This is a genomic window from Acinetobacter towneri (genome assembly GCF_001758345.1).
GTDB lineage: Bacteria > Pseudomonadota > Gammaproteobacteria > Pseudomonadales > Moraxellaceae > Acinetobacter > Acinetobacter towneri_A.
In genome coordinates, this window is sequence record NZ_MKQS01000049.1 from 57,672 (window position 1) to 112,172 (window position 54,501).

The following is a 54,501-nucleotide window of genomic DNA, read 5'->3' on the forward strand; positions in this document are numbered from 1 at the left end:
AGTTTGACCAACGTGGCGTTGGTAGGGAGCAGTCTAGGCGGCTTTTATGCGACACAACTGGTCGCACAGCATCATGTACCTGCTGTTGTGATTAACCCTGCTATGCGACCATGGCAATTGTTTCAGGACTTGTTTGGCGATGTGTTGCCATACGTGGTACATCCGAACTGGAGCTTAACTACAGCGCAATTGGATGACTTAGCAGACATTGCGTTGCCAGTTGCGCAAGATGCAGACAAAATATTGGTGTTATTGCAACAAGGCGATGAAGTTTTGGATTATCGTGAAGCGCAGCGTTATTATAGTGCTGGCTCACCTTCGGCCATGATCATGACTGAAGCGCACGGCAATCATGCCATGGATGATTTTGCAGACAAAATTCCGATTTTACTGCAATTTTTATCGGATTCCCTAGCTTAAGGAAACAGTACAACGTGTCTCAATATACCGCTCAATCTCTTGAAGTTTTATCTGGTTTAGATCCAGTACGTCGTCGTCCGGGCATGTATACCGACACCACACGTCCAAACCATTTGGCGCAAGAAGTTATTGATAATGCGGTGGATGAAGCACTTGCAGGGCATGCCAATAAAATTACCGTAAAAGTCTATAAAGATGGCTCTTTGTCGGTAGAAGACAATGGCCGTGGTATGCCTGTCGATATTCACCCAGAATACGGGCAAAGCGGGATTGAAATTATTCTGACCAAGCTACATGCAGGCGGTAAGTTCAGCACCGACAACTACCAATTTTCGGGTGGTTTGCACGGGGTCGGTATTTCTGTAGTGAATGCCTTGTCCAGTCGGGTTGAAGTGACCGTACAGCGTCAGGGCAACCTGTATAAAATGGCTTTTGATCAGGGCGAAGCCGCTGCACCTTTAGAAGTCTTGGAAGGCAAAGCGCCAAAACGTGCTTCGGGTACGTTGGTACATTTCTGGCCTGAAGCTAAATATTTCGATTCACCTAAATTTGCGCTTAAAGCCTTAAAACACAATTTAAAAGCCAAAGCGGTACTGGCTGCTGGTTTAGAAATTCATTACATTGATGAAATTAACGATGAAGAAATTGTCTGGCAGTTTGAAAATGGTCTAGTCGACTATTTGATGGATGAGCTGGAAGATCGTGAGATTGTACCTGCTCCTGCTTTTGTGGCGACAGGTGAGGCAGAACGTGCTAGTGCAGAATTTGCAATTTGCTGGAATGTAGAAGGCGGCGAGCAAATTCAGGAAAGTTATGTCAACTTGATTCCGACTGCGCAAGGCGGTACGCATGTCAATGGTTTACGTTCTGGTGTGACGGATGCTTTACGCGAGTTTTGTGAATTACGGAATTTATTGCCGCGCAATTTAAAACTGTCTGCCGAAGATGTCTGGGATGGGGTCAACTACATTTTATCGTTAAAGTTCCAAGAGCCGCAGTTTTCAGGGCAAACCAAAGAGCGTTTATCGAGCCGTGAAGCAGCAAGTATTATGCTGAATATCGCCAAAGATGCCTTTGCCTTGTGGTTGAACCAAAACTCTGACATTGCCATGCAACTGGCGGAAATGGCTATTTCCAAAGCAGGTCGTCGTTTAAAAGCGGCGAAAAAAGTAGAACGTAAAAAAATTGTTTCAGGCCCAGCCTTACCAGGTAAACTGGCCGACTGCGTGGGGCAAACCCGTGAAGAATCGGAACTATTTATTGTAGAAGGTGATTCTGCAGGGGGGTCTGCCAAACAAGCGCGCGATAAAAACTTTCAGGCGATCATGCCAATTCGCGGAAAAATTTTAAATACGTGGGAAGTATCTTCGGACGAGGTTTTGGCTTCACAGGAAGTACACGATATTGCAATTGCAATTGGGGTTGACCCAGGCAGTGATGACTTGTCTGAATTACGTTACGGCAAGGTTTGTATTTTGGCCGATGCCGACTCAGATGGTTTACACATTGCTACCTTGCTGTGTGCTTTATTCGTGAAACATTTCCCAAGCTTGGTGGAAGATGGGCATTTATACGTCGCCATGCCGCCATTATTCCGTATTGATGACGGTAAAGATGTGCATTATGCGCTAGATGAAGATGAGTTGGAAAATACGCTTAAAAAAGCCAAAACCAAAAATCCGCAAATTACCCGATTTAAAGGTTTGGGTGAAATGAATGCCAGTCAACTACGCGAAACCACGATGGATCCAAATACACGCCGTTTGGTGCAACTTGATTTAGATGACAGTCATTTTACTGCAGGTTTATTAGATAAATTGCTGGCCAAAAAGCGTTCTGCAGACCGTAAAGTATGGTTAGAGCAGAAAGGTAATTTAGCCGATTTGGCGGTTTAGCTGATTTAGTTTGGAAAAAGCATCCATTATTTCAAAAAAGTAATGGATGCTTTTTAGTGTGATTTTGATTGGTATTTTATAATTCAATATTTTCAGGCCATAAAAAATATCCACCATATTGAATGGTTTTAAATTCTGCACCTACGTCTTTGCCTTGTTGAGTGAGTATGTGCTTTCCAGCATCATTGATATTTAAGAAGCCTTTTTCGGTAAAATGAGCCAACAATTCATTGGTTTTCATTTTATGTTTTGCTGCAAGTTTAGATGATGTTAATTTACCAACATTATTGTCATTGGTTTCTTCAACAGATTCATTTGTTGGTTCGGCTTTCACTTCATCTAAACTAATTCTAACTTCATCACTAATACGAATAATACGTTGTGCTTCTTCATAAGCATCTTTAAAGACATCTTGATCTTCATATTTGCGAATCAAAATGCCCATTTCGTTATTATTAATTTGGCTAAATTCATAAAGATTTAGACTAGAAATAATACATTCAGATTCATTGAGATAGCATTTAGCATGTAAGTTTTTACAAAAACTGAGCCGAACAAAATCAAGTTTTTGCATCCATTTTATTTCATCAGGATGTAAATCACTTTTTCCATAAACGATTCGAATATCAATTTTGAGTCGATCTTTATCTTCAAGTAACTCTTTAATACGGTCATTTAAACGTAAATATGGGCTAATTAAAATTAACTTTCTTTGGCATTTTTTATAAGTTCTTCTAAGAAAAAATTGGTCGCGCTCGTATTCAAAAACTTAGCCATTTAACCCTCCTCATCGTGTCTAAATTATTAAGTCCTGAGTATAGCGAATTTATTTAGGTAATTATTTGATGATTAAAATATTCTAAAATTAAGGTGAAAAAAATGGAGCATCTTGTGCTCCATTTTTTTATTGATCCTTAACTAAAGAACCAATATACGAATAATGAAATAATAAATACGCACATGACGTTCAAGACCATGCCCACACTCATCATTTCAGTTTGTTTAATTTGACCAGTACCAAATACAATCGCATTTGGTGGTGTTGCCACAGGAAGCATAAAGGCACACGATGCCCCAATACCAATAATCACCACTAAAATTTCTTTTGGAATACCCATTTGGTCTGCAATTGCAGCAAATACAGGGACCAATAATGCAGCAGACGCCGTATTACTGGTAAATTCAGTTAAGAAAATAATGAAGATGGTCACCGCAAAAATCACCACCAATGGAGAGGTATCCCCAAAGGTATTGGCAAGGGTTTGACCCAATACCAAAGATGCACCTGAATCTTTTAAGATTGCACTGAGGGTTAAACCACCACCAAACAGTAATAACACGCCCCAATCGGTATTTTCAGCCACTTGCCGCCATGATGCAGTACCTAGCATGACCACCAAACATGCAGCAGCTAATGCAGTCCATGTATCGGGTTGGCTAATACCAAAGGTATCGCTAAGTTTTTTACCAAAAATCCACGCCACGGCAGTACATGCGAATAAAATCATCGTTGCAATACGGGTTTTGGTCCAAGGAATGACTTCAGTTTCAAAATGAATTTTCTGGTTTAAATTTGGACGCAATACCAAATATAAGCTGACCAACATCGCTGGTAGTAAAATCAGCATCATTGGTAAACCAATTTTCATCCAGTCAGCAAAGTCATAGTCTAATGCTTTGGCTGCAATAGCGTTTGGCGGCGAACCGACCAAAGTACCCAAACCACCTAAACTGGCAGAGTAGGCAATCCCCAATAAAATGAAAACGAAGGTTTTACGCTCTTTGGTGGCATCAAGGTGTGACAATAAACCCAGTGCTAACGGTAGCATCATTGCCGCGGTGGCTGTGTTGGAAATCCACATTGACAACGCAGCAGTGACCGCAAAAATAGATAAAACCGAAATCCCCAAGTGACCGCCCGACATGGAAATAATCCACATTGCAATTTTACGATCCAGTTTCTGAATGTGCAGTGCAGTCGCTAAAGCAAAACCACCAAAGAACAGGAAAATAACAGGATCGGCAAAAGTTGCCAATGCCTTGCTGGTGCTAATTGGCTCAAGCACTTTGCTGGCATTTTCTACAGGCATGCCCAAAATTACGGCAAGCACTGGCACCAAAAGCGCGGTAATGGTAATATGTACAGCTTCGGTGAGCCATAAAATACCAATAAAAAGCAACAGACTTAGACCCTTATTTGCATTTTCGTCATAAGGCAAGACATTGTATAAACCGAAAGAGAGCAGGGCTGCAATTGCAACAATCACCCAGGTCTTGATCAGTTCTTTTCGCTTAATATTGGCTGGCACTTCTATATGGTTATTTTCCATAGAAGTTCACTCCGTCAAAAAGGAATTAAAAGAAAAGAGGGAAGATTGGTCGATGCAAACGACCGAAGCAGTCTGAATAGACTGTCTTTTAAGCTAGCTTTAATTATAGGTTTAAAAATTTATTTAAGCCAAAAAAATCTAAATAATTTTCCATTTGTTATGTACATTTTAATGATTTATACCATCAATGCAGGCTGTTTTAAAATGATGGATAATCCTTGAGCAATTGCGTAAATAGCCATAAGACCCAGTAAAGTAAATACAATCTGCTTAAATACAGCCTGAGAAATATTTTTACGAATCTGACTGCCCACATAAACCATTGCCACAGAAATTAGGCAAATTAGGGCTAAAACTTGTAATTGTATGTGATTAAATTGTTGAATGACAGGAAATAAAACTGCCAGTTGAATGAGTTTGGAAATAATAAAATTTAAGTTACTAATCACTACAATATCAGTTTTGCTGTGTTGGGTGCTGAGCAAATACATCATCAGAAATGGTGCCATGGCATTCGTTGCACCACCAATCACACCTGCTAGAAAACCAAAAATCAGCATATTTTTCAGTGAGGCAGAAATTTGCAAAGGATGCTGTCGAAATTGATCGGCCACGTAAAGCAGAATTAGTAAACCCATCGCAAATTTTAAATAGCCTTCATTTAGAATCAGCAGCAAACTGACGCCCAAATAGCTGCCAATCAGCGCACTGAGAATTAAGCCCCAATATTTTTTGCAGTAGCCATATAAACTGCTCAATAAAGATTGCTGTGTATCGCCCCGCAGCATGAATAGATTTAACAGTAAACAGGGAATAAGGACTAAGGCAACTGCGGTACTGAGTGGATACAACATCGCCACCGCAGCCGTGCTGAGCATAGGAAAACCAAAACCGCTCATGCCATGCAAAATTGCAGCAATCGCACAAAACATCAGAATAATGAAATCGGTTTTTTGCATGTGGGGGTTCACAGTGCTTTTTATTTGAAATTTAACTCAATGTAGCGGAGTTTTGCACCAAGTACAAATGGCTTGTGTGGTGGTGAGCAATGTATAACGATTGAAAATTATTTTAACGACCAATAAAAAAGCAAGACTGAAGTCTTGCTTTTTTGAATAGCGATGAGGCTGGCTTAGAAGTGGTATTTGACCAATGCGCTGACATCGTTTTGATTGATGCCTGATTTATTACCGTATTTGTTGTTCCAAACAGAGTGTTCGATACCGACATATAAACGTGTATTTGGCGAAATGTGTTTGCCTGCATTCCATTTATATTGTGTAGTCCAGTTGAGTTCGCTAGCGTGGTCATCTTCTGCAGTAGACCAATCAAGGAAACCATCTACTAAAAAGTCTTCAGCACCGACTTTAAATGGAAGACCGTAAGCAAACGTCATTTGATAATCATCTTGAGAGATATCTTTATCATTATCTGCTTTGTAGAAGTTCAATTGCGCATATTTGAAATATGGAAGCTCAAGATCAAAACCAATACCGTATAGGTAATTGTTAAAGCCTTCGCCACCTTCCCAAGTGGTTGCAATTAAAACATCTTTAATTGGACCAAAGGCAAGTTTTTGACCAGAAACAGCGCCTAAGCTTAAGCGTGGTGATACTTCAAAGTAAGTGTCATTGCCATCTACATCATTGTTTGAACGGTCAGCAAAGGCAAAAAAATCACCATATTTAAAACCAGCAGCGTATTCAAAAGTTACAGTGCTTTGTTCAATCTCTTGATCGCCAGTTAAAAAAGGTGATTTGTAATTTTCACCGTATAAACCTGTCACGCTAAAATCTTGCCAAATCGGTGCAGCTTGCGTAAAAGTTGCAGCAGTGGAGATTGCGCACAGCGCAGCAATATGTGTAAGTTTCATAAAAATAGACCCCAATAAAAGCGTTTCAAGGATACAGATCCTTTAGCAAAAATAAAGCAAAATTCGATTATTGACGGGTCATTTTTGGGTGTTTTTTATCAGTTTTTGGGTTGAGTGTTTTTTAAACGATTTAAAACCAATGGTCAAAATGTAAAGGTGAATATTGCAGGTGTGACTAAACCCTTTAAAAGCATCAAGTTTCTCATTGGCAATAGATTGAAAAACGTAGTGCTATCCAAATTGATCGCTTATTGAGCATCTAAGCTGAATTGGTGATAAAAGGGTTATTCTTTTGCTGCTTTTCTATAAATATTGCTTGCATATTTTTCAGATAGGCCCGATATTCAAGGTATAGGGACACGGTTCTGCAGAATTAAAAGTGTTCATCATTCACGTAGGAGGAAGTGATTCCAAACTAAGTTGAAGATGTACTTTATGCTGTAAAAACAGCACATTATAAACACGCCAAAACATATATATAAAATTATGTGTAAGATTTTGGCACAACAAGATTCAGAAATAACGAACGCAAGAGGATGAAATCATGAACATTGAAATCCGTACCGATAAAAACATTCAAAACAGTGATCGATTAATTAGTTACGTTCGTGAAGAACTGAATAATGAATTCCAACGCCACAGTGAGCGTATTACCCATTTTTCAGTGCATTTTAGTGATGAAAATGGTGAAAAAGGCGGTGATGACGACATTCGTTGTATGATTGAAGCACGTCCAGCAGGTTTAAAACCAGTGGTTGTGAATCATCGTGGTCATAATATTGATACAGCCATTCACGGTGCGATTGACCGTTTAAAACGCAGCCTAGAACATGCGTTTGAGAAAAATGAGAATCCTCGTGGTGCTCGCCCAGAATTTGTAGATACAGATGTTGGTGGCGACGACGAATAAGGATCAGACAGATTCCAAGAGCCTCGCAAATTTTGCGGGGCTTTTTTGTGTTTGCATGCAGCCAATGCACTAAATTCACCATTTCCTGACATTTATCTCATACAAATGTCGCTTTATTGGGCATAATAGTTCTAAATTAAACATTGAATAAGAGAGCTCTCTGCATGTTAACTGCGCAACAACAAGTCTTGGTGCAAGCAATAGAAGAATTAGACCTTGCCCAAGTGCAACGCCTATTGGCAGACGGTTTAGACCCTAACTTTATGGATGCCGAAAAAGGCCCTGTGATTTCAGTTTGGTCAGATGGTTTATTTCAATGGTGGGAAAAAGTCTGTGAAGCATACGAAGCGGGTCAACCACTCACAGAGCAGCAAAAACAGCAAGATTTACAAGTGCATCTTGATATCTTAGATGCACTGATTCAAGCTAAAGTGAATTTGCATTTATGGGATGCCGAAGAAATTTATGGCCCGTTATGGGATGCGGCTTCTGCAGCGTGTGTTCCTGCTGTACAGCGTTTATTGGATGAAAAAGTCGATCCGAACAGCAAAGATGAAGATGGTTTAACTATTCTATCTTCAATTAGTGATTTATTGTTTGATTGTGATTTTGACGAAATTCATTGGTCGGATGCTTTGCCAGAAGAACAACAGACTTTAGAATTGTTGCGTCGTTATGGCGCAAAAATGAGCAAAGAATTGGCCTAAGAGCAGAGATAATAATATGTCAGCATTAAAAACAGTTAGTTTGATCGTGGCGGCAGGCATCAGCATGCAGGTGAGCGCGGCAGATTTTGAATTTGATCGTCCTGGTGCAGGAATCAGTACGGGTATTACACCTGTAGGGAAATTGGCTTGGGAACAGGCTTTGCCAAGTGCAAGTTATCAGGAAAGCAACGATGCTTTGGGTGAAAAAGTTAAAACCACTCGCCTTAATGCTGACATGCTGTTACGTACAGGTTTGGCACAAGATTTAGAGTTGCAATTGGGCTGGCAAGGTCCTGCATGGAGCAAAAGCAAAACCGCAGGTCAATCGGTTGAAGAGGATGGTTTAGGCGATGTCAGCATTGGTTTGAAACAAGCCATTGACTTAAATGACGACAAACTTTCTATGGCTGTGTTGCTGYAAGCGCTAATTGCTACAGGCAATGATGGCTTTAGCGAAGAAGATGATATTTATAGCTTGGCTACGGCAGTCAACTATCAATACAGCGAGCTGTTAAAAACAGGCATCAACATGCGTTATGATGTGCAAAATAGCGATTGGGCGATTACAGCGATTCCCAATATTCAATACCGTTTAAACGATCAATGGTCAGGTTTTTCAGAATTGGTCTATCGTAAAGCTGAAAGTCAGGATAATGAATATGGCTTAACTTCAGGTGTGATTTACGCACTGAATGACCGCACTCAGCTGGATGCCAGTGTCGGTGTAGATTTAGACGGTGCAGATAAAAGTTACCATGCAGGTTTAGGTATGGCGTTCTTGTTCTAAGCCATTTAAACCATTTAAAGCTTTAAAATACGTTGTATGTTGCAGCAGGCTAAACTCATCAAGCTTGCAGCAGATTCGTTTTCATCCTAATAAAGTTCATGCCGAGGCGAGCAGAACATGAAGCAGTCCTTATTTCAGACCTTTTGGCAAGCTGCTGTTGATCTAATGGCTGATATTTTTCGCTATATGAATAGGGGCTTATCTTGTCTGCTCGCAAGTCTACTTTTATTGTGTTCGCTAAGCCTACACGCAGAAGCACCTTTACTCCCACCCGAACAAGCCTTTCAGTTTAGCGTTGAATCGGTCAATCCCCAACAAGCCGAACTGCGCTGGAACATGCCTGAACAGTATTATTTGTATCAGCATCAATTTAAGGTTGAGCATGGACAGCAAATACTGGCTTTAGAGTTGCCTCCCGCAGAAGATATCTATGATGAAAACTATGGACACACTCAAGTTTATTATCGACAAGTCAGTTTTAAAATCCCCACGCAGGCTGCACAGCGCTATCAAGTGAGCTGGCAAGGTTGCGCGCAAGATCGACTTTGCTATCCACCACAGCGCATTGAATTTCAGACCGACAGCACGGGTTTGGTGATTTTAGACAATCAAAGTGCAGCACAAAAAAATCTGTGGGGCGGACACAGTAACCCACCCCAGAATGTGTTTTCCACAACTCAGACCAACTCCACGCTAGCATCTTCAACAAGTCCTGCAGCAGCGCAACCCATCACTGCACAAGATCAAATGTGGTCAGAAAAATTGGCACAGAGTTCGTTTGCTTATGGCTTGCTGCTGTTTTTTGGTTTAGGGGTTTTATTGGCCTTTACCCCATGCTCCTTGCCGATGTTGCCGATTTTGACTTCCTTGTTGGTGCGTGAACATAAAGGTGTCAAAGCATGGACGATTGCACTGGTCTTTGTCTGTAGCATGGCAATGGTCTATGCCATATTGGGTTTAATTGCGTCATCCGCAGGTTTGAATTTTCAGCGTTGGTTACAACAACCTGCTACCTTAATTGCTTTTAGTTTGCTGTTTGTGCTATTTGCCTTAAATCTGTTTGGATTGTTTGAAATCAAGTTGCCGCGTGCTTGGGTCAATCGACTCGATCAGGCACAATCCATGCAAAAAGGCGGTAATTTGGCAGGTGCTGCACTCATGGGCATGTTGTCGGCACTTTTGGTTGGCCCATGTATGACTGCACCACTGGCAGGGGCGTTATTGTTTATTTCACAAACCCAAAGTCAGATGCAAGGGGCATTGCTGCTATTTACGCTCGGTTTTGGCATGGGCACGCCGTTATTGTTGGCCAGTGTGCTTGGTGCAAAAGCTTTGCCACGCGCAGGTTTGTGGATGCATCAAGTCAAAGTGCTGTTTGCTTTTATTATGTTGGCATTGGCATTGTATTTTATTCGTCCTTTATTGGGTGAAGCATGGATGCAATGGCTTAGTTTGGCACTTGGACTGAGCTTTGTTGGCTATGTGCTGCATCGTTTGAGTGGCTATCATGGCGTGCTGCGGGCGATTTATCTGAGTGCGTTATTGGTGGTGGTGCCGTATCTGATTTATAGCCAATATCAACACAGTCAGCGTTTTTGGCAGCAGGAAAACGATGCCGTCTTAGAATGGCACCGAGCAACGACTGCAACAGAATTAAAACAGTTACTTGCCCAAGCTCCGAAAAATCAGCGCATGATTATAGATGTCTATGCCGATTGGTGTGTGGCGTGCCGTCCGATTGAGCAGCAGGTGTTGACATCCTCCACCGTAAAACAGGCACTTGCAGAATTTTATTTAATTAAACTCGATTTAAGCCATTACGATGCCAGTCATCAAGCCTTGTTGAATCGATTGGAAATTTTAGGGCCACCTACCTTTTTATTTTTGGATGCACAACAACAAGAAATTCGCAGCCTACGTTTAACGGGTGCATTTAACGAAAGCACTTTGTTAAATCAACTGCAGCAACTTCAAACCACACAGGAATCATCGCCATGATGCAGCTGTACATTGCCAATAAAAATTATTCGAGCTGGTCGATGCGCCCATGGTTGGTACTCAAGGCATTTGAGTTAGCCTTTGAAGAAATACAACTGAACTTTCCATGTGAACGTGGCGAGGGTGATTTTAAACAACGTGTCCTAGAAATTAACCCCAATGGTAAAGTGCCTGCCTTATTAGATCGGGGTAGATTGGTTTGGGATTCTCTCGCCATTTGCGAATACTTGGCAGAGCAATATCCTGAACAGGCACTTTGGCCACGTGATGCACAGCAACGCGCTTGGGCGCGTAGCATCAGCGCAGAAATGCACAGCGGTTTTACCGATTTACGCAGTTTATGCGGCATGAATATTCGCGCTAATTTAGCAGAGGTGGGTGCAAAGTTATGGCAAGAACATGCAGGTTTGAGGCAGGATGTGGCTCGCATTGAACAGATTTGGGCAACACGCCCAACTGTAGGTGGCTTTTTATGTGGTGAATTCAGCATTGCCGATGCCTTTTATGCCCCTGTGGTGACACGTTTTATGACTTATGCTTTGCCCGTGAGTGCAGAAAGTCAGCAGTATATGCAACTGGTGATGCAGCATCCCGCTATGCAGGCTTGGATGCAAGCAGCTTTACAAGAGCCAATGTGGGTTAATTATTTGGAACCTTATCAAAGCCAAGTCTGAATGGAGTAGTCGTGTAAATTTGGAGTAGCTATTGCATAACCAAAGTGGGTTGTGGCGCAGCGATCTTGCCAATTTTGTTCCAAAAATAAAACAGAGTGTCTTAATTCTCCAGATTATTCAATTTAGCGCAAAGATTAAAATAGCGTTATTGAATGAATAAAGAATTGAGATGCAGCCATGAAAATTTTACATATCGACTCCAGTATTTTAGGTGAAAATTCAGTTTCACGTCAGTGAAGCCAAGCGATTGTGCAACAATTGACTGCAAAAAATAGCAATGCGCAGATCGGTTATTTAGATTTAGCACAACAGTCAATTCCGCATTTAACTACCGAAATTTTAATGGGGCAGGATGCAGAACAAGCGACTTTAAGTTAAAAAATCATCCAGCAATATATTGATGCCGATGTCGTGGTGGTGGGTGCAGCCATGTATAACTTTGGTTTGACTTTAACCTTAAAAGCATGGATTGACCGCATTAGCGTGGCGGTGGGTATTGTTTATAACAACCTTGCCGACCTTCAGGAAGATTTCCTGAAAACCATTTTCAACTTTACCGGGTGAATGATGTAGAAATTATTCGCGCTGAAGGGGTGAGCATGTCGGAATTTAAAGACCAAGCCCTTGCCAATGCAATGCCAAAAAATCAGGCGATTTAACCCACTATTTCAATAAAAAAAGCTCAGTGCTTTAAGGGTACTGAGCTTTTTTAAAATAGATGGATCGGCTAAAAGGGTAGGTGAGCAAAGACTTATATGGTTGAACTTAACTTTGATCTTGTCGATGTGCAAACTCTGCCAAATCTGCGAATGCACGTTTGGCTTCTTCAAACCACGGTGAAAACATTTGAAAATTGTGCCACATACCCGTGTAGAGTTTGTAATGCACTTCTACGCCTGCCTGTTCGGCTTTTTCTTTAAAGCGTGTTGCATCGTCCAGCAAAATTTCTTTAGAACCAATTTGTACTAAAACGGGTGGCAATTCATGTAAGTCGTCAAATAATGGCGAAATTTGCGGGTCTGCCCGATCAAGTTCAGGTGGTACATAATAATCAATGCCTGTTTCCAGCGTTTCAATTGACAGCAGGGCATCATGCTTGCTGTTATAACGCAAGGATTCACTGGTGAGGGTTAAATCTAAAAATGGTGACAGCAGCATTAAGCCACTCACTTGCGGCAATTGCTCATCACGTATTTTTAAAGCTAGCGCCAACGCTAAATTTGCACCGCAAGAATCTCCTGACAAAATAATATCTTTGGCGTGTATACCTTGCGCCAACAGACTTTGATAGACATCAAACACGGCTTCCAAAGCATGTGGAAAAGGATGCTCAGGTGCAAGCGGATAATCGACATGAATCACTTGCATTTGGGTGCGTGCCGTAACTTGACTCAAAAATGCTCGATGGGTATTTAACGAACCCAGAAAAAAAGCCCCGCCATGAATATGAAAAATGAGCTGTGTTGCAGCATTCTGTGGTTTTAATTCTTCGGCATGCAGACCTGCTAAACGCAGCGCGCGTACCTGCACCGACTTTTGCATGGGAAATAAACGGCACATTTGTTCTAGTGCAAAACGTACAGAATTGGGGGGTAAATTAAATTGGCTTGGTTTGCGAATGGTGGTTTTTAAAAACTGCTCTGTAATAATTTGTTTCCACATGGGGTTAATCTTCATGATTTTTCCATCTTGTTCTTTATTTGATCGGATATTTGTGTATTTACCAACATACTTTACAAGGGTACACTAAACGGTCACATTCAAAAATTGCAAATTTGTTGTGACTTTTTAATAATAAAGTTGTCTGATAGTAGACTAGGGAAACAAAACAATGAAAAAAATTGCACTTGCATTCGGGCTGTTAGGTTTAAGCGCTTTGGCCAATGCTGCAGATCCGCTTAACGGCACAGTTTGGAAAACAATTGACGACAAAACCAAACAACCCAAAGCCACGGTAAGATTTACTGAGCAAAAAAATGGAACTTTAACCGCAAGCATTCAGTCAATTTTAACGCCTGGTGAAGAAAATGCCTGTACAAAATGTGAAGGTCCGTATCACAACAAATCACTCAAAGGTTTGACCATTGTTCGCGGTCTGAAAAACACAGGTGGCACGAGCTACGATGGTGGTTCAATCCTTGATCCTCAAACAGGTAAAACCTACAAGCTAAAAGGTAAACTTGCCGATGGTGGTAAGAAACTTGAATTGCGTGGTTTCATTGGTGTAGCGGCATTGGGTCGTAACCAAACATGGATTCGTGCAAACTAAGCATGTATTCCATCCTCTGCAATTGAAATGATATTGCACAGGATATAAAAAAACCTGCTCCTTGTGAGCAGGTTTTTTATTGGCATTTTTTGAACTTAACCCAAAGCACGATAAGCCGCTTCATCAAAACCTGCAATAAAGCCTGATTCAGTTTTTAAGACAGGACGTTTAATTAAACTGGTGTGAGTGCAAAGTGCTTCAATTAATTTGTCTTCACTTTCCAAAGCAGCTTGCTGTTCTGCCTCACTGAGTTTGCGCCAAGTGGTGCCTTTTTTATTCAGTACCACATCTTGTCCAAGTGCATCTAACCAACTTTTGACAGTGTCGGCATCAATCCCTTGCTTTTTATAATCATGAAACTCATAACTTAGCCCCAATTCATTGAGCAAATCGAAGGCTTTTTTCATTGAGTTGCAGTTTTTAATCCCATAAATTTTTAACATATTTTTTCACGTTAATATCATCAAATTGGCTATAGCCTAGCCCAAAATAACGTGAAGTGCTAGAAACCTGCAGTGAACAATGATTGGCTGTTTAAATGGTATGTGTCATCAATACGTCATATCGATGTCACCAAATTGACACTTGATCGCTCTAAAATGGGACGTATAAACAGAACAAAATAAAAAACTTGATAAGAACAGACTCAAGTGAAAATAAAAAATACAGTGAAGAACAACAGTAATAGCGCAAAATAGAAAATAAGAGGATAAAAAGAGAAAACCCGCATTTAATCATCCTGATTATGCGGGTCTCATTTTAACGTCCATTGTTACTTCCTTGAAACTAACTAAAACCAGTTAGTTTATTTTCCATCCTTCGGCTTCCAATCCTTTTGTGTCATCCTGACTGTCCCTTTGCCGTGATGCAATAATGCGCTGAATCGACTTGAAGATAAATACACAAAGTCGACAGATTATGTGCGAATTGAACCTCAGTTGAGTGAATAATTGTTCACTCATATAGACCGTGAAATTTGGTTGAATATTAAATCTTATAATCAATAATCACAGGAGCATGGTCACTAAACCATTCGTCTTTATACACCCAAGCATTGACAGTACGTGCTTTCCAGTCGGGTGAACAGGCATGATAATCAATCCGCCAACCAACGTTTTTGGCACGTGCTTGCCCACGATTTGACCACCAAGAATACAGCTCTGCTTCATGGCGTACTTCACGGAAGGTATCGACATAGCCTAAGTCATTATAAATATGATCTAACCATGCACGTTCATGTGGTAAACAGCCTGAAGACTTTTGGTTACCCGACCAGTTTTTAATATCAATACGTTTATGTACGATGTTGTAGTCACCACAGACAATGATCGATTTATTCTCTTCACGCCACTGTTTTAGAATTTTTTGATACTCTTCTAAAAAGTGATCTTTGCGCATTTGCGCTTCTTCACCTGAAGAGCCAGAAGGCAAATACAGTGAACAGATGTAAATTGGGTGATCTAGTCCTACATCAAATTCAGCACTGATAAAACGACCCTGAGAATCGGCCAATTCAAAGCCTAAACCATTTTGCACAGAAACAAAGGGCAAACKGCTATAAATGGCTGTCCCTGCGTAACCTGCGCGTTCTGCAGGGAAAAGATGCGTGTGCCAGCCTTCGGGCTTAAATTTATCGGTCCATTGGGCGTGGGTGATGCGGCTTTCCTGCATGCAAATCACGTCTGCTTCAGACTTTTCTAACCATTCGAGTAAGCCTTTGCTTACCGATGAACGCAACCCATTGACGTTAATTGAAACCACTCGAAGAATTTTTTGATCACTCGGATAGCTACTCTTTGGTATCATGCTCGGGTCTTACCTCAATGTATTAATTTGGAGCACCTCATGACATCGCCAGCTCAATTTAACCCGCAAGCTTTTATCGAACTCGCCTTATCACGTGGTGTGCTTAAATTTGGTGAGTTTACTTTAAAATCGGGTCGTGTGAGTCCTTATTTTTTTAATGCAGGTTTGTTGAATGATGGAGAGGCTTTATCGCTATTGGCTTCGGGCTATGCAGATCAACTCATGCAATGCAAACACGTAGATGTTATTTTTGGGCCTGCTTATAAAGGTATTCCATTTGTAGCAGCTACAGCAGTGGCTTTATCACAAAATCATGGCGTTAGTGTGCCGTGGGGTTTTAACCGTAAAGAAGCCAAAGACCATGGTGAAGGTGGTGTGTTAGTGGGTGCTGCAGTTGAGGGCAAAAAAGTTTGGATTATTGATGATGTGATCACTGCGGGTACCGCTATTCGTGAAGTGGTGACCATTTTGAAAAATGCAGGTGCGCAAATTGCGGGTGTATTGGTCGCTTTAGACCGTCAAGAAAAAGGTCAGGGCGATTTGTCTGCCATTCAGGAAGTACAAAAAGAGTTGGAAATTCCTGTGCATGCTTTAATTACCATGAAAGATTTAATGAATTATTTGGATGCCAAAGGTGAAAAAGAGGCCTTGGCGAAAATGGAAGCGTACCGTGTGAAGTATGGGATTTAAGTCTCATGCGCATTATTTGATGATCGTGTGAAACGTTGATCAATAATTTAGCGTGGAATGTGATAAATCTGTAAAAAACCCAGATCGGTAGGTTTGGGTTTTTGGATAATACATTGAATTGTAATGAATATTTTTTGTTTGAGAGTTGCGTGTTGTTAAGCTTATAAAATTAAATTTTAGTTTCTTTATAGATCAGCGTATATAAGAAAACAGAAGAAGCTGAACTGCTCATTTTGAAGTTAGTTTGATTAGATAGTCATAGTCAACTGGCAATTTGAACTGTAATATTACCTCCCCCTGAGCTTGATTATTCCTATTGAGGGTTCAATTAGTAGATCTAAGTGTATTCACTCAGTCTCCTCCTCACACTTCTTACACTCGAGCATCACCCCCAACTTTTCCTTGCGCCCTTGCTCTGTGATTACCCACGGGCGGTTTTGCCACGGCGGATTATGCCGCACATGCTGCCCGTGACCGCAGGCCAAATCTGCGACCCAATCATTTTCTTCATCTAAATGAAAACCAATAATTGCTTGTTGCATCGCGTACTCCCAAGTGCATGATGATTGTGGATGAAGCGTTACGAAAATTGCAGCAACACCAAAGCCAAACTCCGCTATACTTTTGCTTATTCAATTCTTCAAAAGAGCACCGAAATATGCGCGTACTTGTGGTGATGGACCCTATTGAAACAGTCAATCTCAAAAAAGATTCCACCATGGCAATGCTATGGGCTGCTTCACGTCGTGGGCATACCTTGGGCTATGCATTACAGCAAGACTTATATATTGATCAGGGCAAGGCATTTGGTCTGATTGCTCCGCTTAAAGTCTTTGAAGACTATAACCATTATTACGAATTGGGCGAAAAACACAAAGAATCCTTAGCCGATTATGATGTCATTCTCATGCGTAAAGACCCGCCTTTTGACATGAATTTCGTTTATACCACGTATATTTTAGAGCAAGCTGAACGCGAAGGCGCATGGATCATCAACAAACCGCAAAGCCTGCGTGACTGTAATGAAAAGCTGTTTGCGACCCAATTCCCAGAACTACAAGTTCCGACATTGGTTACTTCACAACAAAGCCTGATTCGTGAATTTATTCAGCAACATGGCGATGTAATTGTTAAACCGCTCGATGGTATGGGTGGCATGGGTATTTTCCGTTTGTACCAAGACGGGGTCAATATAGGCTCAACCCTTGAAATTTTGACCAATAACGGCACTCAGCCCATCATGGCGCAGCGTTATATTCCAGAAATTGTAGAGGGTGATAAACGCATCCTCATGATCAATGGCGAGCCTGTGCCGTATTGTTTGGCCCGTATTCCACAAAATGGCGAAGTGCGTGGCAACTTAGCTGCAGGTGGTTTGGGTGAAGCACGTCCATTGACTGAAAATGACAAAGTCATTGCCGCCAAAGTTGGACCATTTTTACGTGAAAAAGGCTTGATTTTTGTCGGGTTAGATGTGATTGGCAACTATGTCACTGAAATTAACGTGACCAGTCCAACGTGTATTCGTGAAATTGACGCACAGTTTGGCACATCTATTGCCGATGATTTATTTAAAGTACTTGAAGCAGGTCGTTCAAACTAAGTTTAGGCTTTAATGTTCACTGTATCAATACAAAAGCCGTTTCTATTTGAAAGCGGCTTTATTTTTAGACACGTGGAGACAAAAAACAACTTAAACACTTGCAAAAGGGTTCAAGCAAAGCATCTAAAATTGAATAAAACTTAACATTTTCCGTAGATTAATAATAAAACTAGTTTAAACTTGAAAATCTGTAGAAAAAAACAATCAAGCACTTGGTGAAAAAAAGTAAATAACCTTTCAAGCCCATGCGTTTGTGATTACAATTGATAGCTTATACAAGATTTTTATTTGCCTTATTTTGAGTTGAAGAATTAAACCGTGACTGATGCACAGCAACAACAGCCGAAACATGTCATGATGATGGCCGCAGGTACAGGTGGACATGTTTTTCCCGCTTTAGCCGTCGCAAAACAATTACAGCAACAAGGGATTCAAGTGTCATGGTTGGCGACCCCAACGGGCATGGAAAATCGTCTGCTTAAAAATCACAATATCCCGATTTACCAAATTAATATTCAAGGTGTGCGTGGCAACGGTTTGATCCGTAAACTGGCTGCACCATTTAAAATTTTAGGTGCAACATTAAGCGCCATGCGTTACATGAAGCAATTAAAAGTTGATGCAGTTGCAGGTTTTGGTGGTTATGTAGCAGGACCAGGTGGCTTGGCAGCACGCGCTTTGGGTGTTCCTGTGCTGATTCATGAACAAAATGCAGTCGCGGGTTTTACTAACACTCAATTGTCACGGGTAGCTAAAACTGTGTGTCAGGCTTTCCCAAATACCTTTCCAAACAGTAACAAAATTGTCACCACAGGCAACCCTGTTCGTGAAGAAATCACTGCGACCTTAAGCCCTGCATGGCGCTATCAGGAACGTGAAAAAGCAGGCTTGCCAATTCGTATTTTAATTGTGGGTGGTTCGCTTGGTGCACAAGCCTTAAATGAATGTGTACCTGAAGCGTTAAAGCAACTGAATGTTGCTTTAGATGTCTATCATCAATGTGGGCAAAACCATGCCGATGCGACGCAGGCACGTTATGCACACAAGCCTGACCATTTACAGGTTGAGGTACAGCCTTTTATTGAAGATATGGCCAAAGCCTATAGTGATGCCGATTTAATCATTTGTCGTGCGGGCGCGCTCACGGTAACCGAGGTCGCGACTGCAGGTGTTGCAGCAGTATTTGTGCCACTGCCTAGTGCGGTGGATGATCACCAAACTGCCAATGCCAAATTTTTAGCCGATTTGGGTGCAGCAAAAATCTGTCCGCAAGCCAGTATGACCCCCGAAAGTTTAACAACATTATTAACCCCGTTAATGAATCGTCAATTGTTGTCTGAAATGGCGGTCAAAGCCCGTCAGCAGGCACAGCCAGATGCAACTCAGCACGTGGTTCGTCTTATTCAAGCATTGTTCGAGTAAAATATGTCTCCATCTACACCCGCTGATCAAGCGAAAAAATTAATCAAAGTGCCTGAAATGCGCCGTATCAAACACATTCATTTTGTGGGTATTGGTGGCGCGGGGATGTGTGGTATTGCCGAAGTCTTGAAAAACCAGGGTTATAAAGTATCGGGTTCAGACATCAAAGCCTCAAAAACCACAGCGCAATTAGAAGAAAACGGCATCAAGGTTTATATTGGGCATGCGGCAGATCATATTAAAGGCGCAAATGTGTTGGTGGTGTCTACTGCAATTGACCCAGAAAACCCAGAAATTAAAGCAGCAATTGACACCCGTATTCCTGTGGTGCGTCGTGCTGAAATGCTGGGCGAGTTGATGCGTTATCGTCATGGTATTGCAGTGGCGGGTACGCATGGTAAAACCACCACCACCAGTTTAATTACCTGTATGTTGGCCGAAGAAAATATGGATCCAACTTATGTGATTGGTGGCTTGCTAAACCGTACTGGTGTCAATGCAGCATTGGGTGCGAGCCGTTATATCGTGGCAGAAGCCGATGAATCTGATGCATCGTTTTTATTCCTAGAGCCCATGGCGGCTGTGGTGACCAATATTGATGCCGACCATATGGACACCTATGGTGGTAGTTTCGATATTTTAAAAGATACCTTCATTCAATTCTTGCACAAACTGCCATTCTATGGCTTAGCTGTCGTGTGTGGTGATGATGCCAATATCCGTGAAATTATGCCACGTATCGGGCGTCCTGTATTGACCTATGGTTTTAACGAAGACAACGATATTCGTGCCATTGATGTCGATCAAGACGGTATGCGCACACACTTTACCGTATTGCGTAAAGACCGCGAACCGTTACGCGTGACGGTGAATCAACCTGGTCTGCACAACGTATTAAATGCTTTGGCTGCAATTGGAATTGCCACCGATGAAGGTGTTTCTGATGGTGCAATTTGCCGTGCTTTAGAAGGCTTTAGCGGTGTTGGTCGTCGTTTCCAAGTACAAGGTGAGTTTGCGGTAGCAGACGGCAATGTGAAATTGGTAGATGACTACGGACATCACCCGAAAGAAGTGGAAGCCACTATTAAAGCTGCGCGTCAAAGTCATCCTGATCGCCGTTTGGTGATGTTGTTCCAACCACACCGTTTTAGTCGTACTCGTGACTGTTTTGATGACTTTGTTGAGGTGTTGTCACAAGTCGATCAATTGCTATTGCTCGATGTTTATCCTGCGGGCGAAAAACCAATTGTTGGTGCAGATAGTCGTACTTTAGCGCGCAGTATTCGTTTGCGTGGTCAGGTTGAGCCAATTTTGGTCGATCCAAACGATGGCAACTTACCGAATATTGTGAAACAAGTGTTACAGGCTAATGACTTGTTATTGACCCAAGGTGCAGGTAATGTGGGGGCGATTTCAATCGAACTTGCACAAAACCATTTGTATTTAAAATAATCACAACCTGTGATGTTTGAATTTGATCGACCAGTTTAAAGTTTAAGGATATAAACGTGTCAAATGCTTCAAAGTTCGGCAAAGTTGCCGTGTTATTGGGTGGAAAATCWGCTGAGCGTGAGGTTTCTCTAGACAGCGGTCAAGCAGTACTCGAAGCACTGCTACGTTCAGGGGTCAATGCAGAAGCATTTGATCCACAAACACGTAGTGTGACCGAATTGGTCAATTATGATCGTGCCTTTATTGTATTACACGGGCGTGGTGGTGAAGATGGTCAAATTCAAGGTGTCTTGGAATGGTTGAATATTCCATACACCGGTACGGGCGTGCAAGGTTCAGCCATTGGCATGGACAAAGTGAAGACCAAGCAAATTTGGCAAGGTTCGGACTTGCCAACTGCGCCATATCGTATTGTCAGCAAAGATTCCAATATTGAAGATGTGGTTGCTGAATTGGGCTTGCCACTCATCATCAAGCCTGTGCATGAGGGTTCAAGTATTGGCATGAGCAAAGTCGAAAAAGTTGAAGACTTTGCTAATGCTGTGGCGAAAGCAACTGCACATGACGCCATTGTTATGGCTGAAAAATGGATTACAGGGCGTGAATTTACCATCGTACTACTCAACGGTCAGGCTTTACCGATTATTCGTTTAGAACCCCCGAAAGATGTAGCGTTCTATGATTATGAAGCCAAATATCAGCGTAACGATGTGCAATACGGTATTCCGTGTGGTTTAAACGCTGCCGAAGAGCAACAGTTACAAGCTTTGGCATTGCGTGCCTTCCAAGCGGTGGGTGCAAGTGGTTGGGGGCGTATTGATGCCATGCAAGATGAAAAGGGTAATTTCTGGTTACTCGAAGTGAATACCGTACCGGGAATGACCAGCCATTCTTTAGTTCCGAAAGCGGCAAATGCAGTCGGCTATAGTTTTGATGAGCTGTGTGTGGCAATTTTGGCACAAACCCTCACAGGTGAAGCACACTAAATATGGCTCAACTTCCTGCATCCTTGCGCCGTAAACGGGCAGCGATTACCTCGATTCATGACAAACCGCCAACAGCCAAAGAAAAGCTGATCCATTTTGGCGGTTGGGTAATGCTTTGCGTTGCAGTGCTCGTGCTGGCAGTGGGTGCGTATGGGCTATATAAAGTCATGACCGACGCACAAATTGCCAAGCTAGATGTAGTGGGTACACGTTCAGATGCGGAACATCGTCAAGTGATGACGCATGTGAACCCTGTGATGACTAAGAACTATTTCACCTCTGACCTAGAGCAAATCCGCGATACTGCTTTGGAGTTGTCTTGGGTAGATCGAGTGGTGGTTTCACGCGCGTGGCCGAATGCCATTCGTGTGCGGGTCATGCCGCGTCATCCAATTGCCCGTTGGGGTACAGGTCGTTTGCTCAGTGACAGCGGTGAGGTCTTTACCGAAGTCACGCCACAAAATAATCAACATTTACCGTTATTACACGGACCAACGCATCAATCTAAAATGATGATGCGTCGTTATAATGAAATTAATCAATTATTCTTGCCCGTCAACGATCGTTTAAAAGAACTATATTTAACAGAACGTATGACGTGGTTTATGCAGTTTGATTCAGGTCTACGTGTTATTGTAGATAAAGATCAAACCATGAGTAAGCTACAGCGCTTGGGACATCTTGCACAAAGTGATTTGAAACCTGTATGGTCTAAAATCTCCGCCATCGATTTGCGTTATCGCAATGGTTTAGCCATTCAATGGAAAAACTCAATTCCGCCAAAAATTGCAAATGGTCACTTTGTTGTAACGATAGATGACACAAGCATTGCAGAGGGAATAAGAGCAAAGCCATAATATTGGGCTTTAAAAAATAGAGGCATTAAGCCATAAATTAAACATACTGGTAATGGTAGTGAATAAATGAGTGAAGCTGTTCCCTCGGTTGTTGCGATTGACATCGGGACGCACAAAGTTTCAGTTTTGATTGCTAAGGTCCATGCGCCAGACAATATCCAAGTCATTGGTATGGCCACCGCACGTAATCGAGGCATGAGTAAAGGAAAAATTGTCAGTCTCGATAAAGTGATTACTGCAATTAAAAATGCCGTGCAAGAAGCGGAAGATATGGCAGAATGCCGTGTGCATTCGGCATGGATTTCTATTCCTAGTGCAGAGCTAAAAAGCTTTTATGCTTCAGGTCGCACACCTATTGAAAGTAGTGATCACACCATTACCACCAGTGAAGTGGTACGCGCGTTGGACTTGGCCAAAGCCAGTCACCTCACCTCAGACCATTATTTGGTGAGCGCTGTACCACTCGGTTTCGATTTAGATGATTCGGGTGAGTGGGTACAAAACCCAATTCGTATGTCGGCACATAGCATGACAGGGCATTATCAATTGATGATGTTACCTATTAGCACCATGCAGAATTTAGACCGCGCTTTAAAAGGTGCCAATATTGGTGTCGAAAAAATGGTGGTGTCAAATTTAGCCACTGCAGAAGCCAGTCTACTTAAAGATGAAAAAGAATACGGTGTGTGTTTGGTAGATATTGGCGCAGGCACGACTAGTATTGCGGTTTATTTAGATGGGCGTTTGGCCTTAGCACACACTTTGCAACGTGGTGGTGAGCATGTCACCCGCGATATTGCAGCGGTGTTACAAACCACAACTGAAGAAGCAGAACGAATTAAGCTATTGTATGGCTGTGTAGATATGAAAGTGGTCAAACCTGATCACATGATTCAAATTCAAGGCATTGATGGACCACAAACCATTAGCCGCATTGAACTGGCGGAAATTATTATTGCGCGTTATGAAGAAATTTTCGCACAAATTCGTCAGGAACTTGAAAAAAACGGTGCCATTCATGGTTTATATCATGGTGTGGTTTTGGCGGGCGATGCCTCACAAATTGAAGGTATGATCAGCTTGGTACGTCGTATGTTAGGTGTTTCGGCGCACTTGGGGAATCATCCTTCACAAGTTTATGCCGATGAACCGCATCAGGCTGCTTTACGCCGTTCACAATATGCAACGGCCTCAGGCCTATTGCTTTATAGTCAAAACTATACTCAAGACACAATTGTAGAACATGAAGACCCTGAAACCTTATCGGTTTGGGGGCGTGTCGGACGGGCATGGTCAGGCTTGAACGAAAAGCTAAAATCTATTTTTTAGTTGAGTTTTTTGGGGAATATTGTTAGGAAGTTGTAAGGATCATCGCTGGTACTTGACAAGCCAGAAGTTGAACAGCATTCTTAAAAATAATTTTTATGAAGATCAAGGCAGTATACGGGCTTAAGTGACTGCCAATAACGTATTAGGAAATCTAAAGGTCATGGCCTCATTTGAATTTATAGATGATCAAACCGATAGCAACGGTCAAGCCCGTTTCACTGTGTTTGGTGTGGGTGGTGCAGGCGGTAACGCTGTGCAGCACATGCTTGAGTCAGATATTCAGGGTGTAAAATTTGTTTGTGCTAATACGGACAAACAAGCACTCGATCGCATGAATTCGCAATTCAAAATCCAGCTAGGTGAACAAAGCACACGTGGTTTAGGCGCGGGCGGCGATCCTCAAGTGGGTCAAACTGCAGCAGAAGAAAGCCGCGAGCTAATTTGTCAGCAACTTGAAGGTACAGACATGGTGTTTGTGACTGCAGGGATGGGTGGTGGCACAGGTACAGGTGCTGCGCCAGTAGTTGCTGAAATTGCCAAAGAAATGGGTATTTTGACCGTAGGTGTGGTGACTACGCCATTTAACTTTGAAGGTAAGCGTCGCTTACTTTCTGCGGAAAAAGGAATTGCGGCATTAGAGCAGCATGTAGACTCTTTAATCATTATTCCAAACCAGCGTTTAATGAAAGTTTACCGCGATATTTCAATGAAAGATGCGTATAAAAAAGCAGATGACGTTTTGTTGAACGGTGTACGCAGTATTTTTGATTTGGTGGTGCGTCCGGGTCACATCAACCTTGACTTTGCTGACTTGAAAACGGCAATGAGCACGCGCGGTTATGCAATGATGGGTGTTGGTTCAGGGCGTGGTGAAAACCGTGCGCGTCAAGCGGCTGAACAAGCCATTCGCAGCCCATTGCTCGATAGCGTGACTATTGCAAATGCAAAAGGCTTGTTGATTAACGTCACGGGTGGAGATGATGTGACCTTCGGTGAAATTGATGAGATTATGGAGGTAATTCATCAACTTTCAGATACTGAACAAACCCAAGTATTCTATGGTACGGTATTTGACCCTGAAGCGCGTGACGAAATCAGTGTAACGGTTATTGCTACAGGTTTGGCGCGTAACACAGGCGACACACCAGAGCCTGCGAAACGCACTGTGACACAAACCGCTTCTGCAGCACCAACAGCGGCAGTGGAAGAAGACGATGTTCCTGCAATTCAGCGTCAACAAGCAGAAACTGCACCTGCAATTAGTGCGACAACCACATCAGGCTCTGCGCGCCCAACGCCGATGAGTATTCAAGACTATTTGAAAAATCAGCAGCGTAAATAAGCCAAGAGGCTCAATTTCATCGTGTGATCGGGAAAAGGCAGTTTTAAACTGCCTTTTTTGTTTTTTATCAATGGCTGAATATGCTAACGTATAACGGTTTTAAAATTTAGATGAATTGAGAACATGCTGAAACAACGTACCCTACAACGTGTCGTCAAAGCGAGCGGTATTGGTCTGCACAGTGGTCAAAAAGTATTGATCAACTTTGTGCCGCATCATGCTGATGGGGGAATTGTGTTTCGTCGTATCGATTTAAATCCACCTGTTGATATTCCAGCCGATGCCATGCTGATTCAAGAAGCATTTATGTGCTCGAATTTGGTTCAGGATGATGCCAAAGTTGGCACCATCGAGCATATCATGAGTGCCATAGCAGGTTTGGGCATTGATAACTTGATTATTGAGGTGTCTGCTTCTGAAGTGCCTATTATGGACGGCAGTGCAGGGCCTTTTATTTATTTGTTGATGCAGGGCGGTTTAAAAGAACAGGAGGCTCCTAAAAAGTTCATCAAAATTTTAAAACCTGTAGCAGCATTAATTGATGATAAGCGCGCGGTGTTCAGTCCGCATGAAGGTTTTCAGCTCAATTTTACTATCGACTTTGATCATCCTGCCTTTAACAAAGAATTTCAGTCTGCCACTATCGACTTTTCTACAGAAACCTTTGTCTATGAAGTTAGTGGCGCACGTACTTTTGGCTTTATGAAAGATTTAGACTATTTAAAGGCCAATAATTTGGCTTTGGGTGCAAGTTTAGAGAATGCGATTGGGGTAGATGATACAGGCGTGGTCAATGAAGAAGGTTTACGCTTCTCGGACGAGTTTGTACGGCATAAAATTTTAGATGCTGTGGGGGATTTGTACTTACTTGGACATCAAATTATTGCCAAGTTCGATGGTTATAAGTCAGGACATGCCTTAAATAATCAGTTATTACGTAATGTTCAAGACGATCCTAGTAGCTATGAAATTGTAACATTTGATGACATAAATTCTTGCCCGATCGCTTATGTGCATGTGACATAAGTCATTGTCTTTTCTCACTACGTTATAATGTAACAATAATAAAGTGTGCATTTCGTCACAAATTTGAGTGCGAGTATTTGGAGTTTTCTGCAAACAATTATTTTTTATTGCTTGCCAAACGTAACAAAGCTTGGCTAAGCTTAGGGTCGCTCACAAAGTCAGCAGCACCTCGTAACATATCTTGAGTTTCTGGACTAAGTGTTTTTAAAGGCTTTTCACCCTTTTTGGGTGTTTGAGATTCAACTCTTAATCGAACCTGAATTTTTTGTAAGTCTTTAAGTTCATGCAGTTGTGACAGTTGAGTAATGTATTGCTTTTGCAAATAGCCAAGTTGGCTTACCATCGCTTGATTCGCTCCAGTAATGGTTAAGACACCTTGTTGATAACAAACCACCTGCCATTGCTCTGGTTGCGGCAGTAAAGGTTGAATAAGTTTGCCAAGTTTCTGCCATGCAGCAACTTGGGTTGAGAGAAACGTTAGGTTTCCTGTTTTTATGTGTTTTCTTGTTTGTTGAAAGAGATTCACAGGTTCGGACATACATCATTCCTTCATGTTTATGCCCTAATCTTATGCGCTCCTTTCAGTAGATATCAAGGAAGAGATCACAAGGAACTTCAAGTAAGAACAGTTAAGAGGTTTTTTTATGCATTCGCGCCGTATTTTATTAGCGTTTTCACTGGCAGCTTCAGCAGCATCTGTCGCATTTGCTGATTTAGTTGAGTTAGATTCTCAAAATTCATCGACTGATCGTATTGAGCAATTAACCCGTACCTTGTCACAAGGTTCTTATACAGAAACACAAGACATTGACATTCCTGCACAAACGCAGATGACCGTTAAGCTTCGTGAAAAGACCACAGAATTAAATAACGCCTCTTTAGCCAAAAAATACGGTACCAATACCAGCACTCGTTTTGCTTCTTCAAATCCTTATTCGTGGTTAGTGTCACATCCTTTACCGAATGCACGTATTAGCTCGAACTATGGCGGTCGTGTGATGAGTGGTCGCGCTGAAAACCATTCAGGCTTAGACCTTGCTGCACCAAGCGGTACACCAATTTATGCGACTGGCCCAGGTATTGTGACCAAGTCAGGCTGGGGCACAGGTTATGGTCAATATGTAGAAATTAACCACGGTAATGGTTATATCACGCGCTACGCACACGCTTCACGTTTAATTGCACGTGTAGGTGACCGCGTTGAAGCAGGCGAACATATTGCTAACGTGGGTTGTACAGGTCGTTGTACAGGTCCACACTTACATTATGAAGTAGTGAAAGACGGTCAACGTAAGAACCCTTCAACCTATTTAGCAATGTTGCCGTAATGCTTTGGCTAGAAAATCATGCTCTAGCCACATTCACTGTAAACGACGCACTATAAATTAAAACATGAAATTAAAGCGGCAAAGGTCGCTTTTCTTTATACTCAGGTTTGGACTTTTTTATAATATAACCATCAAAATCCAGTCAAGCTTTTCAGACTTCAACTTATCACTTAAAAAAATAATAACACGCAGTTTCTGCTTTATTGTATAAAAAACCGCCTAAATTGGCGGTTTTTTTGTTATTTGCTGTAAGAATGTGTCAATCACTATTTATTTTCTAAATAGTATGTAGGATACGCATTTAAGATTAGCCATATCTACTAAAGTTTAAATTATGATACATATAATGCATATGATTAGGCTTAGGAATAGTGAATTATGGCGTTTTACGGTGATACGGACTCACAAGAAACCCAAGAATGGCAAGATGCCTTTGATGCTGTGTTACAACATATGGGTACTGAACGGGCAGCATTTTTACTCGAAAAACTGTACCAACGTGCAATCGCAAAGCATGTACCCATTCAGCGATTAAATACTCCCTATCTCAATACTATTTCAGTGGAAGAACAACCTGCTATGCCTGGTGATCCAGATATCGAGCGCCGTATTCGGGCCTTGATTCGCTGGAATGCATTGGCAATGGTGTTACGTGCCAATAAAACAGGTGATGATTTAGGTGGTCACCTTGCAAGTTTCGCATCTTCAGCAACATTGTATGATGTTGGTTTTAACCATTTCTTCCGTGCCAACAGCGATCACTTTGGTGGTGACATGATCTACTATCAGGGTCATTGTGCACCAGGTATTTATGCTCGTTCATTTTTAGAAGGGCGTTTAACCGAAGATCAATTGAATAATTTCCGCCGCGAAGTGGGCGGTAACGGTTTACCTAGCTATCCACATCCTTATTTAATGCCTGACTATTGGCAGTTCCCAACAGTATCGATGGGTCTAGGTCCAATCATGTCCATTTATCAGGCGCATATTCAAAAATATTTAATGAACCGTGGTTTGATTAAAGAAGAAGACCGTAAAGTCTGGGCATTTCTAGGCGATGGTGAAATGGATGAGCCAGAAAGTCTGGGGGCGATTTCACTGGCAGGTCGTGAAAAGCTAGATAACCTGATTTGGGTGGTCAACTGTAACTTACAGCGTTTAGATGGGCCTGTACGTGGTAACGGTAAAATCATTCAAGAACTCGAGTCGTTATTCCGTGGCGCAGGTTGGCGCGTGATTAAAGTGGTTTGGGGGCGTCATTGGGATGCTTTATTGGACAAAGACGATACAGGTGCATTAAGAGCCATCATGGAAGAAGCGGTGGATGGTGATTATCAGCGTTTACAAGTGAAAGGCGGTGCATACGCTCGTGAGAAATTCTTTGGTAAATATCCTGAAGCCAAAGAATTGATCAAAGATTTAAGCGATGAAGATATTGATAACCTGAACCGTGGTGGTCACGATCCGTATAAAGTGTTTGCGGCGTATGCTGAAGCATGTAAGGCCAAAGGTCAGCCAACGGTGATTTTAGCCAAAACTGTCAAAGGCTATGGTTTGTCGGATGAAATTGAAGCGGTGAACAAAACCCACCAAATCAAAAAAATGCAGTTGGATTCTTTAAAATATGTGCGTGACCGCTTTAACTTKCCATTTAGTGATGAGCAACTTGAAGAAGTGCCATTCTATCGTCCAAGTGAAAATTCGCCTGAATTAAAATATATGAAAGCGCGTCGTGAAGCCTTGGGTGGTTATTTGCCTGCGCGCCGTAAAGACAGCGAAACTTTACAAATTCCTGAATTATCAGTTTTTGATTCAGTCTTGGCGGGTTCAGGTGGRAAAGAACAATCGACCACTATGGTGATGGTGCGTTTGATATCAGCCTTGCTCAAAGAAAAAGCCATTAAAGATCGTGTGGTACCTATTGTACCTGATGAAGCACGTACTTTTGGTTTAGAAGGCATGTTCCGTCAATTGGGTATTTATGCCGCACATGGGCAAAAATACACTCCTGAAGACCAAGAACAGTTGATGCATTATCGTGAAGCCAAAGACGGTCACATGCTGCAAGAAGGTATTAATGAAGCCGGTGCAATGAGTGCTTGGGCAGCTTTGGGTACCAGTTATTCGACCAATAACTTGCCTATGATTCCAATGTATATGTATTACTCCATGTTTGGTTTCCAGCGTATTGGCGATATTGCATGGGCAGCAGGTGATGCGCAGGCGCAAGGTTTCTTGTTGGGGGCCACTGCAGGACGTACCACACTCAATGGTGAAGGCTTGCAACACCAAGATGGTCACTCACATATTTTAGCCAATACCATTCCAAACTGTGTGTCCTATGATCCATGTTTTGGTTATGAGCTTGCCGTGATTGTACATGATGGTTTACAGCGCATGTATGTCAATCAGGAGCGCGTATTCTATTACCTCACTCTCATGAATGAAAACTATGAGCATCCTGAAATGCCGCAAGGTGTTGAAGAAGGCATTAAGCGCGGTATGTATTTACTACAGGAAGATGAAAAAGCCACGGTTCAATTGTTGGGTTCAGGTGTAATTCTACGTGAAGTGATTAAAGCGTCGAAAATCTTGCGTGAAGAGTACCAAATTCACTCGAATGTCTACAGTGTGACCAGTTTTAACGAATTGGCGCGTGATGGTATGGCGTGTGAAGAGTACAACCGTTTGCATCCTTTGGCTCAAGAAAGCAAAGAGCCTTGGATTTCACAACAGTTACGTGGCAAAGATGGCATTGTAGTGTCTGCAACCGATCACATGCGCGTCTATAGCGAGCAAATTCGAGCATACTTGCCAGACAATCGACCATTTGTTGCTTTGGGTACCGATGGTTATGGTCGTTCTGATACCCGTGGTAATTTGCGTAGCTACTTTGGGGTCGATGCTGCACACATTGTGGTAGCAACCTTGAAAAAACTGGCTGATGAAGGCGAAGTCGATGCACGCTTAGTCAAAGATGCAATTTCGACATTTGAGTTAGATACCGATCGTCCTGTCGCGTGGGCGCCGCAAGCGGTTCCTGAAGTACAAGCGGTTGCTGACTACAAAGAGGAGCACTGATCATGCAAATTCAAACGCCTGATATTGGTGTCGATAAAGCGACTGTTGCAGATATTCTTGTTAAAGTTGGCGACACGATTGCAGTTGATGACAGCATTGTTCTGTTGGAATCAGACAAAGCTTCTGTTGAAGTACCAAGCACCGCTGCAGGAGTAGTGAAAAGCATTTTGGTACAACAAGGCGATGAAGTGACTGAAGGTGCAGTGCTGATTGAGTTAGAAACAGATGCTCAAACCGCAGCTGCTACAGAAGTTGCTGCACCGCAAGCCGAAGTAGATGCTGCACCGAAGGAAGATGCCGAAGCGTCGATCGCTGCAGCGCCAAGTTCAGCGACATCAAACACTGCACAAGAAGTAGATGTGCAAGTACCTGACATTGGCGTGGAAAAAGCCGTTGTTGGGGAAATTCTAGTGCAAGTCGGCGATGCGATTGATGTTGATCAAAGCATTATTGTGGTGGAGTCGGACAAAGCCACAGTAGAAGTGCCTAGTACGGTGTCGGGTACAGTCACTGCCATCCAAATCAATAAGGGTGATACCGTAAAAGAAGGTGTGGTGATTCTGAAAGTGAAAACTGCCACATCTGGCGCAGTCACACAGGTGGAAACACCTCAATCAGCACCAGTAGAAGCGGCTGCTGCAACAGTGAGCGCAGCAACTGCATCGGCACCACAAACCGCAGCATCAACTCAGGTTGAAGTGGCTGTACCTGATTTAGGGGTCGATAAAGCCACAGTGGCAGAAATTTTGGTACAAGTGGGCGATAGAGTTGCAGTGGACCAAAGTTTAATTGTGGTGGAGTCAGACAAAGCCACGGTTGAAGTGCCAAGTACTACCGCAGGTGTGATTCAAGCCATCCACGTGGAATTAGGGCAAAGTGTTGCGCAGGGCAATGCCTTAGTGACGATAGTGACTGCAGATGCAGCTGCATCAACCGCAGTTTCTGCAGCCCAAGTTGCCTCTGCACCAAGTGCATCGCCAGCAGTCAGCGCTGAATCTACAGCAAAAACCACGACAGTTGCAGCAAATGCGCATACGAATGTAGACAAACTGAGCAAGGCACAACATGAAGCCAATGCAAAAGTGTATGCAGGTCCTGCTGTGCGTAAACTGGCACGTGAGTTAGGTGTTGTTTTAGCCGATGTAAAGGCTACTGGCCCACATGCTCGTGTACTCAAAGAAGACTTGAAGGCTTATGTCAAAGCACGTCTTACTGCGCCGCAGACTGCTTCTGTCGCTGCCGCCACGCAGCAAGTTACAGGTTTGCCAAAGCTGCCTGACTTTAGTGCATTTGGTGGTGTGGAAGAAAAAAGTTTGACCCGTTTACAGCAAGTGTCAATTCCGCAATTGTCCCTGAACAATTACATCCCACAAGTTACGCAATTTGATTTGGCCGATATTACCGAGCTCGAAGCATGGCGCGGTGAATTGAAAGCCAACTTCAAAAAAGAAGGTGTCAGCCTGACCATTTTGGCGTTCATTGCCAAAGCTGTAGCGCATTTGCTGAAAGATGAGCCGTATTTCGCTGCGCATTTGGCAGACGATCAAAAGTCTGTGCTGCTGCGTAAAGAAATCCACATGGGCATAGCCGTAGCAACCCCTGATGGTTTAACCGTGCCTGTGCTACGCAATCCAGATCAGAAATCGATTAAACAAATTGCGATTGAACTGGGCGAGCTCAGCCAAAAAGCACGTGATAAAAAGTTATCGCCTAAGGATCTACAAGGTGCAAACTTTACCATCACCAGTTTAGGTTCGATTGGCGGTACGGCATTTACTCCATTAGTGAATTGGCCGCAGGTTGCAATTTTGGGTATTTCACCAGCGACCATGCAGCCTGTTTGGAATGGTGAAGGTTTTGATCCGCGTTTGATGTTGCCGTTGTCATTGTCGTATGACCATCGGGTAATTAATGGCGCAGATGCAGCACGTTTTACCCACAAATTGACCCAATTGTTGGCAGATATTCGTAGCTTGCTGCTCTAAATTCAGCAAAGCTTTATAAAACCCTGCTGCAGCAGGGTTTTTTTGTCAGTGCTGTTATTCGGCTAAATTTGCTTAACTGCAGTATTCCGTTTAGAATAACTTTACTTCATTGGGGAGTAGCCGCTTTTTACTCATTTCTGTTTCAACTGAATGTAGTAAAAAGGTGATGGTCAACATATTTGTTCCACAGAACATGGTCATCATAGCAAAGAACCAAGTCAGCTTTATCAAGCTTTCTTTTGTTGGCAAGACCTTTGATTTATCACTCTGCAGATTTTGGCTAGCAGGAGGGATAGGTCATTGGTATGTGTGCTAGCCAGAGAAAAACATCATGTATGAATTCCTCATCTCGACTGCCATTGTCGCCTTAGCCGAAATGGGTGATAAAACCCAACTACTGGCTTTATTACTCGCGGCACGTTTTCGTAAACCTGCTCCAATCTTGGTTGCTATTTTACTGGCAACACTCATTAATCACGGACTTTCTGCAGTTTTGGGGCAGTGGATTACCACGGTACTTAGTCCTGAAATTTTATTGTGGATTTTATCTTTAGGTTTTATTGGCATGGCGATTTGGATGCTTATTCCAGACCAATTGGATGATGAAACTGAAAGCATTAACAAATGGCAAAAATACGGGGTATTTGGCGCGACCTTTGTGTTGTTCTTTTTGGCAGAAATTGGCGATAAAACTCAAATTGCCACAGTGGCTTTAGCAGCACGTTATGACAGCGTGTTTTGGGTCATGCTTGGAACTACTTTGGGGATGATGCTGGCCAATGCACCTGCGGTGTTTATTGGCAATAAATTAGCGACCCGATTGCCAATTGCTTTAATTCATAAAATTGGTGCACTGATTTTCTTGGTTATTGGTTTGTCGACTTTGGCGCAACATTATTTATTCTAAATAATTTATTAAAATGCATAAATCCTGAGCAAACTGCTCGGGATTTATTTATGTGAATGGTACTGCAATTCACTGATATTTCAGATAATCTGAGCCATTTTATTTATTGTAACTTTCCATAAATAGCTATATGTTATTCAGTCATAGTAAATGTATTTTTAAAATGAAAAAATTGGGGTTTGGTTATGGCATTTGACCGTACAACATCGCAGGTCTTATTTGATAATGGGACACACAAATGTATTAGTTTTACCAGTTTGGTCAAAGGTGAAGGTGTTCAGGCCAACCAATTTTTGATTATTGATAATAATCGTGCTGCGGTGCTAGACCCAGGTGGCGACCTGACCTATGTGCCACTGACCATGGAATTAAACAAATATACCCGTTTGACCAATCTTGATTATGTCATGGCATCGCACCAAGACCCAGACATCATCACTTCAATGCCGCGTTGGTTGGTCTATACCGAAGCAAAAATCGTAGCATCAAAATTGTGGGCGCGTTTCTTGCCGCACTTAAGCTCATCTTTTATGAGTGATCGTATGAAAGGCGACTGGCTAGATCGTTTGGTGGAGCTGCCAGATGAAGGACAGGCGATTCATTTGGGTGAGTCTAAAATTATTGCTGTGCCTGCGCACTTCTTGCATTCTGTCGGTAATTTCCAGTTTTATGATCCTATTGCCAAAATTTTATTTTCTGGCGATATGGGTGCGTCAATGGTGGAAGATGCTTCAATTCCATTGACTGATTTTGCTGCGCATATTCCTGCTATGAAAGGCTTCCATCAGCGCTATATGTGTTCTAATAAAGTGATTCGCCTCTGGGTGAATATGGTACGCACTATGGACGTTGAAATGATTGTGCCACAACACGGTACCCCATTTGTGGGCAAAGAACAGGTGAATCAATTCCTAGACTGGATTGAAACATTGGAATGTGGCGTCGATTTGATGGATGAGCACGTGTTTAGCTACCCCGAATAAGCAACAAAAAAAGCTGAAAAAACTGTAAAAAAAACTTGAGTGCAAAAACAACTTTTTTTAAGATTTTCGCCCAAAAACGATTTTTTTGATGACGAGAACTTAACGAATGTTGTCTCAAGTACCTACAGCAGATGCCTGCTTAAGCTGCGGCGCGTGTTGCGCTTATTTTCGTGTTTCATTCTATTGGGCCGAAGGCATAAATATGCCTGAGCACTACACGGAACCAGTTACAGCAGTCTATTCATGCATGTGTGGTACCAATCAGAGTCAGCCGCGTTGTGTTGCTTTAGAGGGTGAGGTTGGACAGAAAGTGAGCTGCGGGATTTATGAATTACGCAGCAGCTCTTGTAAAGAAGTACAAATTGCCGATGATCAATGCAATAAAGCACGTCGTGCGCATAACATGATTCCATTTGTGCAGGTTGATCCAGCTATATCTGTGAATGATGATGACTTCGATCAAGTCGTTTAATTGTCAAGTCAGCTGTTGATGGCAATCTAGAGTGAAGCAAGGCTGTGGCTTTGCTTTTTTTGTGACTAATTGGGGATAGATAGCCAAATTATGCTTCAGATTGGAACAGTTTGTCTGGCTGAAAAACGAAACATCAAAATTTTTTAAATCTACGGGGCTAAAAAGTAAATTAGGCGTGAAAACCTCATTTTTTAGATAGATGAAAATTGCCTTGTTTTCGTGCAGCATCCCTCAAAAGGTAGAATAAAAAATATTTCTTAGAGAATAAATGAAATTTGTGCCTAGATTTGTTTATAATGGCTCACGGAAATTACCAGTGAGACTGTTATGCTGACCATCGTTCAAGAAGCGTTAACCTTCGATGATGTCTTATTACTCCCTGCCTATTCTACTGTTCTCCCAAAAGATGTCTCCCTAAAGACACGTTTTACCCGCGGCATTGACCTGAATATTCCGCTTGTTTCAGCAGCAATGGATACGGTGACTGAATCTCGTATGGCAATTGCGATGGCGCAAAACGGTGGTATTGGTATTTTGCATAAAAACATGGACATCGTTGCGCAAGCAGCCGAAGTGCGCCGTGTGAAAAAATTTGAAGCGGGTATGGTGAAAGACCCGATTACCGTAACGCCTGAAACGACAGTACGTGAATTGATTGCGTTGACCCAAGCCAACAATATTAGCGGTGTACCTGTAGTAAAAGATGGCAAAGTTGTGGGTATTGTGACAGGACGTGATACACGTTTTGAAACCAACCTTGAACAACCTGTTAGCAACATCATGACAGGTCAAGATCGTTTAGTGACAGTACGCGAAGACGAATCTAAAGAAAATATTCAAGCTTTATTGCAACAGCATCGTATTGAAAAAGTCTTAGTGGTGAATGACCAGCAAGAATTAAAAGGCCTAATTACGGTCACAGACTTCCGCAAAGCAGAATTGTACCCAAATAGCTGTAAAGATGACTTAGGTCGTTTACGTGTGGGTGCTGCAGTGGGTACAGGCGCAGAAACCCCAAGCCGTGTAGAAGCATTGGTTGAAGCAGGTGTTGAYGCGATTGTGGTTGATACTGCTCACGGTCACTCTGCAGGTGTAATTGAACGTGTACGTTGGGTAAAAGCCAACTATCCACAAGTTCAAGTCATTGGCGGTAATATCGCAACGGGTGATGCTGCTTTGGCATTGTTAGATGCAGGTGCAGATGCAGTAAAAGTCGGGATAGGTCCTGGTTCGATCTGTACCACACGTATTGTGGCGGGTATTGGTATGCCGCAAATTTCTGCAATTGATTCTGTTGCCAATGCATTAAAAGAACAGATTCCATTAATTGCTGATGGTGGTATTCGCTTCTCTGGCGATATGGCGAAAGCTATTGGCGCAGGTGCAAGTACCATTATGGTTGGTTCATTGCTTGCGGGTACTGAAGAAGCACCGGGCGAAGTTGAATTCTTCCAAGGCCGTTACTATAAAGCTTACCGTGGCATGGGGTCATTGGGTGCAATGGCGGGTGCAACAGGTTCTGCAGACCGTTATTTCCAAGACTCTAAAGCAGGTGCAGAAAAACTTGTACCAGAGGGTATTGAAGGTCGTGTGCCGTATAAAGGTCCAATGGGTAACATCGTGCATCAAATGATGGGCGGTCTGCGTTCATCTATGGGTTATACCGGTTCTTCAACCATTGAAGACCTACGCCAAAATGCTAAATTCGTGAAAATTACGGCAGCAGGTATGCAGGAATCTCACGTGCATGATGTGACGATTACCAAAGAAGCGCCAAACTATCGCGTTGGTTAATATTTAGTAGAGTTTTCAAATAAAAGCCGTCATCAATGTGACGGCTTTTTCATTTATGGTGTAAAGTAACTCGCAGTAAAAAAGTGATGATAAAGATCACCCCCTAAGAAGTGAGAACAATATGAGTTATTTTGGTACAGATGGCATTCGAGGGAAGTTTGGAGAGTTACCAATTACACCTGAATTTGCATTAAAACTCGGTTTTGCAGCAGGTAAAGTTTTAAAAAAGCAAACCAAAAAAAATAAACCGATTGTAGTATTGGGCAAAGATACACGTCTGTCAGGCTATATTTTAGAAGCAGCATTACAAGCGGGTTTGAATGCCGCAGGTGTCTATGTGCATTTGCTTGGTCCATTACCGACGCCCGCCATTGCACACTTAACCCGTGCCTTGCATGCCAGTTTAGGTATTGTGATTTCAGCATCGCATAATCCATATTTTGATAACGGGATTAAATTCTTTTCGGGCGAAGGAAAAAAACTGCCAGATGCCTTGCAAGAAGAAATTAACGAAGAATTGCAGCAAGAATTAAAAATTGAAGATACGGCCAACTTGGGTAAAAGTGTGCGTGTCAAAGATGCCAATGGGCGTTATATCGAGTTTTGTAAATCGACCTTTCCATATCATTTAGATTTAAATGACCTCACCATTGTGGTCGATTGTGCCAATGGTGCTGCCTACAATGTTGGCCCTGCAGTATTTCGTGAATTAGGCGCGAAAGTGATTGCTATTCATAATGAGCCGAATGGTTTAAACATCAACGAAAATTGCGGCTCAACCCATCCTGAAAGTTTGCAAAAAGCGGTGCTTGAGCATCAGGCGGATTTGGGTGTTGCATTTGATGGTGATGCAGACCGTGTGATTTTGGTGGACAGTCAAGGCAAGCAAATTGATGGCGACCATATTTTATATATTCTTGCCACACAAGGCTCTAAAAAACCTGCAGGTATTGTCGGGACGTTAATGAGCAATATGGCCCTGGAATTGGCGTTGGAAAAAGCCCAAGTACCGTTACTGCGTGCCAATGTTGGTGACCGATACGTGCTACAAGGTTTGGAAGAAAATGGCTGGGTGATTGGTGGTGAGCCATCGGGGCATATTTTGACTTTGGATAAGAGCACTACAGGGGATGCAATTATTGCTGCCTTACAAGTGTTAACGGTGATGGTCGAACAAAACAAAGCTCTGCATGAATTGGTGGCAGATTTTAAACTGTTGCCAAACGTGCTAGAAAATGTACGCTTAGAGAATATGTTTGACCCTTATACTGTTCCTGCTTTGGTTGCAGAGTTTGATCGTGCCACGGAGCAGCTGAAAGGTCGTGGACGCTTATTAATTCGTAAATCGGGCACTGAACCTGTGATTCGCGTGATGKTGGAAGGCGATGATTTGGCAGAAGTAAGCGCATTGGCAAAACATTTGGCAGATGCTGTGCGTCGTCATGCAATCTAAAGGGGTGTAAATCGTGAGTGATTTAATCAAAGATTTAAGTGAATTGCGTTTAAGTTACCAAAAAGGTGAATTGTTGGAAGCGCAGGTGAGTGCCAATCCGTATATTCAGTTTTTGAATTGGTTTAACCATGCTTTAGACGCTAAATTACATGAACCCTATGCCATGTCATTGGCCACTGCCAATGCCCAAGGTCGCCCGCATGTGCGTACGGTATTACTGCGTGGAGCAACCGAGTCAGGCTATGACTTTTATACCAATTATGACAGTCAAAAAGGGCTAGATTTAGCAGTGAATCCTTATGCGGAATTATTGTTTTACTGGCCTGAGCTAGAGCGTCAGATTCGTGTCAGCGGCCATGTCGAAAAAATTGATGAGCAAGAATCGACTGCGTATTATCACAAACGTCCGCGTGACAATCAGATTGCTGCGCATATCAGTACCCCACAAAGTGGTGTGATTGCTAGCCGTGAGGAATTACAGGCGCGTTTTCAAGACTTGCATGCCCAGGTGGGTGATCAATCTGAATTGCAAAAACCCGTATTTTGGGGCGGCTACCGCTTGCAGCCTGACTATTACGAATTTTGGCAAGGCCGTCCGAACCGTTTGCATGACCGCTTAGCTTATGAAAAAATTGAAGGTGAGTGGAAACTACAACGCTTGATGCCTTAAATGACTGGAAATTATGTCAAAAATTCTAATAAAACAAAGACCTTTACTTACACGCCCTGAAAACTTTCAGGGCGTCTCTACATTTGTTGCCCAAATTTTAGCGCGCCGTGGCGTTACATCGGAGCAGGAGCTAGAACTTAAACTGAAGCATTTGCTTGCCCCAAGCATGAAGGGTCTGCCTGAAGCAATTCAGCTAATGGATCAGGCGATTGATCAGCAGAAAAAAATAGTGATTGTGGGCGATTACGATGCCGATGGCGCAACCAGCACCACACTTATGATTTTGGCACTGCGCGAAATGGGCGCACACGTGCAGTATTTAGTACCTGACCGTTTTAAATATGGTTATGGCTTAACCCCCGCCATTGCCGATTTGGCTTTTGAGCGTTATACGCCTGATTTATTGATTACGGTAGATAACGGGATTTCCAGTCATGCAGGGGTGGAACGTGCGCAAGCTTTGGGGATGCAGGTCATTATCACCGATCACCACCTTACCACGAAAGCTACTCCAAATGCAGAGGCGGTGGTCAATCCAAACCAATTGGGATGTGATTTCCCAAGTAAAGCTTTGGCGGGAGTGGGGGTGGCATTTTACGTTTTGGCGAACTTATCTAGTCAGCGTAAAAAACAAGGCAAATCTGCTACAAATTTAACTCAATATTTAGATTTAGTAGCTTTGGGCACCTATGCCGATGTCGCTAGTCTGGATTATAACAACCGTATTTTGGTCGATGCAGGCTTAAAACGGATACAGCAGAATTTATGTCGTCCTGGGATTAGTGCATTGCTGGACTTGGCAGGACGAGAACCCGCACAGCTCAAAGCGCAGGATTTGGGTTTTGTCTTGGGGCCACGTATTAATGCCGCAGGGCGCATGGAAACCATGGATATTGGAATCGAGTGTTTACTGGCAACGGATATGCAAAGTGCCTATGCTTTAGCACGTCAGTTAAATGCTTTGAATCAGGAACGTCGTCAGGTTGAAGCACAAATWAAACAAGATGCGCTGGCAGAATTGGAAAAGTTGCAGTTAGATCAAAGCGATTTACCGCACGCTTTGATTATGTTTGAAGAACATTGGCATCAAGGCGTGATTGGAATTGTCGCAGGACGTTTAAAAGAGCAGTTCCATCGTCCTGCGATTGTATTTGCTGCCGATGAAGATGGTGAGCATATTAAAGGTTCGGCCCGTTCAATAGAAGGGATTCACATACGTGACACCATTGAATTGGTCGCAGAGCAATATCCACATTTGGTTAGTCATTTTGGTGGGCATGCAGCTGCGGCAGGTTTGACCATTAAAAAGGCGCACTTTGCAGAATTTAAACAGGTCTTTGAACAGATCATTGCGCAAATGGATGCGGATTTATTTCATGCTGTGCTATGGACAGATGGTGAATTGCCGCAAGAAGCTTTTGATTTACACACGGTAGATTTATTACAGCATTTGGCGCCGTGGGGACAAAAGTTTCCGCAGCCTGTGTTTGAGGGACGGTTTAAAGTGGTTGATTTTAGATGGTTGAAGGACAGTCATTTAAAATTGCGTTTGGCATTGGACAATGGGCAAGTGGTTGATGCGATTGCGTTTGGTGCTAAAGATAAATTTGAATTTAACCCGATGCGGGATGATGTGCGTTTGGTTTATGAGTTAGAGCGCAATGTGTTTAATGGCAATGTGAGTTTGCAGTTGCAGATTGTGCATTTGGAGCAGTAATCCAAATAAAAAAATCCGCTCAAATTTGAGCGGATTTTTTTGCTTTTAATGTGAGGGATTAGAAGCGATATTTTGCCGCTAAGCCAAAGCTGTTGTAGTCAACACCTCTATCTTCACCAAAGCCTACACGACCTTCTAAGCTGACTTGTGGTGTAAAGAATTTACGTGCACTCACACCAAACTCATCATTATCGTTGATATCGTTACTGTAATAATCGACACCTACACTTAGGGTTTTATCAATGAAGTAATCCGCAGCAAGATTGTATTCATCGAGATCACCAAAAGCAGCACCTGCTTCAAGGTTGATGTCTTTACCATTCGAAAGTGTAGTTACGTATTTAGCACGTAAAGTCGGGTCTACACCATCATCACGGTCATTATCCCAACCTTTAAGACCTGCTGCGATTAACAAGCCTGGTGCTGGTAAATAACCAACTTCTGCACCATAGGTGGTTAAATCATTGTTTAGGTCATCATTGTCTTTCAAGTCATGACCGCTCACATTACCACTTAAGTAAAAGTCTGAATTCGGTACAAAGTACTCTGCACCTACGCCGTAAGTATGCGCTTCATTGTCGCCAACTTCGTCATATTGATATTTGGCGTTTACATTGCTTGCACGATCAAGGAACGCCGCTTCTGCCAAAGGCGCATTACGGGTTTGTACAGGGTTAAAGTAATAAGTACCATCTACACCGAATGAACCGCTTGAGCTGCCATTGTCTGGATCAATCAGTCCTGCTGATGCACCAATTTCAGCTTGGTATGCGTTCGCAGTACCAGTGATAGCCAAAGCTGAAAGTAGGGCTGATGCGATTGCTAATTTTTTCATGGAAAATACCCCTCTGAAATCTAGTTAACAGTTAAACTTTTTGTTACAACTTTCAGTCTAGGCGAAAAAAAATCAGCGTCAATCACAGGAAAGTTACCGCTTTGTTACAAGCGTTAATTTGTGTAATGTTTTGAGTTTAAGTGATTGAAATAAATATGAAATAATTAAATGTTTTGTTTTATTAAAACTATGTGTATTTTGTGAATTTTACCCAAATTGATCATTAAATCATCAAAATTGTTTCAACTTCGCTTGGTTTTGGCGGGTTGAAGCAATTGCGAAACACAACTTTTAAGCTTGTATTCAGCTGAATGTGTCAGGCAAAAATCAGGGCGATAGATCAGCCATTTAGATAAACATCCGTGTTAATCGAGCATGCTGTTTTTAGGTTGGATATCTATCGGGCTTTCGTTATAAAAGTTGAAAGCGATCTTTATTTTTAGCCACTTTTAGCATTCAACTTATAAAAGCTGAAAAGTTACGCTGGAATTTACAGCAGGGTAGAAATGCCGGAATAGGTCTGTGCTACAATTATCAGCTAATAAGCTTCATTGTTAATTGAGAGAATTTACGTGGAAATTAATCCTTATCTAAACCAATTAAAAGACTTGAACGAACGTAGTCATACACTACGGGGGTATCTTTGACTACGATCTGAAAAAAGAGCGTTTAGAAGAGGTTCTCCGCGAGTTAGAAGATCCTGCAATCTGGAATGATCAAAGTCGTGCGCAAGCTATGGCCAAAGAAAAAGGCGAACTTGAAAACGTCTTAAACGTGTTAGATGGTTTGGCAACGCAGCTTGAAGATGCGCAAGCCATGTTAGACTTAGCCGTTGAAGCCGATGATGAAGATTTATTGGTTGATGTGCAATCTGAGTTGACTTCTGCAGAAGAAGAACTGGCGAAATTAGAATTCCGCCGAATGTTCAGTAACCCAATGGACCCAAACCCATGTTATGTTGAAATTCAGGCAGGTTCGGGTGGGACAGAAGCACAAGACTGGGCATCGATGCTGTYGCGTATGTATATGCGCTGGATTGAACGTCACGGTTTTAAAGCAGAATTGATGGAAGAATCGGATGGTGATGTGGCAGGGATTAAATCTGCGACCATTCGCGTTGAAGGCGAATATGCCTATGGTTGGTTGCGCACTGAATCGGGTGTGCATCGTTTAGTGCGTAAATCGCCATTTGACTCAGGTAATCGTCGTCATACTTCATTTTCTGCAGTGTTTGTTTCACCAGAAGTGGATGACAACATTGAAATTGATATTAACCCTGCCGATGTTCGTACCGATACTTATCGTGCTTCAGGTGCGGGTGGTCAGCACATTAACAAAACCGACTCTGCGGTACGTTTAACCCACGCACCTACAGGCATTGTGGTGGCATGTCAGAACCAGCGTTCACAACACGCCAACCGTGACCATGCGTGGAAACAATTACGTGCCAAGTTGTATGAATTGGAAATGAGTAAACGTAACGAAGCCGCGCAAGCTTTAGAAGACTCTAAGTCTGATATTGGTTGGGGCAGCCAAATTCGCTCTTATGTATTGGATGATTCACGTATTAAAGACTTACGTACAGGCGTGGAAACCTCAAATACAGGTGCAGTTTTAGATGGTGATTTAGATAAGTTTATTGAAGCAAGTTTAAAACAGGGTCTATAAGTTAGGGTCTGTAAGATCCTAATGAGCCTGCCCAATTTAGTGAAGTTGCTTAAAAATTTATATAAATCGTAAAAAATCGATATTAATATCGAAAAAATACGATATATTAAAAGCAGCTGCTGAATTGGGCTTATATTTACGAATATGTGTCTGAATGATGGATGTCGATTTAATCTTTAAAGCCTTAGCCAATCCTACCCGTCGGCAAATTTTAGAATGGTTAAAAGCACCAGAACAATTTTTGTCGGTAGATGACTGTGGCGACTTTAAGCGTGGCGTATGTGCAGGACACATTGAGCGTTTGGGCAAAGTGTCGCAATCGACCATGTCAAATCATTTATCGGTACTGCAACAGGCAGGTCTTATTTGTGCAGAAAAATACGGACAATGGTCGTATTTTTCTCGTAATGAAGCACTCATTCAGCAATATGTCGAATATTTAAAACACTCACTTTAACTGTGAGATTAGAGGCAAAAATGGCTGAATTAGACTCTCCTTTGGTTTTGGGTGATCTGCATCTAAAAAACCGTGTGGTGATGGCACCTTTAACCCGTAGCCGCGCCAGTGATGACCGTGTTCCAACACCAATGATGGCGGAATATTATGCACAGCGTGCTAGCGCAGGTTTGATTCTTTCAGAAGCAACGGTAATTTCTGAAGAAGCCAATGGTTATTTAAATACCCCAGGATTGTTTACCGATGCTCAAGTGCAGGGTTGGAAACTCGTTACCGATGCCGTGCATGCCAAAGGTGGTTTGATTGTGGCGCAACTGTGGCATGTAGGTCGTGTTTCACATCCAGATTTACTCAATGGTGCAACACCAGTATCGGCAAGTGCAGTACAACAAGCGGGTCATGTCAGCTTGTTACGTCCAAAACGTCCATACGTTACGCCACGTCCTTTGGAAGTTTCTGAAATTCACGCGATTACCGAGCAATATAAACAAGCCGCCATCCGTGCCAAAGAAGCAGGATTTGATGGGGTAGAGTTGCATGCAGCCAATGGTTATTTGATTGATCAATTCCTGCAAAGCAAAACCAACCAACGTGACGATGAATACGGTGGTTCGGTTGAAAATCGTGCGCGTTTCTTGTTAGAAGTGATGGACGCCTTAATTGAAGTCTGGGGCGCAGGTCGAGTCGGTGTGCATTTAGCACCACGTGGCGATGAGCACGACATGGGAGATGATGATCCACGTGAAACATTTGGCTATGCCATGGAGCAGCTGGGTAAGCGCAAGATTGCTTTCTTCTTTACCCGTGAATATCTGGCTGAAGACAGTATTTCTGAATATATGAAAGAGCGTTCAGGTGGAGTGCCTTATATTGCGAATATGCAACTAAGTCGTGAAGATGCGATTGAGCTGTTGGCATCAGGCAAGGCTGATGCGGTGGCTTTTGGTAGAGCGTATATTGCCAATCCAGACTTGTATGAGCGTTTATTGGTAGATGCACCTTTAAATGAACTCAAACTAGAAAACATGATTGGCACTGCTGTTGCAGAAGGCTATATCGATTATCCAACTTTGGCTGAAACACAACACGCTGTAGAATAAAAGCCCGTATAGCGCCACATGCAATTAACATGCGCGTGTGGCTCTGTTATATTTTGCCGACAGTCTTTCTTTGGGACGCATCTTTTGGCTACTCCATTTTGGTATAACGCAGCCTTGGCGCTGTTAAAACCGATTTATCAGTCACGTATTCGTAAACGTGCCGAACATCCTGAGCAATTACAACAAGAACTGCTTGAGCGTTTTGGCCCATTTCAGCCCGCTAAAAATTTACATGCCATTTGGTTTCATGTGGTGTCGGTGGGGGAAACCAACGCGGCCCAGCCTTTAATTGAACATTATTTAAAAGCGGGACATCCCGTTTTAGTCACCAATACCACCAAAACGGGGCAGGCGCGTGCCAAATCATTATTTTTAAAAGCACCGTATTTAGATTTATTTCAAGCCGTATATTTACCTGCCGATCAGGTGCATCTAATTCGTGAGTTTTATCAGAAATATCAGCCCAAATTATTGGCATTGGTTGAAACAGAATTGTGGCCAAATTTGATTGATCAGGCGCAGCATTTTCAAGTCCCGTGTTTGTTAATTAATGCACGGCTTTCGGAAAAATCCGCCAAACGCTATGCCAAAGTTAAAGGATTGACACGTGGCATGCTGCAAAATTTACAGCAACTTTTGGCGCAAGACCTTGCCACACAGCAGCGTTTTATCGCATTGGGGATGCCTAGCGAGCGTACAAAGGTGGTGGGTAATATTAAATTTGATGTTCATGCCCCAGAAGATTTTGTAGAGCAAGCCGTGCAGTTGCAACAGACATGGCAATTGGCACATCGCAAAATTATTACCTTTGCCAGTACCCATGCACCAGAAGAACAGCAATTATTGACTGCACTGAAACCTTATTTTGCAGACCATCCTGAACTGTTATGTATTGTTGTCCCGCGTCATCCAGAGCGTTTTGATGAAGTGGCTGTGCAGATACAAAAACTGCAACTCAATATGCAGCGTCGTAGTTTGGCCGAAGTGATTCAACCCGACACACAGGTGTATTTAGCCGATAGTATGGGAGAGATGTGGTTATGGTACGCCTTGAGTCAGGCGTGTTATGTCGGCGGCTCGCTGAATGAACCTGGTGGCGGTCATAATATTTTAGAGCCTTTGGCCTTAAGTGTTGCCACGGTATTGGGTAAAAATTATTTTAATTTCCAAAGTATTGTGGATGAGTTTGTTGCAGCAGAAGCTGTGTACGTGGTCGAAGAGGCTGAACAAGCTGTAGAGACGTTAATGCAACTGTTGCTTGAACCCGCTTTGCGTGCACAGCTGAATCAGAACGCCCAAGTGATTATGTATAAAAATCGTGGCTCTTTATCGGAGCATATACACGTGATTAATCAATATCTTTAAAAAATGAATATCGTTTTACTTGACCCGCGACAGGGTCCAAATGAAGTGTGGTCTATTAGCGCCCAGCGCCAAGTACAGCATTTGCATACGCATGTCGGTATACAAGTGGGTGATACCTTGAAAGTCGGGATTCGCGGTGGCAAGCGTTATTTGACCGAAGTGGTAGAAGTTCGTGAGCAGTGGATTCAAGTCAAAGCCCTACATGAAGAAGCAGTCCCGAAAAAACTGCCAGTGACCCTGATTGTGGCGTTACCTCGCCCCAAGGTATTGCGTCGTTTAATTATGGATAGCGTGACACTAGGTGTGGAAAAAATTATTTTACTGCACAGCTATCGGGTCGATAAAAGCTATTGGCAAACACCATTTTTGCAACAACTCGATCAATATGTAAACTTGGGTTTGGAACAAGCAGGCGATACCATTGCACCTGAGATTCAGCTTTATAAACGCTTTAAACCTTTTGTGGAAGATGTCTTACCCAGTTTGATTTATGCCGATTGTCCTGCTTATGTGGCGCATCCTTATACTGATCAAGCTATGCCACATGCCATTCAACATCCATGCAGTATTGTGATTGGTCCAGAAGGTGGATTTATTCCCTACGAAATTGATTTGCTCGAAAAAAACGGCTGCCAAGCGCGGCACTTGGGCAACCGTATTATTCGTACTGAAACCGTTGTTGCTTATGTTTTAGGGCGTTTGTTTAGCACGGGCTGAATCATCTTCATTGACTGTTGCATCACCACGATAAACTTTCACTTCCTGCACAGGATAAGGAATGGAAATATGATGTTCGGCAAAAGCGGCAATTACCCGTTCCTGCACTTCACTGATGGATGCTGAGGTGGTAGTTTCCGTCGTATTGACCCACCAACGCACATTTAAATTAATCGAAAAATCGGCCAGGGCAGTGACATTGACGCTAAATGCAGGTTGGCTCAAGATTTTGATGTCACGGTCTAAAATGACCAAAATAATATCTTTGGCTTTTTGCACGTCATCTTCATAACCAATACCCACCACAAACTCGCAACGACGACGGGTATAAGCTGTATTGACCGTTACTGCACTGGTATACACTGTTGCATTTGGAATCACGATACGACGCCCATCGGGAGAGCGCAAGAAGGTTGCACGAATCTGAATATCTTCTACCGTACCTTCCATATTATTTACGATGATGTCATCACCAATTTTAAATGGCTCGCCAAGCAAAATCAGCACACCCGACAGTAAATTCTGGAAAATATCTTTAAAAGCAAAACCAATTGCAACAGAGCCTAGACCCAAGGCACTCATGAGTTGGCTAGGGGTGAATCCTGGAATCGCAATCACCATCGCGATCAGAAAGCCAAAGAAAATAATAGCGGAACTACCAACCCGATTCAGCACCAAAACCAGATTTTGTCGGGTATAGGAACGATTGTTTAGGGTCTTACGGATAGACCATTTGAACACGCGAGCAAGCAGCCAAAATACAAACAGCACTACGGCTGCAATTATCAAATACGGCACACGCTCCCAAAATCCTTCCATAATTTTGTCGATGGTTGAATAGGCGTCATTGTACTTGGCTGTATGATTGATCACGGTTTGCGTAGTTTTTTCAGTGGCCTCATGCAACAGTTGACTGGTATTTTCAGAAACTTCACTGAGTGAGGGTTTGGATTCTGCCACGATAATTCCGAATTCAAAATGAAGCGACTATTTTGCCTGAAAAACTCAATTTGGTTAATGCAGCGATACTTACTTGCGAGTATTTTAGACAACTTGGATAGATGTGATGAGCGCACTATTTTGTAGCACTTAAACTGCTGGTTGTATGTGATTTTATCTGTAAGACAGGGTCGCAGATATGAATGATTAGCTGCGTAAAAAAATGTTAATACTCATGATTATTGGACGATATTTTGTTTAAAAATAATGCAATGTGCAGTACAGTGGAATGTAAACCTGAAAAGTATGAATGCAAGAACATGGCATTTAATCAACGCTTTGGCATGCTATTTTTGTATAAAGTTTATGCGACTAAAGCCGAATGGTGAGCCATAAAAAAGAAAGTTCATACTGTGAATATGCAGAAATAATAATCAATAACGTGGCATACATCTCGTGATGAGATGCGAGAACATCAAGGAAGTAGCAGATGAAAGACGTATATCCTGTTCCAGATGAATTTAAAAAGACTGCCCGCACCACTGAGGCAGAATATTTTCAACGCTATCAACAATCTATAGATGACCCTGAAACTTATTGGGCAGAGCAGGCCCAACGCTTAGATTGGATTAAACCTTTTACCCAAGTCAAAAATACCAGCTTTGACCCTGAGAATTTTAAAATTGAATGGTTTGCCGATGGGCAACTGAATGTCAGTGCCAATTGCTTAGATCGCCATTTAAAAGAACATCCGCATAAACCTGCAATAATTTGGGAAGGAGATCATCCATCTCGGCATAAAGTAGTTTCTTTTGCTTCTTTGCATGATGAAACCTGCCGTTTTGCCAACGTACTGAAAAAGAATGGGGTGCAAAAAGGAGATCGAGTGGTGCTGTACATGCCGATGGTTTCCGAAGCTGCGATTGCCATGCTGGCCTGCGCGCGGATTGGTGCAGTGCATTGTGTGGTTTTTGGTGGTTTTTCTCCCGATGCTTTGGCTAGCCGAATTGAAGATTGTCAGGCCAAGTTAATTGTCACTGCTGACTCCGCCATGCGTGGTGGTAAGCCAATTTATTTAAAAGCCAATGTCGATGCTGCCCTAAAAGTAGCAGGTACTGACTGTGTGCAAAATGTGATTGTGGTGCATCGTACAGGCAATCCGATTGAGATGCTGCCTGAACGCGACTTGTGGTATCACATGGAAATTATGTCGGTGAATGATATCTGCCCACCCGAGCCAATGAATGCAGAAGATCCACTATTTATTTTATATACCTCAGGTTCTACTGGAAAACCCAAAGGCGTTTTACATACCACAGGGGGGTATTTGACCTATGTGAATAGCACGTTTAGGGAGGTTTTTGACCTGAAACAGGATGATGTGTTTTGGTGTACCGCTGATGTAGGCTGGATTACAGGACATTCCTATGTTTTGTATGGTCCCTTATCGAATGGTACATCCACTGTGATGTTTGAAGGAGTACCGAACTATCCGAGTTGGGGGCGCACAGGGCATATTGTTGATAAACACAACATCACCATTTTATACACTGCGCCAACTGCCATTCGCGCCATGATGCGAGAGGGAGATCATTTCGTACGTGAAAGTGACCGTAGTAGTTTGCGTTTATTGGGTTCGGTAGGTGAGCCAATTAATCCTGAAGCATGGAACTGGTATTACAACGTAGTCGGCGAAGGACGTTGCCCAATTGTAGATACATGGTGGCAAACCGAAACAGGGGGCATATTAATTTCAGCATTGCCGGGCGCAACTCCGCTGAAACCAGGTTCGGCAACACGCCCTTTATTTGGGGTACAACCTGCAATTGTTGATGCCGAAGGTCATGAACTGGAAGGCGCGACCGAAGGTAATTTAATTATGAAAGATTCATGGCCGGGGCAGATGCGTGGTATTTGGGGTGATCCTGCACGTTTTATTGAAGCGTATTTTTCGACATATCCTGGGGCATATTTTACGGGAGATGGTGCGCGCCGTGATGAAGATGGCTATTATTGGATTACGGGGCGTGTGGATGATGTCCTGAATATTTCAGGGCACCGTTTAGGGACTGCAGAAATTGAAAGTGCCTTGGTGGCGCATGAAGCTGTGGCTGAAGCGGCCGTGGTGGGCATGCCTCATGAAATTAAAGGACAGGGGATTTGTACCTTTGTAACCTTACAAGTTGGTACACCCGAGTCAGAAGAATTGCGTGAAGAATTAGTAAACTGGGTACGCAAAATTTTGGGCCCTGTGGCAACACCTGATGCTTTGCATTGGGCACCTGCTTTACCCAAAACCCGTTCAGGTAAAATCATGCGCCGTATTTTGCGCAAAATTGCAGCGAATGAATTGGATAGTTTAGGAGATACATCTACTTTGGCTGAGCCCCAAGTGGTGGAGCAATTGATTGCAACAGTGTATGGGGAGCGGTAGGTTAAGGTTGCTGTCACTGTACACAAAGAAGTTAGATAAGGTTTGTTTTTTATTTTTTTCGATGAAGTAAGGTGATTGTTTATATCATCTTACTTTATGCGACAACTCGTGTCGTCTTGCTTGGTAATTTGCTTGGGTGATTAAAAAATAACTGTAGAATAAATAACCATCATACAGATGATGTGGAATGGCATGAATATTCTAGGGTTACAGGCCAAGTATCGGCGTTTATATCATGAAAACTCAATTTGGAAATTATTAAGAGCAGATAACGCACCACATATTTTAGCGTTCATTGTTGACTTATTTGCAGAACAAAATGAAGTCCCTTATGGCCGTGCAAGAAATGTCTTGGATGAGTTGATTAAATCTAGTCGTGAGCAGGGTATTTGGCAGACAGAAAATAATGCAGCGCATTATTTAAATCATTGGATTCATTCAGGCTGGCTCAGAGAAATAGATGGCAAGCTGAGTAAAACGGATATTAGCGAAACCGTATTACGTTTTTGTCAGGGCTTGGATGAGCGAGCAACCCATACCACAGCATCACATTTAAGAATTGTGCAGGATGCGGTTCGTGATTTTGTGGTCGCATTGAGTGAAAATATTGAAGAACGAGTGGAGTTGCTCGAACAAAAAAAATTAGTGATTCAAAATGAAATAGATGCTTTGTTGGCGGGTGTTGTTACACAATTAGAAGAATCAGAACAAAAAGAAAGAATACGAGAAATTTATCAACTTGCTTCCATTCTTACAGGCGATTTTAGACGGGTCGAAGATGAGATTCGTCTACGAGATAAAGAGTTGCGTCTAGATATGATTAGTGGTGCTTATTCACGTGGAGAAGTATTGCTGAGCTTAATGGAAAAAGAGCAGTTGCTTGCCCAAAGTGATGCAGGCAGTGCTTTTGATGGGTTTTGTCAATTACTTCAGGATCAAGATCGTTCTACTGAGTTTAGAGAGCAGTTACGCAGTATTTTGAATCATCCTATTGCACAACAATTAAGCGAATCTCAACGTAAATATTTAGGTCAGTTAATGCGTGAGTTAGGACGCGAAAGTAGCCGAGTTTTCCAAGTCCGACGTCGTACAGAAGAAGGTTTGAGAGCTTATATTGAAAGTGGTGCAGCATTGGAAAACCGTTTGATTGATCAGTTGTTGTCGGAATTAGAAAAAAATGCAGTGGCATTGTTGGAATCGGAGTGTGATTTAAAAACAGAAGTACAAGTGGATTTAGCCGTGGGTTCCATCCAGCTGAATTCGCCTGAAAGTCTTGCTTTAAAAAGTCCCACAGAACATATGGATACACGTGAGGTCGAAGAGCAACAAAACAAGACTGAACCTAGTGATCAGATGCTGAAGTACTTAGACAATGTACGGGTTCGTGCTGTTGCTGAAAAAGTATATCAAACGCTCGCACAGAAAGGGGTGATGAGTATTGCCCACTTAACACATGAACATCCTTTACAAGCGGGGCTTGAAGAACTTGTTGCTTATTTGCGTATAGCAAAAGCCATTAAAGCACCACAAATGCAGCATACCGAGCAAGTTGAACTTAAGGATCGTTCAGGTGTGCATTTGCAGGCCAGTATTCCAGTGTATTACTTGAGTGCAGATTTATTTCCCAAAAATATAGATGAGCTGGCACTTTAAGGAGATCGAGATGCAATCAGAAAATAAGATACAACAGCATGACAACTTCTTTGAAATGGTACGCAGACCATCTTCAAATTCAGAGAAAAATATAGAAATCCAAGCTAATCAGCCTGTAGAAGATTCGTTTCCTACAACTGGGGCAGAGGAACAACATGCAGATAATCAAACAGAGATGGAGCATGCTCAGGATCGTGATACAGATGCGCTTATGCCACATGCAGCCCGACGCGTATTGGTCTATCTCATGCGTCAAGGGGTTATTCTTGCAGCAGAAAACTTAAAACTTTTTGATTTATTGTGCCGATATGAAGCGGAAATTCGTAGACATTTGGCAGAGGTTTATATCCAGTTGGTTTTGGATGCCAAGCAAGGGGTGGCTTATATCATCAATCTCGAAAGTATTGAGGATGAACAGGAAGATGAGAACCAGCCTTTAGATGATTTTCCTGTACTGATACGAAAACGAACTTTGACTGTATATGACACCTTAATTTTACTTATTTTGCGGAAGTATTATCAGGAGCGGGAAACTGCGGGTGAGCAAAAAATTATTATTGATGTTGAGCGAATCCAGAGCAGTTTAATTCCATTTATTCCTTTAACGAATCATGACAGCAAAGATCGTAAAAAGCTAAATGCAGCATTAGAAAAATTTATTGAGAAAAAAGTATTAACGGGACTGCGTGGTGAAGAAGGGCGTTATGAAATTACGCCAATTATCCGCTATGTCGTGAATGCCGAGTTTTTACAAAGTTTATTATCTGAATATCAACAATTAGCAGCAAAGGCCAAGTTGCAGCAATCCGAACAAGAATATGGAGAATCATCATGCAAGAAATGACCCTCTCAACTTTATTTGCACAAGGCCAAATTCGCTTGTCAGAAATTTCAGTATTTAACTGGGGCTCCTTCCATAACTTGCATACCGCACGTATTGATCCTGAAGGGACACTTATTACGGGAGATAATGGTGCAGGTAAATCTACCTTTATTGATGGTTTAATGGCATTGTTACAACCTGCAAGTAAAGCTAGTTTTAACGTAGCAGCTGCGCAGGGCGATCGCTCAGACCGTACATTACTCTCTTATATGCGTGGTAGTTTTGGTTCAGAACATGATGGGGCTGGAACGCGAGTAAAAAATAAGCGTGAAAAAGCAGTGACAACAGCATTAAGAGCGCTATATACCGCTGATGACGGTTCGATGATTACTTTAATTGGATTGTTTTGGGTTGGACAAGGTCAACATTCGCTGAGTGAAGTGAATCGTTTATATATGATTGCAAGTCGTAATGTGCAACTGACTGAAGTGTTAGAAAAATTTGCAGACGGTAATACTCGCCAGCTAAAACAACATTTTAATCCTAAAACAGATGCACGCGTGCATTATTTTGATAGCAAATTTGAAGACTATCAGGAGATGTATCGTAAATATTTATTTATGGATAATAAAAATGCACCTGCGTTGTTATCACGTGCTTTAGGCTTAAAGAAAATTGATGATTTGACTAAATTAATTCGCGAGTTGGTTTTAGAACCAAGCCAGGTTCGTGCTTTGGCACAGACTGCAGTAAATGAGTTTGCTGACTTAGAGGCAAACTATAAGCATTTGGTAGATGCGCGTGAACAAGTCCTACATTTAAAGAAATTACCTGAGTTAGCTGTTCAAATAACAGCGTTAACTCTGCAACTGAATAATCTACAGCTCGAAAAACAAGCTTTTCCTGCATATTTAGGTGAATTGTATGTTCAGTTTTGGACTGAAAAAATACATCAGCTGGAGCAAGAGATACAGCGATTACATACGCAGTTTAAGCAATTAGAACAACAAGAACATGATGCGGAAAAACGACAAGAGCGCTGCCATGAAGACTATTTACAAGTAGGCGGTAATCGGATTGAAAACTTACAAAAAGAGCTAGAACTGATACAGCGTCAGTTAAATCAATTAACCATAGAGGCATCGCGCTATCAGGAAGATGCTCAGCAATTACAATTGCAAGATGATTTAACCGAGCAAAATTTAATTGATAACCAAAAAATAGCCCATGAGCAGCTTCTAAATATTGGGCAAGAGAAAACCCAACGACAAGATGAGTTTGCTCAAGTCAGTAGCAAATACGCACAAACGCAACAGCAACTGAAAGAAACTCAAAGCGATATTCAGGAAATAGAAACCAGACCTAATAGTAATATTCATGATGTACATTTATTGCGTTTAAGAGATGAGCTTAGACAGCACTTAGATTTTGATGAACATGAATTAATGTGTATTAGTTCAGACTTGATCGTACATTCTTCTTGAAAAAGAGAAAGTTACCCGTTTTGATAAAGGTGTCGAAATCTTAATCAAACAAAGGTAACTTTCTTATGTTGCATACTAACAATCAAATCATTAAACACAAAGTAGGTCTGCTCAATTTAGCTGAAGAGCTTCAGAATGTATCCAGAGCATGCAAAGTGATGGGTGTTTCAAGAGATACATTTTATCGCTATCAAGAGTTAGTGAAGTCTGGTGATATTGACGCACTGATCAATAAATCCCGTCGAGTACCAAATTTAAAA

Annotated in this window: 46 protein-coding genes, 3 pseudogenes and 1 riboswitch (1 of these 50 cut by a window edge); of the genes and pseudogenes, 38 read left to right on the plus strand and 11 right to left on the minus strand. The window is 42.4% G+C overall.

The annotated features are described in order from the left end of the window. Together BJN41_RS13610 and parE are read left to right on the plus strand one after the other, a co-directional pair. Window positions 1–420: the 3' portion of a YqiA/YcfP family alpha/beta fold hydrolase gene (locus BJN41_RS13610; protein ID WP_070155926.1), read on the plus strand. Its footprint begins 165 nt before the window's first position; the window shows 420 of its 585 coding nt (coding positions 166–585); the start codon falls outside the window, past its left edge; the stop codon is at window positions 418–420. Between the two features lie 14 nt (window positions 421–434). Next, window positions 435–2,315, plus strand: coding sequence for a DNA topoisomerase IV subunit B (parE, locus tag BJN41_RS13615; protein WP_070155827.1), 1,881 nt, complete (start codon window positions 435–437; stop codon window positions 2,313–2,315). 76 nt (window positions 2,316–2,391) lie between these two features. On the opposite strand, the pseudogene BJN41_RS13620 reads toward parE, so the two are convergent. The 4 genes and pseudogenes from BJN41_RS13620 to BJN41_RS13635 form a co-directional block, all read right to left on the minus strand. After that, window positions 2,392–3,092 (minus strand): annotated as a pseudogene (locus tag BJN41_RS13620) (phospholipase D family protein). Window positions 3,093–3,229: 137 nt separating this feature from the next. Continuing rightward, complete coding sequence (locus BJN41_RS13625; protein ID WP_070155829.1) at window positions 3,230–4,645, minus strand: SLC13 family permease; 1,416 nt, start codon at window positions 4,643–4,645, stop codon at window positions 3,230–3,232. A 176-nt stretch (window positions 4,646–4,821) separates the two neighbouring features. Then, entirely contained in the window at window positions 4,822–5,604 is a 783-nt protein-coding gene (locus BJN41_RS13630; protein ID WP_070155831.1) for a sulfite exporter TauE/SafE family protein, read from the minus strand. Between the two features lie 173 nt (window positions 5,605–5,777). Beyond that, window positions 5,778–6,518 carry an outer membrane protein OmpK gene (locus BJN41_RS13635; RefSeq protein ID WP_070155832.1) on the minus strand — a complete coding sequence of 247 codons (741 nt, stop codon included), beginning with the start codon at window positions 6,516–6,518 and terminating at the stop codon, window positions 5,778–5,780. A gap of 544 nt (window positions 6,519–7,062) precedes the next feature. Here BJN41_RS13635 and BJN41_RS13640 point away from each other — a divergent pair. From BJN41_RS13640 to BJN41_RS13665, 6 genes and pseudogenes are all read left to right on the plus strand, one after another. Continuing rightward, entirely contained in the window at window positions 7,063–7,428 is a 366-nt protein-coding gene (locus BJN41_RS13640) for an HPF/RaiA family ribosome-associated protein (RefSeq protein WP_004974190.1), read from the plus strand. 164 nt (window positions 7,429–7,592) lie between these two features. After that, window positions 7,593–8,135, plus strand: coding sequence for an ankyrin repeat domain-containing protein (locus BJN41_RS13645; protein WP_070155834.1), 543 nt, complete (start codon window positions 7,593–7,595; stop codon window positions 8,133–8,135). Between the two features lie 16 nt (window positions 8,136–8,151). Then, the gene (locus BJN41_RS13650) at window positions 8,152–8,922 is read left to right on the plus strand and encodes a transporter (protein WP_070155836.1); all 771 of its coding nucleotides are present in this window, start codon (window positions 8,152–8,154) and stop codon (window positions 8,920–8,922) included. Window positions 8,923–9,108: 186 nt separating this feature from the next. Continuing rightward, window positions 9,109–10,920 carry a protein-disulfide reductase DsbD gene (gene dsbD, locus BJN41_RS13655; RefSeq protein WP_413772612.1) on the plus strand — a complete coding sequence of 604 codons (1,812 nt, stop codon included), beginning with the start codon at window positions 9,109–9,111 and terminating at the stop codon, window positions 10,918–10,920. Further along, window positions 10,917–11,594: a glutathione S-transferase family protein gene (locus BJN41_RS13660; protein WP_070155838.1), complete on the plus strand. Its 678-nt coding sequence runs from the start codon at window positions 10,917–10,919 to the stop codon at window positions 11,592–11,594. The genes dsbD and BJN41_RS13660 overlap by 4 nt, the downstream gene beginning before the upstream one ends. 177 nt (window positions 11,595–11,771) lie before the next feature. After that, window positions 11,772–12,253 (plus strand): annotated as a pseudogene (locus BJN41_RS13665) (FMN-dependent NADH-azoreductase). Between the two features lie 106 nt (window positions 12,254–12,359). Here the strand turns inward: BJN41_RS13665 and BJN41_RS13670 are convergent. Then, window positions 12,360–13,271: an alpha/beta hydrolase gene (locus BJN41_RS13670; RefSeq protein WP_070155841.1), complete on the minus strand. Its 912-nt coding sequence runs from the start codon at window positions 13,269–13,271 to the stop codon at window positions 12,360–12,362. A gap of 154 nt (window positions 13,272–13,425) precedes the next feature. On the opposite strand from BJN41_RS13670, the gene BJN41_RS13675 reads away from it, so the two are divergent. Then, window positions 13,426–13,863, plus strand: a complete 438-nt coding sequence (locus BJN41_RS13675; RefSeq protein WP_004974208.1) for a DUF2147 domain-containing protein — start codon at window positions 13,426–13,428, stop codon at window positions 13,861–13,863. Window positions 13,864–13,958: 95 nt separating this feature from the next. On the opposite strand, the gene BJN41_RS13680 is transcribed toward BJN41_RS13675, so the two are convergent. Together BJN41_RS13680 and BJN41_RS13685 are read right to left on the minus strand one after the other, a co-directional pair. Next, the gene (locus BJN41_RS13680; protein WP_070155844.1) at window positions 13,959–14,306 is read right to left on the minus strand and encodes a Spx/MgsR family RNA polymerase-binding regulatory protein; all 348 of its coding nucleotides are present in this window, start codon (window positions 14,304–14,306) and stop codon (window positions 13,959–13,961) included. Between the two features lie 544 nt (window positions 14,307–14,850). Continuing rightward, window positions 14,851–15,669 (minus strand): exodeoxyribonuclease III, encoded by an 819-nt coding sequence (locus BJN41_RS13685; protein ID WP_070155846.1) that lies wholly within the window; start codon window positions 15,667–15,669, stop codon window positions 14,851–14,853. A 39-nt stretch (window positions 15,670–15,708) separates the two neighbouring features. On the opposite strand from BJN41_RS13685, the gene pyrE reads away from it, so the two are divergent. Continuing rightward, window positions 15,709–16,359, plus strand: a complete 651-nt coding sequence (gene pyrE, locus BJN41_RS13690) for an orotate phosphoribosyltransferase (protein WP_070155850.1) — start codon at window positions 15,709–15,711, stop codon at window positions 16,357–16,359. 347 nt (window positions 16,360–16,706) lie between these two features. On the opposite strand, the gene BJN41_RS13695 is transcribed toward pyrE, so the two are convergent. Beyond that, window positions 16,707–16,901, minus strand: a complete 195-nt coding sequence (locus BJN41_RS13695) for a DUF3565 domain-containing protein (RefSeq protein ID WP_070155853.1) — start codon at window positions 16,899–16,901, stop codon at window positions 16,707–16,709. A gap of 116 nt (window positions 16,902–17,017) precedes the next feature. Here BJN41_RS13695 and gshB point away from each other — a divergent pair, with 116 nt between their 5' ends. The 8 genes from gshB to lpxC all read left to right on the plus strand — a co-directional run bounded on the left by gshB (window position 17,018) and on the right by lpxC (window position 26,376). After that, window positions 17,018–17,962 carry a glutathione synthase gene (gshB, locus tag BJN41_RS13700; protein ID WP_070155930.1) on the plus strand — a complete coding sequence of 315 codons (945 nt, stop codon included), beginning with the start codon at window positions 17,018–17,020 and terminating at the stop codon, window positions 17,960–17,962. A gap of 318 nt (window positions 17,963–18,280) precedes the next feature. Beyond that, a complete protein-coding gene (gene murG, locus BJN41_RS13705) occupies window positions 18,281–19,384 on the plus strand; it encodes an undecaprenyldiphospho-muramoylpentapeptide beta-N-acetylglucosaminyltransferase (protein ID WP_070155856.1) in 1,104 nt (367 codons plus the stop codon). A 3-nt stretch (window positions 19,385–19,387) separates the two neighbouring features. Beyond that, complete coding sequence (gene murC, locus BJN41_RS13710; RefSeq protein ID WP_070155860.1) at window positions 19,388–20,836, plus strand: UDP-N-acetylmuramate--L-alanine ligase; 1,449 nt, start codon at window positions 19,388–19,390, stop codon at window positions 20,834–20,836. Window positions 20,837–20,892: 56 nt separating this feature from the next. Further along, window positions 20,893–21,822: a D-alanine--D-alanine ligase gene (locus BJN41_RS13715; RefSeq protein WP_019837077.1), complete on the plus strand. Its 930-nt coding sequence runs from the start codon at window positions 20,893–20,895 to the stop codon at window positions 21,820–21,822. A gap of 2 nt (window positions 21,823–21,824) precedes the next feature. Next, entirely contained in the window at window positions 21,825–22,679 is an 855-nt protein-coding gene (locus BJN41_RS13720) for a cell division protein FtsQ/DivIB (protein WP_004974235.1), read from the plus strand. Window positions 22,680–22,745: 66 nt separating this feature from the next. Continuing rightward, the gene (gene ftsA, locus BJN41_RS13725) at window positions 22,746–24,008 is read left to right on the plus strand and encodes a cell division protein FtsA (RefSeq protein ID WP_070155863.1); all 1,263 of its coding nucleotides are present in this window, start codon (window positions 22,746–22,748) and stop codon (window positions 24,006–24,008) included. Window positions 24,009–24,168: 160 nt separating this feature from the next. Beyond that, window positions 24,169–25,350 carry a cell division protein FtsZ gene (gene ftsZ, locus BJN41_RS13730; protein WP_019837079.1) on the plus strand — a complete coding sequence of 394 codons (1,182 nt, stop codon included), beginning with the start codon at window positions 24,169–24,171 and terminating at the stop codon, window positions 25,348–25,350. 123 nt (window positions 25,351–25,473) lie between these two features. Further along, window positions 25,474–26,376, plus strand: coding sequence for a UDP-3-O-acyl-N-acetylglucosamine deacetylase (gene lpxC / locus BJN41_RS13735; protein WP_070155866.1), 903 nt, complete (start codon window positions 25,474–25,476; stop codon window positions 26,374–26,376). A 97-nt stretch (window positions 26,377–26,473) separates the two neighbouring features. Here the strand turns inward: lpxC and BJN41_RS13740 are convergent, their stop codons facing one another. Next, window positions 26,474–26,914, minus strand: a complete 441-nt coding sequence (locus BJN41_RS13740) for a hypothetical protein (RefSeq protein ID WP_019837081.1) — start codon at window positions 26,912–26,914, stop codon at window positions 26,474–26,476. A gap of 106 nt (window positions 26,915–27,020) precedes the next feature. Between BJN41_RS13740 and BJN41_RS13745 the strand changes: the two genes are divergently transcribed. The 10 genes from BJN41_RS13745 to recJ all read left to right on the plus strand — a co-directional run bounded on the left by BJN41_RS13745 (window position 27,021) and on the right by recJ (window position 40,766). Continuing rightward, the gene (locus BJN41_RS13745; RefSeq protein ID WP_019837082.1) at window positions 27,021–27,704 is read left to right on the plus strand and encodes a M23 family metallopeptidase; all 684 of its coding nucleotides are present in this window, start codon (window positions 27,021–27,023) and stop codon (window positions 27,702–27,704) included. A gap of 378 nt (window positions 27,705–28,082) precedes the next feature. Further along, entirely contained in the window at window positions 28,083–30,785 is a 2,703-nt protein-coding gene (aceE, locus tag BJN41_RS13750; RefSeq protein ID WP_070155869.1) for a pyruvate dehydrogenase (acetyl-transferring), homodimeric type, read from the plus strand. A gap of 2 nt (window positions 30,786–30,787) precedes the next feature. Further along, a complete protein-coding gene (locus tag BJN41_RS13755) occupies window positions 30,788–32,770 on the plus strand; it encodes a 2-oxo acid dehydrogenase subunit E2 (protein WP_070155872.1) in 1,983 nt (660 codons plus the stop codon). A 99-nt stretch (window positions 32,771–32,869) separates the two neighbouring features. Next, a riboswitch (yybP-ykoY riboswitch) is annotated at window positions 32,870–33,029 on the plus strand. Between the two features lie 72 nt (window positions 33,030–33,101). Further along, window positions 33,102–33,677, plus strand: coding sequence for a TMEM165/GDT1 family protein (locus tag BJN41_RS13760; RefSeq protein ID WP_070155881.1), 576 nt, complete (start codon window positions 33,102–33,104; stop codon window positions 33,675–33,677). A gap of 185 nt (window positions 33,678–33,862) precedes the next feature. After that, window positions 33,863–34,660: an MBL fold metallo-hydrolase gene (locus BJN41_RS13765; RefSeq protein ID WP_019837086.1), complete on the plus strand. Its 798-nt coding sequence runs from the start codon at window positions 33,863–33,865 to the stop codon at window positions 34,658–34,660. 106 nt (window positions 34,661–34,766) lie between these two features. Next, a complete protein-coding gene (locus BJN41_RS13770) occupies window positions 34,767–35,132 on the plus strand; it encodes a YkgJ family cysteine cluster protein (RefSeq protein ID WP_074964477.1) in 366 nt (121 codons plus the stop codon). 327 nt (window positions 35,133–35,459) lie between these two features. Then, window positions 35,460–36,926 (plus strand): IMP dehydrogenase, encoded by a 1,467-nt coding sequence (guaB, locus tag BJN41_RS13775; RefSeq protein WP_070155884.1) that lies wholly within the window; start codon window positions 35,460–35,462, stop codon window positions 36,924–36,926. Between the two features lie 121 nt (window positions 36,927–37,047). Further along, on the plus strand, window positions 37,048–38,379 hold the full coding sequence (gene glmM / locus BJN41_RS13780; RefSeq protein WP_070155886.1) for a phosphoglucosamine mutase: 1,332 nt from the start codon (window positions 37,048–37,050) through the stop codon (window positions 38,377–38,379). Between the two features lie 13 nt (window positions 38,380–38,392). Further along, complete coding sequence (gene pdxH, locus BJN41_RS13785; protein ID WP_070155889.1) at window positions 38,393–39,049, plus strand: pyridoxamine 5'-phosphate oxidase; 657 nt, start codon at window positions 38,393–38,395, stop codon at window positions 39,047–39,049. 13 nt (window positions 39,050–39,062) lie between these two features. Further along, the gene (gene recJ, locus BJN41_RS13790; protein WP_070155892.1) at window positions 39,063–40,766 is read left to right on the plus strand and encodes a single-stranded-DNA-specific exonuclease RecJ; all 1,704 of its coding nucleotides are present in this window, start codon (window positions 39,063–39,065) and stop codon (window positions 40,764–40,766) included. A 58-nt stretch (window positions 40,767–40,824) separates the two neighbouring features. Here the strand turns inward: recJ and BJN41_RS13795 are convergent, their stop codons facing one another. Then, complete coding sequence (locus BJN41_RS13795) at window positions 40,825–41,601, minus strand: putative porin (protein WP_070155895.1); 777 nt, start codon at window positions 41,599–41,601, stop codon at window positions 40,825–40,827. Between the two features lie 572 nt (window positions 41,602–42,173). Here BJN41_RS13795 and prfB point away from each other — a divergent pair. The 5 genes from prfB (at window position 42,174) to BJN41_RS13820 (ending at window position 46,908) form a co-directional block, all read left to right on the plus strand. After that, window positions 42,174–43,269, plus strand: a protein-coding gene (gene prfB / locus BJN41_RS13800) for a peptide chain release factor 2 (protein WP_141730417.1) whose coding sequence is annotated in 2 segments (ribosomal slippage) — window positions 42,174–42,245 and window positions 42,247–43,269 — 1,095 coding nt in all. Because the reading frame shifts where the segments join, the coding sequence is not laid out codon by codon here. Between the two features lie 157 nt (window positions 43,270–43,426). After that, the gene (locus tag BJN41_RS13805; protein ID WP_070155900.1) at window positions 43,427–43,726 is read left to right on the plus strand and encodes an ArsR/SmtB family transcription factor; all 300 of its coding nucleotides are present in this window, start codon (window positions 43,427–43,429) and stop codon (window positions 43,724–43,726) included. 20 nt (window positions 43,727–43,746) lie between these two features. Continuing rightward, window positions 43,747–44,826, plus strand: a complete 1,080-nt coding sequence (locus tag BJN41_RS13810; RefSeq protein ID WP_070155903.1) for an alkene reductase — start codon at window positions 43,747–43,749, stop codon at window positions 44,824–44,826. An 84-nt stretch (window positions 44,827–44,910) separates the two neighbouring features. After that, entirely contained in the window at window positions 44,911–46,191 is a 1,281-nt protein-coding gene (locus tag BJN41_RS13815) for a 3-deoxy-D-manno-octulosonic acid transferase (protein ID WP_070155906.1), read from the plus strand. Window positions 46,192–46,194: 3 nt separating this feature from the next. Continuing rightward, window positions 46,195–46,908, plus strand: a complete 714-nt coding sequence (locus tag BJN41_RS13820) for a 16S rRNA (uracil(1498)-N(3))-methyltransferase (protein WP_070155909.1) — start codon at window positions 46,195–46,197, stop codon at window positions 46,906–46,908. On the opposite strand, the gene BJN41_RS13825 is transcribed toward BJN41_RS13820, so the two are convergent. Next, a complete protein-coding gene (locus BJN41_RS13825; protein WP_070155912.1) occupies window positions 46,882–47,868 on the minus strand; it encodes a mechanosensitive ion channel family protein in 987 nt (328 codons plus the stop codon). The two genes, BJN41_RS13820 and BJN41_RS13825, sit on opposite strands and share 27 nt — an antisense overlap. A 469-nt stretch (window positions 47,869–48,337) precedes the next feature. Here BJN41_RS13825 and acs point away from each other — a divergent pair, with 469 nt between their 5' ends. From acs to BJN41_RS15025, 5 genes and pseudogenes are all read left to right on the plus strand, one after another. Then, window positions 48,338–50,281, plus strand: a complete 1,944-nt coding sequence (gene acs, locus BJN41_RS13830; protein WP_070155914.1) for an acetate--CoA ligase — start codon at window positions 48,338–48,340, stop codon at window positions 50,279–50,281. Window positions 50,282–50,473: 192 nt separating this feature from the next. Continuing rightward, the gene (locus tag BJN41_RS13835; protein WP_070155917.1) at window positions 50,474–51,934 is read left to right on the plus strand and encodes a DUF3375 domain-containing protein; all 1,461 of its coding nucleotides are present in this window, start codon (window positions 50,474–50,476) and stop codon (window positions 51,932–51,934) included. 10 nt (window positions 51,935–51,944) lie between these two features. Next, window positions 51,945–52,778, plus strand: coding sequence for a DUF4194 domain-containing protein (locus BJN41_RS13840; protein ID WP_070155920.1), 834 nt, complete (start codon window positions 51,945–51,947; stop codon window positions 52,776–52,778). Further along, a pseudogene (locus BJN41_RS13845) lies at window positions 52,766–54,211 on the plus strand (ATP-binding protein); the annotation flags it as partial. The gene BJN41_RS13840 and the pseudogene BJN41_RS13845, both read left to right, overlap by 13 nt. A 95-nt stretch (window positions 54,212–54,306) precedes the next feature. Further along, on the plus strand, window positions 54,307–54,501 hold a 195-nt coding region (locus BJN41_RS15025; protein ID WP_034683890.1), incomplete at its 3' end, for a helix-turn-helix domain-containing protein.

Bases quoted from the DNA above. Each gene is read 5' to 3' on its own strand.
- BJN41_RS13740 (WP_019837081.1), bottom strand. From the start codon at position 26,914: ATGTCCGAACCTGTGAATCTCTTTCAACAAACAAGAAAACACATAAAA.
- BJN41_RS13810 (WP_070155903.1), top strand. From the start codon at position 43,747: ATGGCTGAATTAGACTCTCCTTTGGTTTTGGGTGATCTGCATCTAAAA.
- BJN41_RS13625 (WP_070155829.1), bottom strand. From the start codon at position 4,645: ATGGAAAATAACCATATAGAAGTGCCAGCCAATATTAAGCGAAAAGAA.
- gshB (WP_070155930.1), top strand. From the start codon at position 17,018: ATGCGCGTACTTGTGGTGATGGACCCTATTGAAACAGTCAATCTCAAA.
- BJN41_RS13840 (WP_070155920.1), top strand. From the start codon at position 51,945: ATGCAATCAGAAAATAAGATACAACAGCATGACAACTTCTTTGAAATG.
- BJN41_RS13660 (WP_070155838.1), top strand. From the start codon at position 10,917: ATGATGCAGCTGTACATTGCCAATAAAAATTATTCGAGCTGGTCGATG.
- BJN41_RS13675 (WP_004974208.1), top strand. From the start codon at position 13,426: ATGAAAAAAATTGCACTTGCATTCGGGCTGTTAGGTTTAAGCGCTTTG.
- BJN41_RS13645 (WP_070155834.1), top strand. From the start codon at position 7,593: ATGTTAACTGCGCAACAACAAGTCTTGGTGCAAGCAATAGAAGAATTA.
- BJN41_RS13680 (WP_070155844.1), bottom strand. From the start codon at position 14,306: ATGTTAAAAATTTATGGGATTAAAAACTGCAACTCAATGAAAAAAGCC.
- BJN41_RS13720 (WP_004974235.1), top strand. From the start codon at position 21,825: ATGGCTCAACTTCCTGCATCCTTGCGCCGTAAACGGGCAGCGATTACC.
- BJN41_RS13755 (WP_070155872.1), top strand. From the start codon at position 30,788: ATGCAAATTCAAACGCCTGATATTGGTGTCGATAAAGCGACTGTTGCA.
- BJN41_RS13745 (WP_019837082.1), top strand. From the start codon at position 27,021: ATGCATTCGCGCCGTATTTTATTAGCGTTTTCACTGGCAGCTTCAGCA.
- BJN41_RS13765 (WP_019837086.1), top strand. From the start codon at position 33,863: ATGGCATTTGACCGTACAACATCGCAGGTCTTATTTGATAATGGGACA.
- pyrE (WP_070155850.1), top strand. From the start codon at position 15,709: ATGACATCGCCAGCTCAATTTAACCCGCAAGCTTTTATCGAACTCGCC.
- BJN41_RS13795 (WP_070155895.1), bottom strand. From the start codon at position 41,601: ATGAAAAAATTAGCAATCGCATCAGCCCTACTTTCAGCTTTGGCTATC.
- BJN41_RS13670 (WP_070155841.1), bottom strand. From the start codon at position 13,271: ATGAAGATTAACCCCATGTGGAAACAAATTATTACAGAGCAGTTTTTA.
- BJN41_RS13695 (WP_070155853.1), bottom strand. From the start codon at position 16,901: ATGCAACAAGCAATTATTGGTTTTCATTTAGATGAAGAAAATGATTGG.
- BJN41_RS13640 (WP_004974190.1), top strand. From the start codon at position 7,063: ATGAACATTGAAATCCGTACCGATAAAAACATTCAAAACAGTGATCGA.
- BJN41_RS13770 (WP_074964477.1), top strand. From the start codon at position 34,767: ATGTTGTCTCAAGTACCTACAGCAGATGCCTGCTTAAGCTGCGGCGCG.
- murC (WP_070155860.1), top strand. From the start codon at position 19,388: ATGTCTCCATCTACACCCGCTGATCAAGCGAAAAAATTAATCAAAGTG.
- BJN41_RS13805 (WP_070155900.1), top strand. From the start codon at position 43,427: ATGGATGTCGATTTAATCTTTAAAGCCTTAGCCAATCCTACCCGTCGG.
- BJN41_RS13630 (WP_070155831.1), bottom strand. From the start codon at position 5,604: ATGCAAAAAACCGATTTCATTATTCTGATGTTTTGTGCGATTGCTGCA.
- dsbD (WP_413772612.1), top strand. From the start codon at position 9,109: ATGAATAGGGGCTTATCTTGTCTGCTCGCAAGTCTACTTTTATTGTGT.
- acs (WP_070155914.1), top strand. From the start codon at position 48,338: ATGAAAGACGTATATCCTGTTCCAGATGAATTTAAAAAGACTGCCCGC.
- BJN41_RS13635 (WP_070155832.1), bottom strand. From the start codon at position 6,518: ATGAAACTTACACATATTGCTGCGCTGTGCGCAATCTCCACTGCTGCA.
- ftsA (WP_070155863.1), top strand. From the start codon at position 22,746: ATGAGTGAAGCTGTTCCCTCGGTTGTTGCGATTGACATCGGGACGCAC.
- BJN41_RS13835 (WP_070155917.1), top strand. From the start codon at position 50,474: ATGAATATTCTAGGGTTACAGGCCAAGTATCGGCGTTTATATCATGAA.
- BJN41_RS13820 (WP_070155909.1), top strand. From the start codon at position 46,195: ATGAATATCGTTTTACTTGACCCGCGACAGGGTCCAAATGAAGTGTGG.
- BJN41_RS13760 (WP_070155881.1), top strand. From the start codon at position 33,102: ATGTATGAATTCCTCATCTCGACTGCCATTGTCGCCTTAGCCGAAATG.
- lpxC (WP_070155866.1), top strand. From the start codon at position 25,474: ATGCTGAAACAACGTACCCTACAACGTGTCGTCAAAGCGAGCGGTATT.
- ftsZ (WP_019837079.1), top strand. From the start codon at position 24,169: ATGGCCTCATTTGAATTTATAGATGATCAAACCGATAGCAACGGTCAA.